This window comes from Pseudomonas sp. TNT3 (assembly GCF_010095445.2).
GTDB lineage: Bacteria > Pseudomonadota > Gammaproteobacteria > Pseudomonadales > Pseudomonadaceae > Aquipseudomonas.
This window is the reverse complement of the sequence record NZ_WFGV02000015.1, coordinates 1-57,099: the sequence shown is the minus strand read 5'-3', so window position 1 is coordinate 57,099 and position 57,099 is coordinate 1. Positions and strand designations below refer to the sequence as shown.

The window sequence follows — 57,099 nt, the reverse complement described above, 5'->3', positions numbered from 1 at the left end:
GGGTTTTTCGGTGGCGGTGGCCACGGCGACGCTTATTGGCGGTTTCGGCGCAGTGAAGCCTTGAATCATCGTATAGATGGAAAAGGCTTTGTAAGCGGCCAGCACCAGCACAACTAGCAGGACAACACCCAACATGATCAGCATGCGGCGACGCAGCATATTTCCACTTCCTTGGAGAAAATCAGGGCATACAGTGCCGCACATTACTCCGAGTGTGAGGGTGTTTCCAACTGGCAGGTTTTACAGGTAGTCATAAGGCCCGGGGGAGACCTGTGGGAGACCTGTGGGAGCCGAGCTTGCTCGCGATGGCGTCTTTCCATTCAGCATCAATGGTCAGTCATAGACCGCTATCGCGAGCAAGCTCGGCTCCCACAAAGGGCAGGGTGAGTCACATCAGGTGAAGATGGTTATCCCAGAGCCCTGCAGGCAGTTCCAACGGTTTTGCGACCAGATCGTCCTGACGGCAATCGTAGTAGCGGCAACGGCCCTGGCCCGAGGTCACGACGAAACCATCGGCCACCGCCCCGACCCCGGCGCAATCGGGAAGTGGCGCATCCAGGTGCACTTCGCCGCTGTCCAGGTCCCAGATGAAAAATCGATTGCCCCGTGGAGCGGTCAATGCGACCAGACGCAATTCGCTGTGCACCGCAACGCTTGCGGTGTAGTGCCCCATCGCCTGGAGCTGGTGCTCAGGCACGGGGAACGCCACGAACGGTTGACCGGGACGCTTGATCGCCAGCAACTCCGAAGATTCATGGGAAGCCCCCATGAACTGCTGGCCGGCGACGATGGTGCCGTCGCTGGCGATCCCCAGATGGCGCACGCTGTTCATCTGCTGGGCCAGGGTTTCCTTGCTGAGCAGGGCGCCGTCGCGTTGCATCAATACCAGGCTCGGCTCCATGGCATCGAGATTCATCTCGACCCGGCTTTCGGCCTCGGTGCGAATCCCGCCGTTGGCCACCACCAGGGTTTCGCCATCGGGCATCCATGACACCTGGTGCGGACCAATCCCGTGAGTGGAAATCTCGCCGCGGTGAACCAGGCGCTCACCTTCGAATGCGTAAACGCCGAGCAAGCCACGGCCTGGATCGGACGTGTCGTTCTCGGTGGCGTACAACCAGTCGCCGCTCTTGTGAATCACTGCGTGACCGTAGAAATGCCGATTCGGCAGCGACGTCACGGTTTGCAGCAAGGCGCCGTCACGCAAGTTGATCAGGTAGCTTTCGGTGCCCGGACGACGAGCGACAAACAGTGCAATGGGCAGCGTCGGATGATTGATGATGTCGTGGCAACGCTGGCCGACCTGGGTGGCGAACACCCGCGTGCCGTCCAGCCGATAACCGACGGCGTAATGCTTGCCATCGGTATCGTCCCGCGCCGACAGCAATAGCGGGCTCTTGTCCTTTTGCTTGAACAGCGTCCAGCCGCCCAGTGTCACTGCTCCCAGCAGCAAACTACCTAAAGTCAGAGCCTGACGTCGCAGCATCGCACTTGCCCTCATCAGTCACCGTCGTTGGCGTTGAAGCCCAGTTGAATGCCCAGCGCCTTGGCCAGTTCGCCTTCGTGCAGGCGGTGGACGACGTTGAGGCTGTCGTAGATATCGTTGAGTTGCTGGCGGCCGGCATCGTCATTGAGCATTTCTGTCAGCGAGCGCTGGTTGCTGGCAAACAGTTTCAGGGACGCCGCGTAGGCAGCGTCGATCTTGTCGGCCAAGGGCTTCTGATCGCTTGGCAACAGGCCACGCAGGCCTTTGTTGTCCACACCTTCCCACACGGATTTGGCGGCGGCGAGGCTGGCTTCGAGGCCTGTCAGCGACGATTGGCTGCGCCATGCATCAGCCTGGAACGGTTGCGGCACGCCTTTGCTCTGACGGCCCATCGGGGTGCCGAGTTTTTTCTTCAGGGAGTCGAGGGCGGTCACCTGCACGCGCAGCAAATCGGCGATGGCTTCGTGAGAATCGGCGTAGCGCTGGTTCGGGAACTTGCTCATCTGCGCGAGCATGCCGTCGGTGTTGTTCCAGCTTTTCAGAATGTCTTCGGCCAACAGTTTCTGGTGCTCGCCGATCGCTTTGAGCAATGGGCAGTACTTGGCTTTTTGCGCGTCGCTGGCGACGTCGGGCTTGCTGTCGAACAGGATGTATTCGTAGGCCGAAAGCCCTTGAACCACAACACTCGACTTGGCCAGGGCAGCGGCGTCAATCTGCGGTTGCGCAGTGACCAGTTGCTCGACCTGACGGCCGACGAGGTTTTTCTTGTCTGGCCAGAACTGCACTTGCCACGCCCGGTTGCCCTCGGCCAGCGGACCGATCAACAGCGGTTGCAGTTCGGCCCAGGCTTTCTGCGCGTGCAGGAAGTCGGCGCGAGCGGTGTCGAGGTCTTGCTTGCCTTCGCAATAGGCGAGCGCACTGACGGCCAGTTGGCGGTCGGCTTCAACCCAGCGAGTGTAGGTCGGCAGGATCACGGATTTGGCGATGGCCGCCGACGTGACCGCTTGCGGATCCTGTGGCGAACACGCGCCCAAGGCGAGTGCGGCAAGGCTGGTAAATAGCAATTTTGGACGGAACATGTAGGGCTCCCGCTGATTGAACGCGTATTAAAGGGAATTCAAAAATGCCAGCAACGCGGCGCGCTGCTCGGCATTGAAAGACAAAACCTGTTGCTGCGCCGCTGTCGCCTCGCCGCCATGCCAGAGCACGGCCTCGAGCGCATTACGGGCGCGGCCGTCATGCAAAAACCGGGTGTGTCCACTGACCGCCTGCGTCAGGCCCATGCCCCACAATGGTGGCGTACGCCATTCGCGGCCACTGGCCTGGAATTCGGTACGGTTATCGGCCAGACCTTCGCCCATGTCATGCAGCAGCAGATCGCTGTACGGGCGAATCACTTGATTGGCCAGCTCAGGTTCCGCGGCATTGGCGGCAGTGGTGTATTTGGGCGTGTGACAGGACTGGCAGCCGGCCTGGAAAAACAGGGTCTTGCCGGCCAGCACTTCGGGCGCGCCGACATCGCGGCGCGCTGGTACGGCCAGGTTGCGGCTGTAGAACAGCACCAGGCGCAAAATATTGTCGCTGACTTCCGGTTCGCCATCGGGACCGTTGCCGTTGGGGGCCTGCTTGCAAGCGGTTTGCGTGTCGGTGCAGTCATCAATCGGCCTCAAGCTGGTCGTGAGGCCCATGTCACCAGAAAACGCGTGAACATTTTGTTGATTGAGGTTCGGTTGGCCGGCTTTCCAGCCAAATCGGCCAAGGACGGTTTTCTGTTGGGCGTCATCCCAGACCTGGTTTGGACGTCCGCTGACGCCTTTGTTGTCTTTCGCCTGAGCCTCGGCATTGGCCAGGATTGCCGATTCGGGAATGGCTTCCAGCAGTCCCAGGCCAATCATCGGCGGGGCAACGCGTGCGGAAAAACGCGTGTCGGGGTGCATCGGGCCATAGCCGAGCTGAGTGATCTGCAGGGTCGGCTTTTGCAACTCGATTTCGGTGCCGTCCTTGAAGCGAATCGGCACCGGCGTGTAGTCGACACGCACCTTGCCTTCCGGGACCACGCCGGGCACTGACATGTCCTGGAACTGCCCGCCATAGACGGGCTCGGGAACCACCCCCAGTTGCTCGATGACGTTGGCAAACGCCGGTGCATCGGGAATCGACAGCCGTACAAGCATTGAAACGGCATTCGACGCGCCGGGCGCAGGCGGATGACCGCGGCCGTCCTTGATGTGACAGTTCTGGCAGGCGTTGGTGTTGAACAACGGGCCGAGGCCATCCCGCGCGGTGGTGGTCGAGGGGGCGATCACCCAGGGATTGCGGAAGAAGCTGTTGCCGACGCTGAAATCCACCCGCCGGGAGGGCGGCAGATTGGCGGACGGCAGGGAAAAGGAATTCTGATCGGTCTTGCGCACGGTCGTGCTGCCACCGGACCGGGCTTCACCGGGTTCGGCCTTGGTAAAACGCGGGGCGTCATCGCAGGCACTCAGGCCCAGGGCCAGAAACAGTGCGGACAAGCGAAGAAGCAGCGAGGGCATCAGACATCCTGCAAGACGAGCAAAACAAGGGCGCAAAGTCTAACAGGGCACGGGAGATTGAATAAGAGGAATTATCGTTTGGTTGATGTGGGGCATGGTTTTCATGTGAGACCGAGGCGCCGCCATCGCTGGCAAGCCAGCTCCCACAGGGATTGTGGTGTGCCCGGTTTTGCGAGCGCCGACGAATCTGTGGGAGCTGGCTTGCCAGCGATGGGGCCATCAGCGTCACGCAAAAATCAGGCAAGAAAAAGGCGACCCGGAGGTCGCCTTTCTGTTCAGTCAGCGTTGATCAGAACTCGTGATCAGCGTTGTCCGGGTTCAGGTCGCCGATGCCCAGTTTGCCAGCGGCGGCTTCGATCGAACCGGTCTGCTTGACCAGCGAAGCGATGGCGTCGCGGACGATCTGGTTGCCAGCGGTGTTGCCGGCAGCGATCAGTTGGTCGTAGTGCTCACCTTTGTTGGCGTGATCAACGATGACCTGCATTTTCGCTTCGGTCGCGGCCAGGTCGGCTTTCAACGCGGTGTCGGCGGCCGGGTCGGCTTTGGCCACCAGGGACGACAGGCTTGCGCCAGTCATTTTGGTGCCGTCCGTGCGGGTGTATTCGCCCAGGTACACGTTACGAATGCCTTTGGCATCGTAGAACTGGGAATTGTGCGTGTTGTCGCTGAAGCAGTCGTGTTCGTCTTCCGGGGAGTTGGCTTCCAGGGAAACCTTCATGCGCTCGCCCGCCAGTTCGCCCAGGGACAGGCTGCCCATGCCGAACAGCATTTTGCGCAGGCCGGATTCACCCGGTTCGGCTTCCAGCGTGGCGCGGTAGTTGTCGGCCACGTTCGGCTTCCAGTTGCCGACCATTTCTTCCAGGTCGCTGACCAGCAGTTGGGTCACGGACTTCAGGTAGGCACGACGACGGTCGTTGTGGCCGCCAGTAGCGCCGGCGCCTTCCAGGTAGTCGGACGCTGGACGATTGCCCGCGCCAGGGCCGGTGCCGTTCAGGTCCTGGCCCCACAGCAGGAATTCGATCGCGTGGTAGCCGGTAGCAACGTTGGCCTCGGAACCGCCCAGCTCGTTCAGGCTGGCGAGTTTTTCCGGGGTGATGTCCTTCACGTCGATCTTGTCTTCGCCGACCTGAACTTCGGTGTTGGCGATGATGTTGGCCGTCGCGCCCGGGTTACCCAGTGCGTGTTCGTAGGATTTGTCGACGTAGTCGATCAGGCCTTCGTCCAGTGGCCAGGCATTCACCTGACCCTCCCAGTCGTCGATGATGGTGTTGCCGAAGCGGAAGACTTCGCTCTGCAGGTACGGAACGCGAGCGGCGACCCAGGCCGCCTTGGCGGCTTTCAGGGTGTCGGCGTTCGGTTTGGCGAGGAAGGCGTCGACGGCGGTTTGCAGGGTTTTCGCAGTAGATTCGGCATCGCTGTAAACGGCGAAAACCATGTCGGCGTAATGGGCGACAACGGCTTTGGCGGCGGCTTCGTCGACTTTACCGGCAGCGGCAGGTGCAGCAGCCGGGGCGGCTGGAGCGGTGGTGCTGGCGGCTGGAGTCGGCGCTGGTGCCGCGGCGTTCTTGTCTTTGCCTTCGCCACAACCGGCGAGGGAAATAGCGATGGCCAACAGACTGGCGGTAGCCAGAGGCATACGAATCATGGCGAACATCCTGCTTCGAGAGGGGGTGGAATGGCGCTGTCAGCGCGCAAAGCTGCGACATAATGCAAATCTTTCGCATTATGTGTAAAGGGTTGTAGGTGGAAATATTTCTTATTCACAGACAGGTCAGGCGATACAAAACCTGCAGCAGCTGGCGCAGCCTGCGTTCGGCGTCGAAGCCGTCGTGAAATCGGGTGCCTCGGTGATCCAGGCAAACTTCGGTGTCAGGTAGAGCGACTGCTGCGCAGCCGGACGCAGGCTTCGCCAGCTGCTACAGGGGAATGCTTCGTTCATAAAATAGCGGCATTACTGCGTTGCGCCTGCTTCAGGTAGGCGCTCAGTTCCCGGGCCGGCAGCGGCTTGCTGTAGAAATAGCCCTGACCCTCGTGACACCCCTCGGAAATGATGTAGGCCTCTTGCTCGGCGGTTTCCACGCCTTCGGCAATGACCTGCATGCCCAGGCTTTTGCCCAGCTGGATGATCGCCCGGACGATGGTTGCATCGTCGTCATCGTCCAACAGGTCCTGAACGAAGCTCTTGTCGATCTTGATCTTGTCCAGGGGCAGGCTTTTCAGATAGCTGAGTGAGGAGTAGCCGGTGCCGAAGTCATCAATCGCAATCAATGCACCGGAGCGACGCAGGCTCAGCAGGTGTTGGGCGGCGGTACTGATGTCTTCCATCAGGCCGGTTTCGGTAACTTCCAGTTCCAGACTGCGTGGCGGCAGGCGGTACATTTGCAGCAGGTTGTTGACCACTCGCGGCAGCTCGGCATGGTGCAACTGCACCGTTGACAGATTCACCGCCATGCGCAAATCGGCGAAACCCTGATCATGCCATTCGCGCAATTGCTTGCAGGCCTGATCCAGGACCCATTCACCAATGGCGATGATGGTGCCGTTCTGCTCGGCCAACGGGATGAACAGGTCGGGCGGCACCAGCCCATGTTCGGGATGTTGCCAGCGAATCAGCGCCTCGACGCCCACCACACGGTTTTCCCGGTAGCTGATCTGTGGTTGGTAAACGAGGTAGAACTGGTCACGGGTCAGGGCGTCGCGCAGGTCTTTTTCCAGTTCGCGACGACGGCGCATCTCGGTGTCGACACTGGCGATGTAGAACTGATACCGATTGCGCGAGCGGGACTTGGCCAGCGTCATGGTCTGTTCGGCTTTTTGCAGCAACTTCTCGGTGCTGTCGCCGTCCTCGGGGAACAGGGTGATTCCGATGGTGGCGCGCAAACGAATTTCCTGGTGATCGAGGGCAAACGCCGCTTCCAGATCGTCGAGAATACTTTGGGCCAATTCAGCGGCTTCATAAGGCTGTTCGATGTCGGCCTGGACCAGGGCGAACTGATCGCCGCCAAGACGGGCGAGGGCGCCGAGTCGACCGCTATGGCCCCGCAGGCGATCCGCCAGGGCGAGCAACAGTTGGTCGCCGGTCTGGTAGCTGAATTGTTCGTTGATGCTTTTGAAGTCATCGAGCCCGACGCACAGCACTGCCACCCGTCGTTGCAGTTTGCCGGCATCGACCAGGATTTTGTCCAGTTGGTGCTGAAGTTGCTGGCGGTTGGGCAAGCCGGTGAGGAAGTCGTACTGGGACATGCGCAGCAAGCTGTTCTCAGCTTCATGGCGCAGGTGCGTATTGCGCTCGATGGACTCGAGCAACTGATTGGCGGTGTTGATCCAGATACCCAGTTCGTTTTTCTCGTGACCCTTTAGTTGCGGGATCTTGTGCGCGCTGGGGCGATCCGGGTTGATTTCAGTCAGGTGTTCGATGATTCGCGACAGGGGTTTGGTCAGCAGCCAGTGATAGACCAGGTACAGCACCAATCCCATGGCCAATGCGCGTAGCACGCCAGAGATAAAGATGATGACCGAGCTGACGATGAACCCCTGGCCATAGGTGGCGGTGTCGAGGGTGATGCTCAGGTCGCCGTAATATTCGCTGTACGGGCCGCGACCCACCAATTGTGTGGTGAAGGTGCGTTCTTTGCCGAGGATCAGGTCGGTCAGCCAGCGACTGTCGGACTGCTGCAAGTCACGGGACTTTTGCGCGAGCATGGCTTCGTTGGGATGGCCGATGGAAGCCTGGCGTACGGCGTCGTCCTGAAACAGCCCTTCGATTACCTGCATACCCATTTCGCGGTCCAGGCTGTAGACGGCCTGGGTCGAAGGGTCGCGAAACATGTCGAGAATGCGCTCGGCATCATTGGCTACGGCCTGGCGTGTTTTATAAGCATCGAACACGATCTGCGCGCAGCTCAAGACTACGCCGACGATCAATGCCGACAGGAGCACGACCCGGAGCAACTTCATCGACAAGCTGTTCTTGAGTTCCAGCTTCAAAAGGCTATTCCTTGTTCCGTGCGGGTAGCATCAAGTTGCCATGAGTATTGGCAATCCGGTGAGGTCAGTCAAAGGGACATTCATCCACAGGAGATTTTGCCTGCAGCTTGGCCGATTTTCGGTTGTCTGAGGTCTTTTCCTATTCGTACTGTGTCGGTAGTCGGGTCCCTGAACTTGAGGGGGGGCGAGAACTATTTTCCTTTGATTTGATGGTAGACGGGTGTGGCGTTGGGGCAAGGGGGCAGCGGCTGGATTCATTGTGCGAAATTGGCGGTGGACCTGCTTCTTGCGGATATGCCTCGATCCACTGTGGGAGCTGGTTTGCCAGCGATGGCGGCCTGATAGCCGACCAGTCTTTAGCGGATGTACCCCGATCCCTGTGGGAGCTGGCTTGCCAGCGATCGCGGCCTGAAAGCCGACCCATTTTTTGCGGATGTACCCCGACCCCTGTGGGAGCTGGCTTGCCAGCGAGAGCGGCCTGACAGCGGACCCATTTTTTGCGGATGTACCCCGACTCCTGTGGGAGCTAGCCTGCTGGCGATGGCGGCCTGACAGCCGACCCTTTTTTGCAGGTGTACCTCGATCCCTGTGGGAGCTAGCCTGCTGGCGATGGCGGCCTGACAGCCGACCTTTTTTTTGCAGGTGTACATATCCATTGCTGCGGTAACGGCTGCTTAGGGTTTCGCCCTTACGGCGAGGCACTTTTTTCAAACGCCAAAAAAGTACCCAAAAAGGCTCGCCCCGGCGTACGGCACCTCGCTAAAGCTCGGTGTTCCCTCGCTCCGGTGTCCATCTGGGGGCATCGCCTACGGTCTGCTTCGCGACGACCTCCTCTCGATGTGTGCGGCTTCGCCGCACGGCGCTTCGCGCCTGACCCCCAGATGAACACCTCCACTCGGCCTCCCGAAGGGGCGGGTGGATCAAAAGCCGGATCAAGATCAAAAGCGTTTAGGCGAGCTAACGCTCGGCCTTGAGTGGTGGAGGGCAAGGGCAAGGGCAAGGGCAGGGGCAGGGGCGGTGGGGATATGGTTTGGTGTGGGTGGGGTTTCGATGATGGGGCCGGGAAGCCGACCATTAGTGCCTGATAGACGTGCTTTTACTTTTTTGAACTCCATAAAAAAACCCGGCTAAACGCCGGGTTTTTTTGACTGGTGTCGATCTTAAGCGGTGAAGGTTTTGCCTTCGAACTGCTCAGCCACGAATTTCCAGTTGACCAGGTTCCAGAACGCTTCGACGTACTTCGGACGAACGTTGCGGTAGTCGATGTAGTAGGCGTGTTCCCAGACGTCGCAGGTCAGCAGCGGGGTGTCGCCGTTGGTCAGCGGGTTGCCGGCGCCGATGGTGCTGGCCAGGGCCAGGGAACCGTCAGCCTTTTTCACCAGCCAGCCCCAACCGGAACCGAAGGTGCCGATGGACGTTTTGCTGAACTCTTCCTTGAACTTGTCGAACGAACCGAACGCGGTGTTGATGGCTTCAGCCAGTGCGCCGGTTGGTTGGCCGCCGGCGTTTGGCGCCAGGCAGTTCCAGTAAAAGGTGTGGTTCCAGACTTGAGCGGCGTTGTTGAAGATACCGCCCGAGGAAGATTTGACGATTTCTTCCAGGGTTTTGCCTTCGAACTCGGTGCCTGGCACCAGGTTGTTCAGGTTCACGACGTAGGTGTTGTGGTGCTTGTCGTGGTGGTATTCCAGAGTTTCCTTGGAAATGTGCGGCTGCAGGGCATCGTGTGCGTAGGGCAGCGGCGGCAATTCGAAAGCCATGATGATTCTCCTAATCAGGTCAGTTGCGGTGAGCGCAAGGCCGATCACGGGCGGCCAGACAAGCGCCGGGGAGTTTGTACTCTTTGCGGCGCATCGGATCGGATCATAGCACCGGGGGTGCGGCATAACCACGCAACAACTGTGTGGAATAGAGGTTCCAGAGCTGTTTGGAATATTCAGGCGCTGGTTATCAGTTGAAAGGCTACGGTGAACATCATCACCGCCACCAGCAGGTCGAGGATTCGCCAGGTACTCGGTCGGGCCAGCCACGGTGCGAGCCACGCAGCCCCCAGTGCCAGGGTGAAAAACCACAGCAACGAAGCACTCGCTGCACCCACCACATAAGCACCGGGCTCGGTCTGTTGCGCGCCGAGGGAGCCGATCAGCAGGACCGTATCCAGATAAACATGCGGGTTGAGCAGGGTCACGGCCAGCGCGCTGAGCATCACCGCCCGCAGTGAGCGCACCGTCTGGTTTTCACCTTGTTGCAGGCTCTGTTTCGAGCAGGCTCGGCGCAGCGCGAGGCTGCCGTACCAAATCAGAAAAACTGCCCCACCCCAGCGAGCGACCGCCAGCAGCGTCGGGTTGTGCGCGAGGACCGTCGCCAGGCCGAAGACCCCTGCGGCCACGAGCAATGCATCGCACACCACGCACAGTGCCGCCACCGGCAGGTGATGTTCACGTCGCAAGCTCTGCGCCAGTACAAAGGCGTTCTGCGTGCCAATCGCCATGATCAGCCCTGCGGCCACCAATAGGCCGTTTACATAGCTTTGCCACATGAAATATTACTCCGCGTTGGCTGCCAGATCCCGCAACACGCCCATGGCGCGCTCGGCATCGGCCTGGCCGACAAACAAATGGTCGTGGTAATAGCCGGCAATCACGTTGCAGCTGATCCCGGCCTTGCCCAAGGCAGTGGCGAAGGCGGCTGTCAGGCCGACCGCTTCCAGGGCCGAGTGCACGTTGAGGGTGATCCAGGCGGCGACGTAATCGAAGCTGAAACCTGCCCGTTCGGCGTGGGACTTTTCCAGAATGACCGTCAGGCCTTCCTGCTCGCGAAAGCTGCCGACAATCTCAAGTCCTGCTGGCAACTGACCGTCGCGCAGGGTGCAGAACACGTATTCGCCGGCGTTGAGTTGCGGGCTCATGCTGCGCAGCAGTGTTGCCAATGAAGTTTCGCCAGCCATGTGGAGTGTTCCCTGTTCAAGAGTTCTTGCTGGTCATTCTCGTCGTGAACGCTGTATAAGAAAAACCAATCATGCTGATCGCTCATTAGGAAAACTGATGTTCGACTATAAATTGCTTTCTGCCTTGGCCGCCGTGGTCGAGCAGGCCGGTTTCGAGCGCGCCGCTCAAGTGCTCGGTTTGTCGCAATCGGCGGTGTCGCAGCGCATCAAACTGCTGGAGGCGCGGGTCGGCCAACCCGTGCTGGTGCGGGTAACGCCGCCAGCGCCAACCGAGATTGGCCGGCGCTTGCTCAACCATGTGCAGCAGGTGCGCTTGCTTGAACGAGACTTGCAAACGCTGGTGCCGGCGCTGGATGAAGAAGGTCTGCCCGAGCGCCTGCGCATTGCGTTGAACGCTGACAGCCTGGCCACCTGGTGGGCCGAAGCGGTGGGCGAGTTTTGTGCGCAACAACATCTGTTGCTGGACCTGGTGGTCGAAGATCAAACGGTGGGGCTCAAGCGCATGCGCGCGGGCGAGGTGGCGGCGTGTGTCTGTGCCAGTGAGCGTCCCGTGGCAGGTGCGCGCAGCGTGCTCCTCGGCGCCATGCGCTACCGGGCGTTGGCCAGCCCGGCGTTCATTGCCCGGCATTTTCCCGAAGGCGTGCGCGCCGAATTGTTGTCCCGAACCCCGGCGCTGGTGTTCGGCCCGGACGATTTCCTGCAGCACCGCTACCTGGCTTCGCTGGGGGTCGATGGCGGTTTCGAACACCATTTATGTCCATCCTCCGAAGGCTTCATTCGTTTGACCGAGGCCGGTCTTGGCTGGGGGCTGGTGCCGGAATTGCAGGTGCGCGAGCAACTGGAGCGTGGTGTTTTGGTGGAGTTGTTGCCAGATAAGCCCATCGATGTGCCGCTGTACTGGCATCATTGGCGCAATGGCGGTCAGTTGCTGGGGTTACTGACCGATCAATTGGTGCATTCATCAAAACAATGGCTGGTGCCGTTGGACTGACGGGCAGCGTCAAGACACACGCATTACGCAAAACGAAACACATCGGAGCTCTACATGAAAATTCTGGTCACCGGCGCAAGCGGCTTCATTGGCGGACGCTTTGCGCGTTTTGCCCTGGAGCAAGGCCTGGACGTGCGGGTCAACGGTCGCCGGGCCGAAAGCGTCGAACACCTGGTGCGTCGTGGCGCCGAGTTCATCCAGGGCGACTTGAGTGACCCGGAACTGGCCCGCGATTTGTGCTCCGATGTCGAAGCCGTCGTTCACTGTGCCGGCGCAGTGGGCTTATGGGGGCGCTATCAGGACTTTCACCAAGGCAACGTCCAGGTCACTGAAAACGTGGTCGAAGCCTGCCTGAAACAACGGGTCCGGCGATTGGTGCATTTGTCTTCGCCGTCGATCTACTTCGATGGCCGCGATCATTTGGGATTGACCGAAGAGCAAGTCCCCAAGCGCTTCAAGCACCCTTATGCCGCCACTAAATACCTGGCGGAACAAAAGGTCTTCGGTGCCCAGGAGTTCGGCCTCGAAACCCTGGCCCTGCGCCCCCGATTCGTGACCGGTGCGGGTGACATGAGCATCTTCCCGCGCCTGCTGAAAATGCAGCGCAAAGGACGTTTGTCTATCGTGGGCAATGGCCTGAACAAGGTCGATTTCACCAGCGTGCAAAACCTCAACGAAGCCTTGCTCAGCAGTCTGCTGGCCAGTGGCTCGGCGTTGGGCAAGGCGTACAACATCAGCAACGGAACGCCGGTTCCGTTGTGGGATGTGGTCAATTACGTGATGCGCAAGATGGAAGTCCCACAGGTTACCCGCTACCGTTCCTACGGTTTGGCCTACAGCGTGGCGGCGCTTAATGAAGGCGTTTGCAAGCTGTGGCCGGGCCGTCCCGAGCCGACCTTGTCGCGATTGGGCATGCAGGTGATGAACAAAAATTTCACTCTGGACATCAGCCGCGCCCGGCATTATCTGGATTACGATCCGAAAGTCAGTCTCTGGACGGCACTCGATGAATTCTGTGGCTGGTGGAAGGCTCAGGATCTTCACTGACAGACCCGTCACTGAACCGAGTTGGGGGTTCAGGGTCAATCGATGCGGCCGTGGGGGTTATACTGCGGCGCATCAAGCCATCACCGCGTTTCACAAAGGTTGACTCAATGTCCATGCGTAACGATGCCAACGACGACTTCGATGATGTACCGAGCCTGCGTGCCGACAGCCTCGATGACGATGATTTTGTACCCGCCGCTCGCCACTCGGTGCATTCGCGCCCGGCGCCTGTGGTCAAGGTCAAGGGACCGAGCACCGGTCCGCTGTGGGCGTTGGTCGGTGCCTTGTTCTTTGCGTTCGCCGGCCTTGCCTGGTGGAGCTTCCAGCAGATTTCGCTGATGGAGCAGCAGTTGGTGGCGACCCAGGAAAGTTTCGCGCGCATCAGTGAAGAGGCGGCGGGGCGCTTGCAGGATATCTCCGGCAAGGTGGTCGCCAGCCAGACCAATGTCTCCAGCGATAGCGAAGCGTTGAAGCTGCAGATCAAGCAGCTGGAAAGCAAACTTCAGGATCAGGGCAAACAGCAGCAAGGTGTTGTCGGTCAAACCTCGGACCTGGACAAGCGCCTGGCCCAGATGACGGCGCAAACCGCCGAGCAGGATAAGCGTCTGGCGCAGGCCACCACGCTGTTTACCGAGCAACAAACCCTCAATACACAATTGCAGGCTCAGCTCAAAACGTTGAGCAGCGAATTGGCCGCTCTGAAGAGCGCACCGGCTGACACCAGCAAAATCGATGCGCAGCTCAAAAGCCTTGGCGCCGATATCGCGGCGCTGAAGAAGCAAGGCAACCCGAGTGCGGCGATCGAGCGCCTGGAACAGGACATGATTGTGCTCAAAAGCGAGCAGGACAATCGTCCGGCCGCGGCTTCGGGTGGCAACACAGCGGAATTCGATGCCTTCCGCAGTCAGGTCAGCCGCAATATCAACACGTTGCAGGCGCAGATCCAGACGCTGTCAAAGCAGCTTAACGCGCGGCCATAAAAATCGGGGTTTGAAAAAGGGCTCTTTGTGGCGAGAGAGCTTGTTGTGGCGAGCGAGCTTGCTCGCGCTCGACTGCGCAGCAGTCGCCAATCAATCACTGCGGTTTAGCTTAAGAGCCGGGGTGAATGATTTGGGGAGGCTTCGCCTCCCAGCGCGAGCAAGCTCGCTCGCCACGAAAAGCTCACTCGAGCAACACATCCTCGCGCCATCAAGCCCTCCATGTTTTCCTGAATACTCCTACATATCCCCATCCCGTCTACGCTCTTGAAACACCAACAGGAACGAGGGAAGCACGATGGGGGTTTTGCATAGATTGGCGTTGCTGGGGGCTCTGCTGTTACTCGGCTTGAGTCAGGCACACGCTGCAGGTACAGAAAAAGACGACAGCAAGGCCGCCATCGCCTTGCTGGAAAAGGCCCTGGCCTACTACCACGATAATGGCGACAAGGCCTTCGCCGCGTTCAGCCGCCAGGGTGAGTTTGTCGACAAGGACCGTTATGTCTTTGTGGTCGACACCAAGGGCGTGATGCTCGCCAGCGGTGGTCCGTCTTCAGCGTTGATTGGTCGAGATGTGTCAGATGTCCTCGGCCCGGACTTGCAGAAAGCCTTCAAGGACGCCTTGAGAGTGCCTGAAGGCAATGGCATCCAGCAGGCCGAGTATCGCTGGCAGAACTGGACCGACGGCAAGGTCGAGCGCAAGCACGTCTACTACCAGAGGATCGGCCAGCGCATTCTCGCGGTGGGTTACTACCTGCCAAGAGCGTCGGCGGAACAAGCCATGGCGTTGCTGAACAAAGCAGCAGGCGACCTGGCCAAGGACGAGAAGGGCACGCTGACCGCGATCAACTCCCTCAAGGGCGGTTACTTGCAGGATGACCTGTATGTCTTCGTGGTGGACCTGGACACCCAGCGCTATGTCGCCCACGGCACCAACCTGCGATTGATCAACACCGATTTCAGCAAGATCAAGGACCCCGACGGTAAACCGGTGGGCGAACCGATTTTGGCGCTGATCGCCAAGCAGGATTACGGTGAATATGAATATAAATGGAAGAACCCGGTGACCGGGAAGGTTGAGGCCAAGCATGCCTACCTGAAGAAGGTCGGGCATTTCCTGGTGGCTGTGGGGTATTACAGCCCTTGATGGTTTAAGGGCAAAGATCAAAAGATCGTCCGAACGCGGCCCGAGCCTGCGGCAGCTTCTACATTGGAATGCGTTCCCCTGTAGGAGCTGCCGCAGGCTCGGGCCGCGTTCGGACGATCTTTTTGCTGTCAGCGAACCTTATCCTCACGCCCCCGCAACACCGCGTTCGGCATGGCAATCGCCGCCGCCAACCCCAGCAACGACACCGCTGCACTCACCAGCAGCAAATGCTGAAACGTCATCAGCAACTCTGCACGCAAGGCGTCCTGCGCCTCACCCGGCGCGGCGTTCAAGCCATCGAGCAAGACATTCCCCGAATGACCTTCAGTGATCAGCGTGGAGCCGGCCAGGTGGGCGAAATTCGAATCCTGCAACAAGGCCAGCAGCAGCGCCGACATTAACGCCACACCCACGGCGCCGCCGAGGGAGCGAAACAGGTTGGTGGTGCTGGTGGCGACGCCGATGTCCCGTTGTTCCACCGAGTTCTGCGTTCCGACCAATGAGGTGGGGAACTGCATGCCACTGGCAATCCCGCTGAGCACCATGAACAGGCTGCTCCACATCATCGCCTGCGGAGGGCTCAGGGCCATGCCGACGATCGAGATCGGCATGAGCGCGGCGCCGCCCAGGATCATTGGTTTGTAGCGACCGGTCACCGAGGTCCGGCGTCCGGCGAAATAAGCACCAATTGGCAAGCCGATCGCCAGTGGTAACAGGTGCAAGGCCGCGCTGTCTGCCCCGGCGCCGGTGACGCTCTGGAAGCGCAGTGGCATCAGTACGATCAACGAGATCGCCTGAAAACTGGTAAAGAAAATCGTGCACCAGCAGAGGATCGCGGTGCGGTTGGCAAACAGATGCATCGGCAGCAACGGCTCCCGCGCCCGGCGTTCGTGCCAGACGAACAGCGCCAACACCAGCACCGCACAACCGAGCAGACCGGTCACTTCGCTGCTGCGCCACGCATAACCCTGACCTACCTGGGTGATGCCCAGCAGTAACGCGGTCAAACCGATGATCATCAGCACGGTGCCGAGGTAATCGATGATCGGTTTGCGTTGTGGTACCGGTAACCCGACCAGCGTGCGATGGGCCACCAGCCACGCGATCAATCCCAGCGGCAAGTTGATCAAAAACACCCAGCGCCATGACAGGTACTCGGTCATGTAGCCACCCAGCACCGGACCGGCCACGCTGGCCACGGCGTACATGCTGCTGAAATAACCCTGGTAGCGACCGCGCTCGCGAGGCGGCACGATGTCGCCGATGATCGCCTGGCTGACCGACACCATCCCGCCGGCGCCGATGCCCTGAAGAATCCGCGCCAGCACCAGTTGCTCCATGCTCTGGGCCATGCCGCAAAACAACGACGCCAGCGTGAACAATCCCATGCCGAACAGCATCAACTTGCGCCGGCCGTACAGGTCGCCGAGTTTGCCGTAGATCGGCACGGCCACTGTCATCGCCACCATGTAGCCGGAAATCACCCAGGCCAGCAGCGAGACGTCCTTGAATTGCGCGGAGATGGCGGGCATCGAGACCGCCACGATGGTCTGATCCAGTGCGCTGAGGAAAATCGCCAGCATCAGGGCAATCAGCACGCTTTTAATGGCCGGTTTGGGCGTTTCCGGCTGCTTGAGATTGGTCACGGTAAAACCTGCGGGCAGTGAATGACCCGCAAGCCGCAAGACCCGCGGGGATGCTCGCAGTGTAAGTCGATAGCAAGCTATTCGATAGCCTCGTAGGGGAGGCCGACGTAATTTTCTGCAATGGTTTTGCGACCCGCCTCGGAGTCGACAAAGTACGCCAGCTCCGACTCGGTGATGCGCTGGCTGAACGCGTCCTGATCGTCAAACCGGTGCAGCATCGACGTCATCCACCAGGAAAACCGCTCGGCTTTCCACACCCGGCGCAGACAGACCTCAGAGTATTTCTCGAGCAAGTCGAGGCGTCCTTCGCGATACACCTTCAACAGAATATTGAACAACGTACTCACGTCGCTGGCGGCCAGGTTCAGACCCTTGGCGCCGGTCGGCGGAACGATGTGCGCAGCATCGCCGACCAGAAACATCCGACCGTATTGCATCGGTTCGACCACGAAGCTGCGCAGCGGGGCGATGCTTTTCTCGATCGACGGACCTGTGATGAGGGCGTCCGCCAAAGCGGTCGGCAGACGGGATTTGAGCGTCTCCCAGAAACGCTCATCGGACCAGTTTTCAACCTTGTCGTCTGCCGGGACCTGGACGTAATAACGGGTGCGGGTGGCTGAACGCATGCTGCACAGGGCAAAACCTTGCTCATGGCGGGCGTAGACCAGTTCGTCGTGGACCGGCGGTGTGTCGGCGAGAATCCCCAGCCAGCCAAACGGATAAACCCGCTCGAAAATATTCAGGCAGGTGGCGGGAATCGATTGCCGCGCCACGCCGTGGAAACCGTCACAGCCGGCAATGTAGTCACAATCGAGCCGAAAGGTGTCGCCGTCCTTGTCGAACGTGATGTACGGCTCTTCGGTTTTCATCCCGTGCGGTTCTACGTTGCTCGCGCCATAGAGGGTCTTGGCGCCAGCGACCTGACGAGCGGCCATCAGGTCTCGCGTGACCTCGGTCTGGCCGTAGACCATCACCGTTTTACCCCCGGTCAGCGCCTGCAGATCGATGTGCACCTGACGCCCGTCGAGTGCCAGGTCGAACCCGGTATGAACGAGGCCTTCGGCGTCCATGCGCTGGCCCACGCCAGCCTGGCGCAGCAGCTCTACCATGCCTTGTTCAAGGACACCGGCACGGATTCGCCCGAGCACATAATCCGGGGTCTGGCGTTCCAGAATGAGGGTGTCGATACCGGCGTTATGCAGCAGCTGGCCGAGCAGCAATCCAGACGGACCGGCGCCGATAATGGCGACTTGGGTTTTCAGCGTTTTCATTGTTTTTATGGCTCGCAAGCTTCACGCGACCAGGGCCGGTGAATGATTTTTATGGATCGAGTGCTTGCATTTTTCACTTGCGAGTCGGTCAATTGAAGGGGAAAACTGAGCTGAAACCTGTACATTCTGCCAATCGGTGCGATTATCGCCCGCCACATCTCCGAGGCCTGATTGAAGTTATGAACAAGCCTGCCCTGCCTTCTATACCGGTGTTCAAGCTTTACGGAGAAAGCCTGGACTGGCCAACACCTGACTTGCTGCACTGTGAAACCATTTCCAGACGCAGCCGTGAACATCAGTGGGAGATCAAACCCCACCGCCACGCCGATTTATGCCAGTTGCTCTTCGTTTTCAAAGGTCAGGCAGAGCTTGAAATCGAAGGCAAACGCACAAAACTCACTGAACCGGCGATCCAGATCCTGCCGCCCTTATCGGTACACGGCTTCCGGTTTTCCGAAGACGTCGAAGGGTTTGTCGTGACGCTGGCCGCGCCGTTGCTCAGTCATCTGCAAGCACAGCTGGGCAATTCCCTCCAGGCGTTGGCCCACGCCGACAGTTATCCGGCAGGCAAGGACAGCGATTACCTCAACAGCCTGTTTTCAGCATTGCAGGACGAATACACCGGCCATCAACCGGCGCGCGAAATGCTCATGCATTCGCTGGTCAGCGTGATCCTGGTATGGGCCAGCCGGCAGGCGTTGCAGCGGCGTTCCGCCAGCCAGCGTCCGCAGCGCGCGCGGGAATACCTCAATGGTTTTATCCAGTTGGTGGAAGAGACGTATCGCCAGCACGTCAAGGTTGAAGACCTGGCGCATCGGCTGGGAATTTCCGTGTCCCACCTCAACGGCACCTGCCGCGAGCTGGCGGGACAACCGGCGTTGCAGATCATGCACGAACGGCAACTGCTGGAGGCCAAGCGCCTGCTGACCTATACCAGCATGACCATTTATGAAATGTCCGATGTGTTGGGGTTTTCCGATCCGACCAACTTCACGCGTCTGTTTCGGCGCAGGGTCGGGATCTCACCCAAAGCGTTTCGCGACCGTTTGAAGGCCGATCAGGACAGCGACACCTGACCCCTTTCGCTAGCGAAGGGCGTTGAGGGTCGCGTTGTGGGGAATGCAGCGCTCGAAATTACAACTCGCGTATTCGCGGGGCAGTTGCCGCAGCTGTTCGACCCGCCAGGCAGCGGTGCCATAAAGCGCCAGCGTCGCTGCGCAGGTGACGAAAATGGCGAGGTATCTTCTTGTTTTGATGTTCATGGCGTTGACCTCTGAACGAATACCCATGGGTATTACTTTCAGCATAGATCAAGATCAAAAGATCGCAGCCTGCGGCAGCTCCTACATTGGACCGAAGTACAATTCAAACCTGTAGGAGCTGCCGCAGGCTGCGATCTTTTAATCCTCAAAGGCCCACATCCCACTCGGGCTCTTGCGGAAACCTCAGCACCAGAAAATCCAGCAGGCTGCGCAGCGTTGCCGGCATGTGTTTGCGTGAGGCATACACCGCGTAGATGTTCATCTGTCGGGGCTCGGCCTGGGGCAACAGGCGAATCAGCTCACCGCTGTGAATGTGCACGCCGGCCTGATAAGTCGGCAGCATCGCGATTCCGGCGCCTGCCAGGGTGGCGCGCAGCAGCGTGCTGGCTTCGTTGGCGCTGATGTTGCCTTGCACCGGCACCGACACCGGCTCACCGTCCTGCTCGAAATGCCACAGGCTTTTGCCAAAATAGGAATGGGTCAGGCAATTGTGTTGGCTGAGGTCCTCGACTCGCTGGGGCGCGGGGTGCTCGCGCAGGTAGTCCGCAGAGGCGCAGATCACCGAGCGACAGACGGTGAGCCGTCGGGCAATCAAATTGGGGTCCAGGTCATTGCTGGTGCGAATGGCCAGGTCGATCCGCTCATCCACCAGGTTCACCGTGCGGTCGAGCATCTGCATGTCGATGCTGACGCCGGGGTAGCGCTTGACATAGGCAGCCATCGCGTCCGCCAGTTGCGCCTGGCCGAATGAAGTACTGACACTGATGCGCAGCGAGCCGCGAGGTGCATCGTCCGGCTCGCTGACAGAGGCTTGCATGTCGCTGGACAGGTCGAGCAATTGCCGACAACGAGGCAGGACCTCGCTGCCGGCGGCGGTCAGGCTCAATTTGCGCGTGGTGCGGTGCATCAGGCGCGCGCCGACCCAATCCTCCAGCTCAGCCAGATAGCGCGACACCACTGGCCGCGACAGGTCCAGATGATCGGCGGCGGCGGACTGACTGCCAAGGTCGACCACCGTGACGAAAACACGCATTGCTTGAAGACGATCCATGATTTGCCCGATTTCAGAAACAAACTATGTATCAGCATCGCATTTTTTGTACTGAGTCAGGCAACTAAGCTCTGTTCCCTGCACGGCACCGGCCAAGCCAGGCCATCGACAACGGAGCAACACATGATCGGCTTCACTTCTCTCAAACGTATTTTGCTGGCAACGGCCGTGTTTGGCTTTGCCGCCCATGCGACAGCGGCTTCGACCCTGACCCTGGATGTCTACAACCCAGGCGACAAGGCCATTTTCCCGGTGACCTCGGTGCTGGTCAGTGGCGAGAAGGACGCGATCCTGGTGGATGCCCAGTTCGGCCAATCCCAGGCCAAGCAAGTGGTCGAGAAAATCCGCGCCAGCGGCAAACAACTCACCACGATTTACATCAGCCACGGTGACCCGGATTACTACTTCGGCCTCGACACCCTGACGACTGCGTTCCCCAACGCCAAGGTACTCGCGTCGCAACCGACCGTGGATCACATCAAAAAAACCGTCGACGGCAAACTCGCGTACTGGGGGCCGAAAATGGGCGCCGACGCGCCGGCCAAAACCATTGTGCCGGGCGTTCTCGAGGGTGACAGCCTGATGCTTGAGGGGCAGAAGTTGCAGGTGCTGGGTCTGGATGGCAAACAACCGGATCGCAGTTTTGTGTGGATCCCGTCGATCAAGGCTGTGGTGGGTGGCGTGGTGGTTGCGCAAAACATTCACGTCTGGATGGCCGATACCCAAACCGCAGCGTCCCATGCCGATTGGTTGGCTACGCTGCACGCCATCGAAACCCTGAATCCGAAAACCATCGTGCCGGGCCATTACCTCGGTGAGAGCACTCGCTCACTGGCTGCAGTGCAATTCACTGCCGATTACATCAAGGCCTTCGATGAGGAAACCGCCAAGGCAAAAGATTCGACCGCACTGATCGCCGCGATGAAAAAGCGCTACCCGACACTGGGTGAAGAAAGCTCGCTGGAGCTGAGCGCGAAAGTCGCGAAGGGCGAGATGAAGTGGTGATGGGCTGTATCGCAGGTTTTAGCGAGTGCCCTTGAATCTGTAGGAGCGAGCTTGCTCGCGAAGGTGGTCCAGACACCGCGGGCATTCAGACACCCAGCGTTATCGTTAGCGACCATCGCGAGCAAGCTCGCTCCTACAGAAAGCACTATTGAGTCAGCTGAATGAACGCAAACTACCCCAATCCACTGGAGAACGTCATGAGCAAAATCGCAATCATCGGTGCCACCGGTCGTGCCGGTAGCCAACTGCTGGAAGAAGCGCTGCGTCGTGGTCATAGCGTGACTGCCATCGCCCGTGACACTGCCAAGGTGGGTCAGCGTGAGGGTGTGATCAGTCGCAATGTCGATGTGCTGGATGCCAACGCATTGCAGGCCGCCGTGGCCGGCCATGACGTGGTGATCAGCGCCGCGCATTTCGCCACGATTCCGGCTGGTGCAGTGACCGGACCGGTAAAAAATGCCGGGGTCAAACGGCTGCTGGTGGTGGGCGGCGCCGGCTCGCTGTTGCTGCCGGACGGAACCCGCGTGATCGACAGCAAGGGCTTTCCCGAGGCATACAAAGCCGAAGCAAGTGCCGGGGCGTTGTTTCTGGAAAACCTGCGTCAGGAAAAGGATCTGGACTGGACGTTTGTTTCGCCATCGGCGGAGTTTGTCGAAGGCGAGCGCACTGGAAAGTTTCGGATTGGCCAGGATGATTTGCTGGTAAGCAGTGAAGGTCGCAGCTGGATTACCTTTGCCGACTACGCGATCGCGATGCTCGATGAAGTGGAATCCCCGAAGCATCCGCGCCAGCGGTTTACGGTCGGGTACTGATCCAGACGGACACACCAAAAATCCTGTAGCAGCTGGCGAAGCCTGCGTCCGGCTGCGCAGCAGTCGTAAATCCGGTAAACACGGTTCTCCTGTTACGCCGCGGTGTATGGTCTTACGACTGCTGCGCAGCCGGACGCAGGCTTCGCCAGCTGCTACAGGTATTTGCGCGTTTTCAGGGGGTATGGTTTTTACGCATTATCCATGCGCTCAACGCGATTGAGCCTGCTCCACCAACCATCCCATCAACTCGCGCAGTTTCGGCGAAGGCCCCGGCTTCTCGGGGAACACCAGGTAATACGCCAGTCCGGTTTTGACCTTCAGCTCAAACGGCATGACCAACCTTCCGGCGCTCAAGTCATCGCCAATCAACGACCAGTCTCCGATCGCCACGCCAGTCCCTTGGGACGCCATCGACATGGCCAGGTCCAGGGTTTCGAAATGCTGACCCTTACCCACGTTTTTCAAGCGCACGTCGGCGGTCGCCAGCCAGGCTTTCCAGTCCCGCTCATCCCGTGTCGGGTGCAGCAGCAGGTGCTGTTCCAGGTCATCCGGGATGCGCAGCGGCACTGACCCTTCAAGCAGCGGTCTGGAACAGACCGGCGTCAGCTGCTCATCGAACAAATGAAACGAGGCCAGCGTGCTGTCCGGCGGCGCACCGTACATCACGGCTGCATCGAACTGTTCGCGGTGAAAATCCACGCCGTGCTTGACCGTGGTGGTCAACTCCACCGGCACGTCCGGGCGCTCCCGTTGCCACTGCAAAAGCCGCGGCAGCAACCAGCGCATGACACAGGTCGGTGCCTTCAGTTGCAGGGTTTCGCGCTTCGCGCCGATTTGCTCCACGGCCTCGTCGATCAACCCGAAAACCTGCTGCACCCGTGGCAGCCATTCCCGTCCTTCAGCGGTCAGTTCCAGGCCGCGAGCCTGACGAATGAACAGTTCATAACCCAGATGATCTTCCAGCCCGGCAATCTGCCGGCTCACCGCGCCTTGGGTGATGTGCAGCTGTTCGGCGGCACGGGTGAAGTTGCAGCACTGCGCGGTAATCCAGAACGTGTGCAGCGCCGGCAGGGGAGGCAGTCGTTTCATTGTGATCCAAGGTATGACGTGAGGACATGGCTAGTATGACTTTTTATCCATTGTTGAGGCGAGGTGTCGCCCGTTCAATGAGGCCATCCCTGGACCTGCCTGCGCATCATAAACATTGCACAGGTCCGGCGTCTCAAACGAACAAGAAGGGCAAACACATGGCGACGTGCGGCGAAGTATTGGTCAAGTTACTCGAAGACTATGGGGTCGAGCAGGTGTTCGGCATTCCCGGGGTTCACACCGTGGAGCTGTATCGCGGGCTGGCCCGTTCGAGCATCAACCACGTCACTCCGCGTCACGAGCAGGGCGCCGGCTTCATGGCTGACGGCTATGCACGCACCAGTGGCAAACCCGGCGTGTGCTTCATCATCACCGGCCCCGGCATGACCAACATCACAACGGCGATGGGCCAGGCCTACGCCGATTCGATCCCGATGCTGGTGATCTCCAGTGTGCAATCGCGCAGCCAGTTGGGTGGCGGTCGCGGCAAGCTGCACGAGTTGCCGAACCAGAGTGCGCTGGTCGGTGGCGTGGCGGCGTTCTCCCACACCTTGATGTCGGCGGCGGAATTGCCGGGCGTACTGGCCCGTGCTTTCGCGCTGTTCCAGGCGGGCCGCCCGCGTCCGGTGCACATCGAAATTCCGCTGGATGTGTTGGTTGAGGACGCCGACGATTTGCTGAGCAGCGTGGCGGTGCAGATTGATCGCGCCGGTGCTTCGCCGTCCGCCGTTTCGCGCATGACCGACTTGCTCGCGGGCGCCAGGCGTCCACTGATCCTCGCGGGTGGCGGCGCCATTGACGCTGCCGCCGAACTGACTGAATTGGCCGAGTTGCTGGACGCGCCTGTCGCGCTGACCATCAATGCCAAAGGCATGCTCGAATCCGCTCACCCGTTGCTGATCGGTTCGACCCAGAGCCTGGTTGCCACCCGTGCGCTGGTCGCCGAGGCCGACGTGGTGCTGGCCATCGGCACCGAACTGGCCGAGACCGATTACGACGTCACCTTCGCCGGTGGTTTCGAGATTCCGGGCAAGCTGCTGCGCGTCGATATCGATGCGGACCAGACCGTTCGCAACTATCCGCCACACGTGGCCCTCGTCGCCGATTCGCGGCATGCGGCCCAGGCGTTGCTGAGCGCGTTGTCGCACAAATCCCTGGCTGAGCGCCGCAACGATTGGGGCCAGGTTCGTGCTGCCCGTCTGCGTGATGAATTGGCCGCCACCTGGGATGCCCCGACGCTGGCGCAAACGCGCTTCCTCGAAACCGTCCTGCACGAACTGCCGAACGCCGTGTTCGTCGGCGATTCGACTCAACCGGTTTACACCGGCAACCTGACATTCAACCCAGAGCGTCCGCGCCGCTGGTTCAACTCGTCCACCGGTTACGGCACCCTCGGCTACGCCTTGCCGGCTGCCATTGGCGCCTGGCTCGGTGGCAGCCTCGCAGCGGGCGCGCGTCCTCCGGTGGTGTGCCTGATCGGTGATGGCGGCCTGCAATTCACCCTGCCGGAACTGGCCAGCGCCGTTGAAGCGCGCACGCCGGTGATCGTCCTGTTGTGGAATAACCAGGGCTACGAAGAGATCAAGAAATACATGGTCAACCGGGACATCGAACCGGTGGGCGTGGACATCTACACCCCCGACTTCATCGGTGTGGCGAAGGCGCTGGGCTGCGCGGCCGAAGCGGTCAACGGTGTCGAGCAACTGCGCGTCGCTCTGCGTGTCGCCAGTGATCGCCAGGGCCCGACCCTGATTGAAATCGATCAGACGTCGTGGATGCAGGCGGTGTCGAAATGAGCTTCGCTTTGACGTTACCGACCACGCTTGATGGCCTGCTCATCGACGGCCAATGGTCGGCCGGCCCTGAACACCTGCGCGTGATCAATCCGGCAACCGAAGCCTTGTTGACCACCGTTAATGGCGGCGATGCGCACTCGGTCGATCAGGCTGTCAGTGCGGCAGCCAATGCGTTCAAAGACTGGTCGCAAACCACCGGAGCCGAGCGTGGCGCGGTCCTGCGCAAGATCGCGGCGGGCGTGCAGGCCGGTCGTGAACAATTGATGCATTTGCAGTCCGGCAACAACGGCAAGCCGCTGTTCGAAGCGGCCATCGACGTCGACGATGTGATCGCCACGTTCGAGTATTACGCAGGGCTCGCTGAAGGCCTGGATGCCAGGCAAGACAGCGCCGTTGAGCTGCCGAGCGACGAATTCAGCGCTCGGGTGCGCCGCGAACCTTGCGGTGTGGTCGGCCTGATTGTGCCGTGGAATTTCCCGATGGTGACCACCGCGTGGAAACTGGCGCCGGCCCTGGCTGCCGGTTGCTGCGTGGTGCTCAAACCGTCCGAAGTGACGCCGCTGCCGGAGCTGGAACTGGCGGCGATCATTGCCCAAGCCGGTCTGCCCAAGGGCGTGTTCAACCTGGTCTGCGGCACGGGTCTGTCGGTAGGCGCACCGCTGTCGGTCGATCCGCGCATCGCCAAAATTTCGTTCACCGGCAGCAATGCGGTCGGCGTGCAGGTCATGCAACGCGCGGCAGAAACCGTCAAAGGCGTGAGCCTGGAACTGGGTGGCAAATCCTCGCTGCTGGTGCTGGCCGATGCGGACATCGAACTGGCGGTGGAAGTGGCCTGTGGCGGCGGTTTCTACAACGCCGGACAGATGTGTTCCGCCACCAGCCGTGTGCTGGTCGCTGATGAACTGGCGGATGAGTTCCTGATCCGCCTGAAGGCGCGTGCCGAAGCGATTCGCGTGGCGGACCCGTTCGATCCGGCGGTGGAAATGGGCGCACTGGTCAATCAGGCGCAATACCAGCGCGTACTCGGCCACATCGACCGTGGGTTGAGTGCGGGCGCAACACTGATCTGCGGCGGCAATCGTCCGGCAGACCTGCCGCGCGGCTATTTTTTACAGCCGACCATTTTCACCGACGTGCCCCAGGGCAGTGCGTTGTGGTGTGAAGAGATTTTCGGCCCGGTGATCTGCGTGCGCAGTTTCGCCTCCGAAGCCGAGGCGATTGCCCTGGCCAACGACAGTCAATTCGGTCTGGTGGCCAGCGTGGTCACACGCGACGCCGACGCCGCGGATCGTGTCGCTAACGCGTTGCAGGCGGGGCTCGTGTGGATTAACGCGCCGCAGGTGATCTTCCCGCAGACCGCCTGGGGTGGCTACAAGCAGAGCAGCATCGGCCGTGAATTGGGCCCTTGGGGCCTGCAGGCTTTCCAGGAAATCAAACACGTGATTCGGGCCGTCTGAAGGCTCTTCCTGTAGGAGCGAGCTTGCTCGCGATAGACGTCAACGATAACGCGAGGCATCAGACAGCCAGTGTCGTCCTTGCGTCCATCGCGAGCGAGCTCGCTCCTACAGGGAGGCATGCGTCGGCGTCATGGCTTCGATGAGTTTTTATCGATAGTCAGGTGTTTTGCACAACTTCAGGATGAACTCGCTGGCTCAGCCAAGCCCCCGAAAATACGGGGGCTAATGCTGCTCCGGTCGCGCGGATGCAACAGTTTCGACCTGCCTTATACCTACAAAAACAAAGGGAGTCCGTCATGGGCGAGCATGATCTGAACAGACGTCAATTCATCAAGACCGTGGGCGTAGCCTCGGTTGCCGCGGCGGCCATGAGCCTGCCGTTCGTCAAGGCCAATGCCAGCGACACGCGCTTTGCCGGCAAGACCCTGCGCCTGCTGACCTGGTCCGATGACACCGGCCTGGCTGCACTGCGCAACATCGCTGCGACATTCGAAGACAAGTACGGCTGCAAGGTCATCGCTGACCGCACCGGCAGTACGTCGGAAATGGTCGCCAAACTCAAGGCCGGCGGTGACCGTCCGCAGTACGACATCATCACCCTGGCCGGCGTCGGCGCCGAAGGTCTGGCCGCCGCCAATCTGCTCGAAAAACCTGATCTGAACCGCATTCCCAACCTGGTCGACGTGCCGGAGAAATACCGCACCGGCGCCAACGGTCATGGCATTGGTTACCTGTTGTGGTGCAACAGCCTCGTCTACAGCACCCGCACGATCAAGGAAGCGCCAGACAGCTACGCCGCCCTGTGGGACGCGGACCTGTCGCCGAACATTTTCCTGCCGCCGCCGAACTGGACCGAGGCCATGGACCTGATCATCATCGCCGCCAAACTGGCCGGTGGTGACGAACACAACATCGAACCGGGCTTCAAGAAACTCGCTGAACTCAAAGACCGTGTGGTGACGCTGGGCGAGAACCCGAACCAGATCGCCGAGCTGTTCCGCACCGGCTCCCTTGACATGGGTGGCTTGTACGCGCCGGCGTTTTTCCCTAAACAGATTCGTGATCCGGCGTACGGTCTGGGCGCGACGTTTGGCATGAAGGAAGGTTTCTACACCGACCTGATGTTGTCGGTGATGCCGAAGAATCGTCCGGGCGATATCGACATGGCTTACGCCTTCATCAACCACTCTCTGGACCCGCTGGTGCAGGGCAAGATGGCCGAGGACATCTACAACGGTCCGGTCAACGCCAAGGCGATCATCTCCGCCGAAGCGCGCAAGAGCCCGTACATCCTTACGCCGGAGCAGATTGCCGAGAAGTCGATCATGCACGACAACGCCTTCCTGGCCTCCGTGCATGACCAATGGATTCGTCGCTACACGGAAATCTTTTCTTCCTGATCGAGTGACGAACACAGCTCTCCAAAGCACCACAAAACCCTGTGGGAGCGGGCTTGCCCGCGATGACGGCCTACCTGTCGACAATGATGTGACTGACAGATTGCTATCGCTGGCAAGCCAGCTCCCACAGGGTGTGCGGTGGTTTTGAGATTGTGTTCGTCAACTGCTTTCCATTGACGAGACCTTTGCTATGGAACACCAACCTTTAATCCAGTCGGTCAGTGCTGCCGAGCCGCGCGCGAAGCGGGGTGTTTCGCCTACGGTGCGCGCCTGGCTTTTCCTCACGCCGTCGATGCTGTTCCTGGGTGTATTGATTGCCGCCAGTCTGCTGGTCCTGCGCATGAGCGTGGGCACCAAAGGGGCGGAATGGACCGGGTTCAGCCTGGCCAGTTACGCTCAATTGCTCGAACCGTACTACCTGAAATCCTTGCTGCTGACCCTGCGACTGGCGCTGATCAGTGCGGTCGTCGCCGTGCTGTTGGCGATCCCCGTGGCCTACACCATGTCGCGCCTGACCTCACCGTTCGTGCGCCGGATATTTCTCGCCGCGGTGCTGCTGCCCTTGCTGGTCAACCTGTTGCTGCAAAGCTACGGCTGGCTGGTCATTCTCGGCCCGGGCGGGATGCTTAATCAGGCACTGATGGGACTGGGCCTGATCAAGCGACCGGTCATGCTGCTGTACAACCAGAACGGCGTGCTGATGGGCCTGGTGCAAACCGCCTTCCCCTTGGCCGTACTGCCGATTGCCAGCGCCATGCGCGGCGTCGCCCGCACCTACGAAGAGGCTGCCGCTACCCTGGGCGCCAGTCGCTTGCAGGTGTTCCGCCAAATTGTTTTGCCGATGAGTTTGCCCGGGATCATCACCGGCGCAACGTTGGTCTTTGCCTACAACGCCAGCAGCTTCGTCGTGCCTTTGCTGCTTGGTGGCCGTCGCGTGCCGATGCTGGCGGTGATGGTGCATGACCAGATCGCCCCGCTGATGAACTGGCCTGCGGCGTCCGCTGCCGGGGTGGTGTTGATCGTCACGACGTTGGCGATCATGACCTTGTCCGAATACTTTACTGGCCGACGTCGGCGCAGGATGGAGGCTTCCCAATGAGCACGCTGATCAAGAAGCGTCATTCGCTGCTACCGGGCGACACCGGCAAGTGTGCCGGCATCCTCTCGGGCTTCATCCTGCTGCTGGCGGTGTTGCCGATCCTGACCATGATTGTCATGTCGTTCAGCGGTGCCTCGAACCTCGACTTCCCGCCGAGCAGTTACAGCCTGCAATGGTACAAGGCCGCCTGGAATACCTTCGTCTCGCCGGATTCCAGTGACGTGCTGAGCCTGGGCAAGGCCATGACCACCAGCCTGATGGTCGCGTGCCTGACCATGGTGTTTGCCACGATCATCGCGGTGCCGGCAGCTTATGCGCTGACCCGTTGCGAGTTCCGTGGCAAGGCCGTGGCGATGCAATTGATGTCGCTGCCGCTGGTGTTTCCGATGGTGGTCCTGGGGTTGGCGCTGCTGCTGGTGTTCGACAGCTTGCCGTTCCACATGACCACCTCGCGACTGGTGATCGCCCACGTCATCCTGGCGCTGCCCTTCGTGGTGAAGAACTGCACGGCTGCGATGCTCTCCATCGGTACCGAAGTCGAAGAGGCCGCGCAAATGCTGGGTGCGTCGCCGACGCGGGCGATTTTCGATGTGGTGGTGCCGTTGATGAAATCGGGGATTCTGGCGGGCATGCTGCTGGCGTTCATCGTCTCGTTCAACGAATTCACCGTGACCTACTTCCTCTACACCATCGACGTCATGACCGTGCCGATCTGGATGTACAGCCGCACCGTGTCATCGCTCGACCCCACCGTTTTTTCGTTTGCCGTGCTGATCGTGCTGATCGACTTCGTCCTGATCTGGGCGTTGGAGAAGCTGGTGGGCGAGGGCGGCGTTTCCTTTTGATTTGAGGTGCAACATGACTGGTCTGATTCTGGAAAACGTCGAGAAACACTACGGCTCGGCCTGCGCGGTAAAGGATGTAAACCTGCATTTGCCGGAGGGCAAACTGGTGTGTTTTCTCGGCCCGTCGGGCTGCGGTAAAACCACACTGCTGCGCATGATTGCCGGCCTTGAAACCCTGAGCGGTGGCGAGATTCGCCTGGACGGTGAAGACATCGGCCACACCCCGGCACATCAACGAAATTTTGGCATGGTGTTCCAGTCCCTGGCGCTGTTCCCGCACATGACGGTGGGGGAGAACATCGCTTACCCGCTGAAACTGCGCGGCGTCAGCAAGGCTGATCAGCAGGCGCGGGTGGTGGAGTTGCTGCAGTTGATTCAGTTGCAGGAAATGATCGACCGTCCGGTATCGAAGCTGTCCGGCGGCCAACGCCAGCGCGTGGCGATTGCCCGGGCGATTGCCTCGCGGCCGAAAATTCTGTTGCTGGATGAACCGCTGTCGGCGCTGGACGCCAAGTTGCGCGAGTCGATGCAGGTGGAAATCCGTCAGCTGCAACAGCGCCTGAACATCACCACCATCATGGTGACTCACGATCAGCGTGAGGCCATGACCATGGCGGACATCGTGGTGGTGCTGGGTGAGCATCGCGTGCAGCAAGTGGGGCCGCCGATCGAGATTTATCGGCATCCGGCCAACGAGTTCGTGGCGGACTTCATCGGTTCCGGCAACATCTTCCCGGCGACGGCATTGGGTAATGGCAAGGTCGGTTTGCCGGGCGGCGACGCGCTGGAAGTGCCGATCTGCAGCAGCATCGTGGTGGGGGAGAAGGTGAAGATGCTGATTCGGCCTGAGGATCTGCAGCTGTCGCAACCGCAAGCGACGGCGGGGAACCGGTTGCTGGGCAAGGTGACGTTTGTACGGGATATCGGCGCGACGATTGAAACCACGGTGGAATGCTCAGGGGTTTCGTTTACGGCATTGAGCACGCCGTGTCAGGGGTTTGGGTTGAGCATTGGCAACCCGGTTTCAGTGACACTGCCGGCTGAGGCTTGTCGGGTACTCGGCGCCTGATCCTTAGTTCGGTGCTGGTCTTGCCGACCTCATCGCTGGCAAGCCAGCTCCCACAGGTTTCATCGCTACTCACTCGATAGTGTGATCACCCGAAATCTCTGTGGGAGCTGGCTTGCCAGCGATGAGGCCATCAGCCACACAACAAATGTCAGCTCAGACCGACAACCGCAACCGCGCCAAATCCCTTAGCGGCGGTGCCCCAAACAACCGGCTGTATTCCCGGCTGAACTGCGACGGGCTTTCATACCCCACCCGATACCCCGCCGCCGAAGCCTCCAGTCCCTCGGCGAGCATCAACCGCCGCGCCTCCTGCAAACGCAGCTGCTTCTGATACTGCAACGGGCTCATCGCTGTCATCGCCTTGAAGCGGTGATGCAAGGTCGACACGCTCAGGTTCACTTCCTTGGCCAGATCATCAATGCGCAGCGGTTGTTCGTAGTTGCCGTTAAGCCATTTGATCGCCTGGCTGATGCGATGGCTCTGGCTGTTGGCGATGGCGATTTCATACAGCCGATGGCCCTGCTGACTGCGCAGCAGACGATAGAGAATCTCCCGGCGAATCAGCGGAGCGAGCATCGCGATGTCTTTCGGGGTATCCAGCAAACGCGCCAGCCGCAACACGGCATCGAGCATGGCCGTGTCGATCCGCTCGACATACAAGCCACGACCCGTAGGGCGGGTGGGCACGCCGAGGGGACCGGCGTCGGCGATCAGCGCGGTGATTTCCGCCGGGTCGATGTCCAGGCGTACCGCGAGAATCGGCTCTTCGGAGGTGACGTTCACCACCCGCCCGCTCAAGGGCATCTGCACCGACACCACCAGGTAGTTCAGCGGATCGTAGTTGAAGTACTCGTCCGCCAGCCGGACCTCTTTGCGCCCCTGAGCCATGATGCACAGCGCCGGTTGTGCCAGCACCGGGGCAAACTCATGGGACTGACTGTGGCGGGACATGAACAGCGAGCCGACGGCGGTGGCATAGGTGCCGTCCTCCATCGTGTTGCGGCGAATGATCGCGGCCAGTTCCGCACGCTGGCGTTCCATTTCGGCGTCCAGCGGGGCTTGAAAATGATCGAGCGACGACATGCGCGGCATCCTCGGTGGGGCGTGTGTAATGAGGCGAGCTTAAATTTGTGCAAGCAACGGCGGTAGACACATCCTGCCTGAAGCTTGCCTGATTCTGCACGGGGTTGAGGAGGCCGGTTGCTTTAGCAGGCTATTGACCGGAAAACTTGCTCGAACGTCTGTTTCAATCCAGTGGCCGGATTTACAGGTTGTTACAGGTGCGCCATGAAGCTTCGCAGGATTGTGCAACAAGCCGGCAGGAATCGACTAACCGCACTATGACCGGCGCGCTTAACCTTTGATCCTGTCGCAGCCCGTCCCACGGCTGCCACTCGAGTACCTGGGAGGTTGAACATGTCTACGCAGATCCCCGTCAGTCATATGGCTTTTGTCCGTGCCCGCGCCGGGCGTTCAGCGGAGCTGGGTGCGCGGCTCAGTGCCCTGATCGAGCCGTCCCGCAGCGCACCTGGCTGCTTGAGTTTTACCCTGCAGCATTCGCAATGCGATCCTGATCTGTGGCTGGTGTCCGGTTTCTGGACCCATCAACAAGCCATGACCGCCTACTTCAGCACCCCGGCCATGGGGGTTTTTGCCGAGCTGGTCCAGGAACTGGTGGTCAACAGCCTGGATTTTCATACCTTCAAAGAGGTTTCGGCAGCCCAGGCGATCGGCGAGACCCGGTCGTGGGTACACAAAATGGCGGGTTGAGGGTTTAATGGCTGCATTCTCAACTAGCCAGGATGCGCGACATGGCACGTAAAGCCTTTGAAACCTTTGAAGCTGTTTCCGCTGTAGTACCGGCTGAAGGTGGGTACCACGCCGCCATCGCCGTCAAAGCCCTCGGCGGGTCAGGCGCACCGCGTTTTCACACGATTCTCGAAGATCAGGTCTTCAAAACCGCCCATGACGCCGACGAAGCCGCGGCGTTGAAACTGACCGGGCTGAAGAATGTCAGCGACGACGCCGAACTCGTCTGGTAACTACTTGACCGCCCCCGGGCGGAACATCTTGAACAATGCCTCAGGTCCCAGCTGAAAATAATCCGCTGGACCGCCGCCGCGCAGAATCGGTTCTGCCGCGGCGGTGTCGTACACCCCATCCTTGAGCAGCCACTTGGCGATGTGCACGGCGACCACTTCGCCGAGTATCAGCCAGCTTGGCACCACATTTCCGTCAGCTCGTTGCAGCTGAATGATCTGCGTGACCTTGCACTCGAACGACACCGGGCTCTCGGCGACTCGCGGCACCTGAATGATTTTCGAAGCGGCGGGCGTCAAGCCGGACAGCTCGAACTCGTTGACCTCAGGCCCGACCATCGCGCAGCTCTGGTTCATCTGCTCGGCCAGCGGACGGGTCGCCAGGTTCCAGGCGAACTCGCCGGTCTGTTCGATGTTGTTGAGGCTGTCTTTGCGCCCGACGCTGGAAAAACCAATGATCGGCGGAATGTAATTGAAGGCGTTGAAAAAGCTGTAAGGCGCCAGGTTCAAACGACCGTCGGCGTCCTGTGAAGAGATCCAGCCAATGGGGCGTGGGCCGACGATGGCGTTGAACGGGTCATGCGGCAGGCCGTGACCGTTGGCGGGTTCGTAGAAGTGAATATCGTCGGGCATGGTGCCGTATTCCTGAAGTGGTGTTCAGAGCAAAGAAGATCATTGTGCAGACGGTATCGGTTAATTTCCAGCAAGCAGATTTTGGCGATGCAAAAAAAAGATCGCAGCCTCCGGCAGCTCCTACAGGGTGTACATCAAACCCGTTCAGGAGCTGCCGAAGGCTGCGATCTTTTGATTTTAACGGTGTTGCAGCAGACTCAGTCCGTGGTGATCCGCGAATGCTTGCGGGTGTCTTTCATGGTGACGTACACCAGCAAGGACACTGCGATGCACGCAGTCACGTACCAGTAGTAACCGGTTTCCATGCCGATGCTCTTGAACCACAGTGCGATGTATTCAGCGGTGCCGCCGAAGATCGATACGGTCAGTGCATACGGCAAGCCAACGCCCAGGGCGCGGATTTCAGTCGGGAACAGCTCGGCTTTCACCACCGCGTTGATCGAGGTGTAGCCGCTGACGATGATCAGCGCCGCCATGATCAGGAAGAACGCACCCCACCAGCTTTGAACCGTATGCAGCGCGGTGAGGATCGGCACGGTGAAGAGCGTCCCGAGCACACCGAAAGCGATCAGGATGGGCCGGCGACCGATCTTGTCCGACAGCCCGCCCACCAGCGGTTGCAGGCACATGAACAGGAACAGCGTGGCGGCCGAGATCGTGGTGGAATCGGAGATGCTCATGCCGACCGTGTTCACCAGGTACTTCTGCATGTACGTGGTGTAGGTGTAGAACGCCAGCGTACCGCCCATGGTCAGGCCGACCACGGTCATCAGTTCCTTCGGATGGCGCATCAAGGTGCGCATGGCGCTTTCCTTGGCCTTTTCTTTCTTGGTGAACGACTCGGTTTCTTCCATGCCACGACGCAGGTACAGCGCGACGATCGCACACAGCGCGCCGATGGCGAACGGAATGCGCCAGCCCCAGGCGTACAGCTCTTCGGTGGTCAGGACATTCTGCAGGACGATCAATACGCCAAGCGCGATGAGTTGGCCGGAGATCAGGGTCACGTACTGGAAGCTGGAGAAGAAGCCTCGACGTTCCTTGGTTGCCATTTCGCTGAGGTACGTTGCCGAGGTGCCGTATTCGCCACCGACCGACAGGCCTTGCAGCAAACGGGCGAAAATCAACAGGATGGGTGCGCCGATACCGATGGTTTCATAACCAGGGCTCAGGGCGATCACCAGCGAGCCGAAGCACATCAGGTAGACCGACGCCATCAGCGCCTTCTTGCGACCGACCTTGTCGGCGTACAGGCCCATCAGCCAGCCCCCGATCGGACGCATCAGGAAGCCCACGGCAAAAATCGCAGCAGTGTTCAGCAGTTGGGCAGTGGTATCGCCTTTAGGGAAAAACGCCTTGGCGAAATAGAGGGAGAAGGCGGCGTAGACGTACCAGTCGTACCACTCGACCATGTTGCCTACGGAACCGCTGAAGATCGATTTGATGCGGCTGGAGGTGGTTCTAGGCTTGGCCGGCACGGCAGCCGACCCTGCGGGCAGGGTATTGGAGTTATCCATTGAAGGATCCTTCATTTAATTGTTTTTTTGGATCGCGTAAAAACGCAGCCTGCGGGGGCTATAGCAGGAGGTGTGCCAACCGGGAGAGGGGCGGTTTAGAGGGGGTCAGGGGACTTTGTGAGCGGGAATCCGCTCATCGGGCAGGCGAATTGAGCGGAAAATTGCTTAGTGCGCCGCAGGTTTGCGGTAGCTGTACTGGCCTCATCGCGGGCAAGCCCGGCTCCCACAGTGTCCGTGGTGTTCACAAGTGATGCCATTGCAACCAGACCTGTGGGAGAAAGTAAGTTCACTCCCACAGTGTCCGGGATGACCACAGATGATGTATTCGCTACAAAACCTGTGGGAGCCGAGCTTGCTCGCGATGAGGCCAGCCCAGACACTGCAAAATTAGCTGCCTTGAACAAACATCTCCCGGCTCAATCCATGCCGCTGCATCTTTTCATTGAAGGTGCGGCGCGGTAGTTGCAGTTCTTCGAGGACGGCTTTCACATCGCCTTTGTGACGGGTCAAGGCGGCGCGCAGGCAGTGCGCTTCAAACGCTTCCTGTCGGGCTGCCAGCGACTGGCCCGGTTCGCTGCCCGCCGGTGCAGGTTCATCCAGTCCCAACACCTGGCGCTCGGCGACGTTGGCCAGTTCGCGCACGTTACCTGGCCAGTCATGGCTCAACAAATGGCTCAACTGTGCGCCGGACAACGGGGGGAAGGTGCGGCCCAGGCGCGCAGCGGCGCTCTGGGCAAAGGTATCGAACAACAACGGAATGTCTTCGCGGCGATCGCGCAATGGCGGCAGGCGCAGCTCGGCGACGTTCAGCCGATAGGCCAGATCCTCGCGGAAACGTCCGGCCCGGGCTTCGTCCAGCAAGTCCGGTTTGGTCGCGGCAATGATCCGCAGATCCACACGGATGCTTTGATTCGAACCCAGCCGCTCGAGCTTTTGCTCCTGCAATACCCGCAGCAGTTTCACCTGTTGGGCCAGGGGCATGCTTTCGATTTCATCGAGAAACAGCGTGCCGCCGTCAGCGTATTCGAGCTTGCCGATGCGCTTGCCTTGGGCGCCGGTGAACGCGCCGCTTTCGTGACCAAACAACTCTGCCTCGAACAACTGCTCGGGAATCGCCGCGCAATTAAGCGCCACGAACGGCTTGTCGGCACGAGGTCCGAAATCGTGCAGGCAGCGTGCTACCAACTCCTTGCCGCTGCCGGTTTCACCACGGATCAGCACATTGACCGGCAGGGCCGCCAGCTCCAGCACCTGCCTGCGCAAGGTCTGCAATCCACGGGATACCCCCAACAGCGTCGCATCGAGTTTGGCGCGGTGGTCCGCCTGTTCATGCAGGGCACGGTTTTCCAGGACCAGGCGGCGCTTGTCCAGCGCCCGGCGCAGGCTGCCGAGCAAGGTTTCGGGGCTGAAGGGTTTTTCGAGGAAGTCGTAGGCGCCATCGCGCATGGCGTCGACTGCCATCGGCACGTCACCGTGGCCGGTCAGCAGAATTACCGGCAAGTCGGCATCGCGTCGCTGCACTTCGGCCAACAGTTCCAGGCCGGTCATGCCGGGCATGCGCACGTCGCTGAGGATGACACCGGGAAAATGCCTGGGCAGTTGCGCCAGGCATTCATCCGCACGGCTGTACAACTGCACCTCGAAACCCGACAGGCTCAGCCATTGCTCGACCGCGTTGCGGATACTGCTTTCATCGTCGACGACGATCACTGAATTGAGCATGAGCCATGAGCCTCCAGGTCGATCGGCAGGGTGAGGGTGAACACGGCGCCGTTACCCAAATTGTCCGCGCTCAGGCGGCCGCCCGATTCGTGAACGATGGCAAAGGAGACGGCCAGGCCGATGCCCAGGCCATCGCCTACCGGTTTGGTAGTGAAAAACGGATCGAAAACCTTGGCCAGGTTTTCTTCAGCGATGCCACCCCCGTTATCAGCCACGCTGAGGCGCCAGAGTTGTTCGTCGGCCTCAAGGCGGATTTCCAGGCGCTTGCACGGTTTGTCCTGCATGGCATCCAGTGCGTTACGCAGCAGATTGATCAACACCTGTTCCAGACGAATTGCGTCGCCGCGCACCCAGGCCGGGCGCGTCAGGTGCAGCACCGTGCTGACCTGTTCGTCACGCAGGCGGGTATCGAGCAGTTGCAACGACTGGTCCACCACGGCTGCCAGATCCAGGCATTCGCGCAAGCCGCCGGGGCTTTTGCGGGCGAAGGTTTTCAGGTGGCCGGTAAGGGCGGCCATGCGTGTCAGCATGTCATCCACCGGTTTGAGCGCCTTGTACGCGTCATCGACGCGACCATGGTCGAGCAGCAGGCGCAACGTCGCCAGCTGCATACGCTGTGCGGTCAGGGGTTGATTGATTTCGTGGGCGAGGGCAGCGGACATCTGGCCCAGCGCCGCCAGTTTGGCCGATTGCACCAGGCCGTCCTGGGCGGTGCGCAGGTCACGGGTGCGTTCTTCGACCAGTCGCTCAAGCTCTTCGCGACTGCGCTGGCGCATTTTTGCCAGACGCCAGCGTTGGTTGAGAAACAGCAACAGGAACACCAACGCCAGCCACAGGCCGGCAGCGGCCAGCGCTGCATTGCGGCTGTCTTCGAAGGCCGTTTGTGGACGGCGCAGCAAATGCAGCGTCCAGCCCTCGGCCGCCAACGGCAGGGATTCCCACAGGTAATTCACTTTTCCGTCGGGACCCTCGACCTCAGTCAAATTGCTGTTGTCGTCGAAGTTTCGCAGCGTTTTGACCTCCAGTGGCGTCAGCCGCTGTTTGTCGTATTGGCGGGTGGCCTTGAGTTCGGCGAGGTCGCTGTCATTGAGCGGCTTCAATAGGCGGTAACGCCAGCCCGGCTGGTTGGCGATGAAGACAATTCCGCGTGCATCGCTGACCAGCAAGGTGTCGTTGCCCTGGCGCCATTCACGTTCCAGTTCCGGAAACTCGAGTTTGACCACCATCGCGCCCAGAAACTGCCCGTCGTCATCGATGACCGCACTGGACAGGAAGTATCCGGGAATCCCGCTGGTTACGCCCACGGCGTAGAAACGCCCGGTGCCCTGGGTGCGGGTCTGACTGAAATAGGGGCGGAAGGCGTAGTTATGACCGACGTAACTGCTGGGCAGGCGCCAGTTGCTCGCCGCGATGGCAAGGCCCGTGCGGTCGAGCAGTTCCAGGGTTGAGGATTCGGCGGCGCCGTTGATTTTCTCAAGTTTGCGGTTCAACGAAGCTTGAAGATCGGGGTTTATGGCTCCCTTGAGCGCCGAGCGCAGTTCAGGGTCCAGCGCCAGCACGAGGGGCAGGGCGCGGTAGCGTTCGATCAGGGTATGCAATGAAGTGGCGTACAGCCCCAATTGCTGATTGGCGCGAGCGGCATCTTCCACCAGCGCCTGGCGCTCGGCGTGACGCATGGCGAGTGTGGCCGCAAGGACTGCACCGGCGACGATCACAACGGTATAGAGCGTCAGGCGCAGGGAGCGAGAGTACTCGATCATACGGGGCGTTACACACGGGGGAGGAAGAGGGGGCGCACGATAGCATGGGCCATAAAAAAGGCGACAGGAGCATAGCCCCTGTCGCCTTTTTTCAGTCAGTCGGAAGGCTTACTGCACTTCGACTGCCAGGCTTTCACTGATCTTTTTCTGCCAGATGGCAGGACCGGTGATGTGCACCGACTCGCCCTTGCTGTCGACGGCAACTGTCACTGGCATGTCTTTGACGTCGAACTCGTAGATGGCTTCCATCCCCAGTTCGGCGAAAGCCACGACGCGGGATTTCTTGATGGCTTGTGCCACCAGGTAAGCCGCGCCGCCAACAGCCATCAGGTAAACGGCTTTGTGGTCCTTGATCGCTTCGATGGCGGTCGGGCCGCGCTCGGATTTGCCGATCATGCCCAGCAGGCCGGTTTGCTCGAGGATCTGACGGGTGAACTTGTCCATCCGCGTGGCGGTGGTCGGACCGGCAGGGCCAACCACTTCTTCGCGCACCGGATCAACCGGGCCGACGTAGTAGATGAACCGACCCTTCAGGTCCACCGGCAGGGTTTCACCCTTGTTCAGCATTTCGACCATGCGCTTGTGCGCAGCGTCGCGACCGGTGAGCATCTTACCGTTGAGCAGGACGGTTTCGCCCGGCTTCCAGCTCTGCACTTCTTCCGGGGTCAGCGTGTCGAGATTGACGCGACGGGCCGACGGGCCGGCTTCCCAGACGATTTCCGGGTAGGCGTCCAACGGCGGTGCTTCCAGCGAGGCCGGGCCGGAACCGTCGAGCACGAAGTGGGCGTGACGGGTGGCGGCGCAGTTGGGGATCATGCACACCGGCAACGAAGCGGCGTGGGTCGGGTAATCCATGATCTTCACGTCGAGCACGGTGGTCAGGCCACCCAGGCCCTGGGCGCCGATGCCCAGTTGGTTGACCTTCTCGAACAGCTCCAGGCGCATCTCTTCGATACGGTTGGACGGGCCACGCTTTTTCAGCTCGTGGATGTCGATGGATTCCATCAACACTTCCTTGGCCATCACGGCGGCTTTCTCGGCGGTACCGCCGATGCCGATGCCGAGCATGCCTGGTGGGCACCAGCCGGCGCCCATGGTCGGAACGGTTTTCAATACCCAGTCGACGATCGAGTCGGACGGGTTGAGCATCGCCATTTTCGACTTGTTCTCGGAACCGCCGCCCTTGGCCGCCACGTCCACTTCCACGGTGTTACCCGGAACGATGGAGTAGTGGATAACGGCCGGGGTGTTGTCCTTGGTGTTTTTACGAGCGCCCGCCGGGTCGGCGAGGATCGAGGCACGCAGGACGTTTTCCGGCAGGTTGTAAGCCTGGCGCACGCCTTGGTTGATCATGTCGTCCAGGCTCATGGTGGCGCCATCCCAACGCACGTCCATGCCCACACGGACAAACACGGTCACGATGCCGGTGTCCTGGCAAATTGGACGGTGGCCAGTGGCGCACATGCGTGAGTTGATCAGGATTTGCGCCATGGAATCACGGGCTGCCGGCGATTCTTCGCGCAGGTAAGCCTCGTGCATCGCCTGAATGAAATCCACGGGGTGGTAATAGGAAATGAACTGCAGGGCGTCGGCAACGCTCTGAATCAGGTCGTCTTGCTTGATCACGGTCATGAGTCGCGCTCCTCTAAAAGACGGGAACATTCAATAAGGTGCTTGCAGCTTGGGTGTATCGGTCGGTTGCAAGCACCTTTACAAGGCACGCCGGGGCTGCTGGCGCGACGCTAAAAAGGCGCGGCAGTATAACGCGCCTCCGTTTGGTAAACACCCGCCGGGCGTTAATCATTGGTCGCATCCACAACCATTTAACAGCTGGAAAAACCTGTGGTGAGGGGATTTAGCGAAACGTCGCACCGCCCCGTTCGGCTGCACAGCAGGCGTGAAGTTTTGGGGCCGCTGCGCGACCCAACGGGGCGGTGCGACGTTTCGCTAAATCCCCTCGCCACTTCGCAGCCGGGCACAGGCTTCGCCAGTTGCGAGAGGGGCGGGTGTTTGCGGGGGATTGGAGTCAGTGGTTTGACGCCAGTTTTTCGCGCCTAGAATTGAATGGTCATTTATCAGGCACGACACTAAAGTGGCAACCGGACTGTAGAGTAGGACACTCAAACAGCGTTTTTTTTGCACGGTGAGTCAACGATTGACCCATAACGCTATCCAACGACTTTTGCTCAAACGCTTTGCCCTCGCCGCCGGTACCTATGCCCTGGCTTTGATGTTGCTGTGGCTGGCATTTTTTACTGGGCACTACGCCGAATCGTTAACCAGCGTCGTTGTGGGCAGTGCGTTGGTCGTCACCAGCCAGGTGGTGCTGTTCGGGGTATTTTACAGCGGCTGCAACCTGCGCTTTTCCGATCCCAGCCTGACCGAAGCCCAAGTACTGCTGGGGCTGGGTTGGCAAACCTGGCTGATCGCCCATCTGGACCAGGCTCGGGGTGCGTTCCTGGTCTTTTACGTGTTGATTCTGCTGTTCGGCCTGTTCCACCTGTCGCGACGTTCCTTTATACGGTGCGCGATGCTGGTGTTTTTCAGTTTCAGTGCGATCACGCTGTGGGACGCCTATCACTTCCAGCTGACTGACCCGGCGCTGGCAGCGTTGCAGGTTTGCGTGCTGTTTATTGTTCTGGTCTGGCTGGTGTTTTACGCCAGCTACGTCCAGCACTCGCGCCAACGCATGCGCCAGCGCCGTTTCGCCTTGCAGGCGCATCAGGACACGCTGCGCGGGATGATGCGCCAGCTTGAAGACCTGGTGGCCACCGATGAGCTGACCGGGCTGTTCAATCGCCGGCACTTCCTGCGACTGGCTTCCCGCGAGTTGAATTCGATGGAGGACGGCGTGGTGCATGGCCTGGCGCTGATCGATCTCGATCACTTCAAACGCATCAACGATGTCCACGGTCATGCTGCCGGCGATCAGGTGCTGCAAGCCTTTGCTGCGGTGGCCACTGCGTGCTTGCGTGAAGGCGACGTGCTGGCCCGTTACGGCGGTGAAGAGTTCGTGGTGTTGTTGCCCGACTGCAATGCCGAGCGCCTGACGTCTTGCTGCGAACGGTTGCGCATTGCGTTCACTGATGTCGAGTTGATTGGCCTCAATGTCAGTCACCTCAGCTTGTCGGCCGGCATGACGTTGCTGGAACTGGATGACGATCTCGACGATGCCCTGCACCGGGCCGATCAGGCGCTCTATCGCGCCAAACGTGATGGTCGTAATCGTTGCGCGGCGGCCTGGGAGAACGCCGATGCCTGAGCTGCGGGTTGGCGAGCAGAAATGGTCGGTCGCGGCGGGCAGTAATTTGCTCGATGCGCTGAACAGCAACGGCGTGGCGGTGCCTTACAGTTGCCGTGCCGGCAGTTGCCATGCGTGCCTTGTGCAATGCCTGCAAGGGTTGCCAAGCGACAGCCGGCCCGATGCCTTGAGCGCCGAACAGCGCCGGGAAGGCTGGCGGCTGGCCTGTCAGTGCCAGGTGGTCGAGGACTTGCAAGTACACGCTTTCGATCCGCACCAGGACGGACGCCCGGCGAAGGTAGCGGCTGTCGATTGGTTGAGCGCTCAGGTGTTGCGTCTGCGTCTGGTTGCCGAACGGCCATTTCGCTACAGCGCCGGGCAGCACTTGGTGTTGTGGGCAGGTAACGTCGCACGGCCCTATTCCCTCGCCAGCCTGCCGGAAGAGGACCGCTTTCTGGAGTTTCATCTCGATTGCCGCCAGCCGGGGGCGTTCAGCGATGCCGCCCGTCAGCTCAGGATTGGCGATGTCATCCGGCTCGGCGAGTTACGCGGCGGTGCACTGCATTACGACGCTGACTGGCACACCCGGCCTTTGTGGCTGATGGCCGCCGGCACCGGATTAGGGCCGTTGTTTGGTGTGTTGCGAGAAGCTTTGCGTCAGGATCATCAAGGCGCCATCCGCGTTATTCACCTGGCCCATGACGCCGATGAACACTATCTGGCCAAACCGTTGCAGGCCATGGCCGACGGTCGTCCGAACCTCAGTATCGAGCTGTGGACGCCGGCCGAGTTGCCAGCGGCTTTGGCGCAATTACGCCTTGTTTCGCGGCAAACCCAAGCCTTACTCTGCGGGTCCCCCGACAGTGTCGACGCCTTTGCCAAACGGCTTTACCTGGCGGGGCTGCCGCGCAATCAACTGCTGGCTGACGTCTTTTTGCCTCGTGGTTGAACGCCGAATCCTATTGGCTTGAACGTTTCTGTGGCGAGGGAGTTGACTCCCGCTGGACTGCGCAGCGGCCCAAAAGCATGTGAGCGCTGCGCACTCAAGCGCGAGCAAGCTCGCTCGCCACAAGAGCTTTACCGGCCTGCACCGCTGAGACATGCCATGACTGAAGCCATCCAGATTGAGCGCGAACGCGGGCTTTTGACCCTGCGTCTGAATCGCCCCGAGAAGAAAAACGCCCTGACCCGCGCCATGTACAGCGCGTTGGCAGCAGCATTGAAACAGGCTGATGAAGATCCCGACATCTACGCCGTGCTGCTCACTGGCAGCCATGAATGCTTCACCGCCGGTAACGACATCGCCGACTTCATTCAACAACCACCGAGTAATCTAGACAGTCCGGTGTTTCACTTCATGCTCAATTTGCTTGAATGCCGCAAACCGGTGATTGCCGGCGTGGCGGGTGCGGCGGTGGGGATTGGTACGACACTGTTACTGCATTGCGACCTGGTGTATGTCAGCGCGGATGCGCGTTTGCGCATGCCATTCGTCAATCTCGGGTTGTGCCCGGAGTTTGGGTCCAGCCTGATCCTGCCGCGTTTGCTGGGGCATGCGAAAGCGGCTGAATTATTGCTGCTGGGGGAGCGTTTCAGTGGTGAGCAAGCGGCGGCGTGGGGCATCGCGAACGAAGCCCTGGACAGCGGCGAGGCGGCGTTAGCCAAGGCTCGAGAGATGGCGTTGCGGTTTGAGTCACTGCCGCCAGAAGCGGTGCGCATCAGCAAGCAACTGATGAAAGCTCCGGACCGGGAGTTGTTGCGCAAGGTGATAGAAGAAGAGGGGGCGCTGTTTACCCAGCGGCTGCGTTCGCCGGAGGCGATGGCGGCGTTGTCGGGGTTTATCAATCGGCATTGAATCCGACGATGAGGCCCGATCAGCCAGCACTTCTTTTGGATCGGAAACACAAAAGCCCCGCCATTCACATGGCGGGGCTTTCGTTTTTCAGCAACCGATCACTCAGACCATCGGGTCGCCAACGTGCAGGATTTTCATGCCGTTGGTGCCGCCAATGGTGTGGTAGCTGTCGCCCTTGGTCAGGATGACCCAATCGCCTTTCTCCACTACGCCACGCTTGAGCAACTCGTCGATCGCGGCCTGGCTGACTTGCTCAGGCGGCAACGATGCCGGGTCGAACGGAACGGTGTAGACACCACGGAACATGGCCGCGCGGGCCTGGGTTTCGCGGTGCGGGGAGAACGCGTAGATCGGCACCGAAGAGCGGATACGCGACATGATCAACGGCGTGTAGCCACTTTCGGTCAGGGCGATGATCGCCTTCACGCCCGGGAAGTGGTTGGCGGTGTACATCGCGGCCAGGGCGATGGACTGGTCGCAGCTTTCGAAGACCTTGCCGATGCGGTGGCTGGAGGTCTTGCTGGTCGGGTGCTTTTCCGCACCGACGCAGATGCGCGCCATGGCTTGCACGGCTTCCAGCGGGTACAGACCGGCAGCACTTTCAGCCGAGAGCATCACGGCGTCGGTGTAGTCGAGCACGGCGTTGGCCACGTCGGACACTTCGGCACGGGTCGGCATCGGGTTCTGGATCATCGACTCCATCATCTGGGTCGCCACGATCACCGCCTTGTTGTGGCGGCGAGCGTGCAGAATGATCTTCTTCTGAATGCCCACCAGCTCGGCGTCGCCGATTTCCACGCCGAGGTCACCACGGGCAACCATCACAGCGTCGGAAGCCTTGATCAGCGCATCCAGCGTGTCGTCGTCAGCCACGGCTTCGGCGCGTTCAATCTTCGCCACCAGCCAGGCAGTACCGCCCGCTTCGTCGCGCAGTTGACGGGCGTATTCCATGTCGGCGGCATCGCGCGGGAAGGACACTGCGAGGTAATCCACTTCCATTTCCGCAGCGAGCTTGATGTCGGCCTTGTCTTTTTCGGTCAGGGCCGGAGCAGTCAGGCCGCCACCGCGACGGTTGATGCCCTTGTGGTCCGACAGGGGACCGCCGATCAGCACGGTGCAGTGCAGTTCGGTAGCAGTGGCGGTATCAACGCGCATGACCACGCGACCGTCGTCGAGCAGCAGTTCGTCGCCTACACCGCAGTCCTTGACCAGGTCCGGGTAGTCGATGCCGACCACTTGCTGGTTGCCTTCGGTCAACGGATGGCTGGTGGAGAAGGTGAATTGATCACCGATCTTCAGCTCGATCTTCTTGTTGGCGAATTTGGCGATACGGATTTTCGGGCCTTGCAGGTCACCCAGCAGGGCAACGAAGCGGCCGTGCTTGGCAGCGAGGTCACGCACCAGCTTCGCGCGAGCCTTGTGCTCGTCGGGAGTGCCGTGGGAGAAGTTCAGGCGGGCGACGTCCAGGCCAGCCAGAATCAGCTGTTCTAAAACTTCCGGCGAGTTACTGGCCGGGCCAAGGGTAGCGACGATTTTGGTACGACGGACGGACATGCAAAGACTCCTGAGTTCAAGCGCTGAGCAGAGGCTACTATGCTCCGTGGGTGTAGTCATTGTTCGAGTGCACTACTTATTTTTTTGTTTTTTTATCAATTGCATCTTTAAACGAACAAACCTGAAGATTTCGGGCAACGGGTCGATACAGAGCTCAAGACAGGAGAACCTTCATGCGATTCGTGCTTATTGCCGCCCTGGCCCTCAGTGTCACGGGCTGCACCCGTTGGTCGATGAACCATCATTTGAATAACGCCTACAGTGCTTATGACCGAGGCAACTGTGAGCAGGTGATGCTCGAACTGTCCAAGGTCGACCGCGCCAGCCGCGCCCGGCGCTATGTACAGCCAGAGGTGTCGATGATGCGGGGCCAGTGCCTCGAGCGTCAGAAAATGTTCATCGATGCCGCCCAGACATACCAGTTCATCATCGCGTCCTACCCGCAAAGCGAGTACGCCTTCCGTGCCCGCGCACGGCTGGAAACCTTGCAGAGCCTGGGGCATTACCCGATGCGGTCTGCCGCTGTCGTACGCCCGACGCAGTTCTGATTGCAGTTGTCATTTGATGGCTGGCCGACCAGCGGTAGTGAGCTATAGTCCAATAATGCGGCTTTGGAGGATTGCCCCCGGGTCGATGTCATACCTGTGATCGGCAGAAGTAAGTGGCAGCGGTTCAAGGACTGTCGCACCAGGACCAGGGAGAGCGTGCCCCTCATGCAGAGAGGCCCGTTCCGAAGCATTAGTGCGGTCCTGCTTAAGGGCCTTGCGTAGCGAAATCAGCATGTTCACTGACCGCCGAATCAAGCGGCATCAACTGCCGTATTTTCTAAAAGTGTTCAACAGCGTCACTGACAAGCCAATCGGCTTTTTGGGTAACGTGTCCGAAGACGGGCTGATGCTTATCAGCCAACTGCCGATGATGATCGGAGCGGATTTTGATCTGCGCCTGAAAATCCCTGCCGGCGACGGCGTCTACCAGGTCATCGATGTGCGGGCGTGTTGTTTGTGGTGCCATGAAGATGCGACACCGCATCACTATGATGCCGGTTTCAGCATTCAGCAGGCGCCGCCGGAATATGGGCAACTGGTCAGCGCAATAAGGCAATATTTCAGCTTCCAGCCATTGCCGGCGTCGGCTTGAGAAAGGCTGAGGATCACGGCCTGCGAACGATGGAGTGACTACCGATCCAACAGGAGCCGCCGCAGGCTGCGATCTTTTGATCCTAAGCGCCCCCACCACGCTTCCAGTTCAAATAGTGCGTCACCATAGCCGGTCCCAACTCGCCCGGTCTCACGTCCATCACGGGAATGCCGTGGGCGCTCAAGCGCTCCTGAAGTGCTGCGCGAGCGTTCAAATAATCCACCGTCTCGCAATAGGTCAACGCCTCCCCCAGGGTTTGCACCGGCATCTGTCGCGTGGTGTCGAGGACTTCTTCACGCAAGCTCGCGACCAGTACCTGATGCTGTTTACTCAACCGTTGCACGGCACTGATCAATTCTTCATCGTCCTCATCGCGCAGATTGGTGACCAGCACCACCAGGCCTCGACGCTTTTGGCGGGCGAGCAACTGGCTGACGGCCGCCTGGTAATCCGCTGGCCGCTGAGTGGTGTCCAGATCGTAAACGGTGTTGAGTAGCACATTGAGCTGGGCGCTACCTTTGGCCGGTGCGAGGTAGCGCGGTGGATCGCTGGCAAACGTACTCAGCCCCACCGCGTCGCCCTGACGCAGGGCGATGTAGCTGAGCAGCAGGCAGGCGTTAAGCGCGTGGTCAAAATGCGCAAGCTCGCTGTCCTGGCTGCGCATGCGCCGACCGCAGTCGAGCATGAACACGATCTGTTGATCGCGCTCGTCCTGATATTCCCGGGCAATCGGCGTGCGCTGGCGGGCGGTGGCTTTCCAGTCGATCTGACGCAGGCTGTCGCCTTCCCTGAATTCGCGCAGCTGATGAAACTCCAGGCCCAGGCCGCGACGTTGTCGCTGGCGTACCCCCAATTGATTAAGCCAGTTATCCACCGCCAACAATTGCCCGCCGTAGAAACGGGCGAAGTCGGGGTACACACGGGTGGTGTCGCTGACGCTTAGCAGGCGCTTTTCCGACCACAGGCCCAATGGGCTTGGCAGGCTGACTTCACAGTGTTCGAAGGTAAAGTGACCCCGTTTTAACGGGCGTACGCGGTAACCGATCTGGCTGTTCTGGCCTGGCTGAAGTTCGAATGTCAGGGGCAGGTTTTCGATGCCCAGGCCTTCGGGTACATGGTCAAAGACCTGGGCATTCGTCGGTTGTAAAAGATCGTGCTCGACCTCCAGCCGCACTTCGCTCCAGCGACCAAGCGCCAGGGTGCCAGGCATTTGTCGGCGTATGCGCGGTGAAGGCAGGCGCCTGAGACGGATGGCATCGATTATTGCCAAGGTCAGCAACGCCAGCAGCAAGCCCCAGTTGATCGATGAAAGGCTCGAGGGCAGCGTGATACCCAGCGCCCGCAACGCGCCCAGCAGGATACCGATGGCCAGCAGCGTAGCGAGCCAGGTCAGCAGCAGGCGCGAGGGTTTCATTGCCGCCCCGCGGGAGCAGGCTCCCTCACCATAGAATGTTTGCGCATGATCACAGCCGCGGTGCCGGGACTTGATCGAGCAGTTGCCTGAGTACGTGATCGACCTCAAGCCCTTCAATATCCAGCTCCGGTGCGATGCGCACGCGATGGCGCAAGACTGCCAGTGCACAGCCTTTGATGTCGTCCGGAATCACGAATTCGCCACCTCGCAGCAGGGCGCGCGCCCGGGCGCAACGTACGAGGGCAATGGATGCCCGTGGTCCCGCGCCGAGAATCAGACCTGGCCAGCTACGGGTTGTGCGGGCCAGACGGACTGCGTAATCGAGTACCTGATCGTCCAGAGGCAGGTCGCTGGCGATGCGTTGCAAGGCCAGCACATCCTTGGCCTGCAACACCGTGCGCAACGGTTGTACGTCGAGCATGTCGGCACGCGTGGAGCGGCTGACCTGGCGGACCATGTCCAGCTCCTGCTCGGCGTCGGGGTAATCCATGCGGACCTTGAGCATGAAACGGTCAAGTTCGGCTTCGGGCAGCGGGTAGGTGCCTTCCTGTTCGATGGGGTTTTGGGTGGCGAGCACCATGAAGGGTTGCGTGATAGGCAGGGCGCGACCTTCGAGGGTGACCTGGCGCTCCTGCATGGCTTCGAGCAACGCCGCCTGGGTTTTCGCCGGGGCGCGGTTGATCTCATCGGCCAGCAACAGGTTGGTAAACAACGGGCCCTTGCGCAGTTTGAATTGCTCGGTCTGCAAGTCGTACACCGCGTGCCCGGTGACGTCGCTGGGCATCAGGTCCGGGGTGAACTGAATGCGCGCGAACTCGCCGCCAAAACAGCGGGCGAGGGCGCGGACCAGCAGGGTCTTGCCCAATCCCGGGACACCTTCGAGCAACACGTGCCCGCCGGCGATCAGTGCGGTCAGCACGTCGTCGATGACAGTGTTCTGGCCAATCACGGCTTTTTGCAATTCGACACGAACCGCCTGGGCCAATTGACTGGCACGCTGGCGTTGCTGGGCGGCGTGGGAGGGTGAGCCGGGCTCGGTCTGTTCACTCATAAGGCGTTCCTCAAGGTTTGCAGGTGGGCAACCTGGCGGCTGAAGTCGGCGTTGTTGAGCCGTTGCTTCGGTCGCGGGCTCATGGCCTGGCTGATAGCGCGTGTGGGTTGGCCGGTCAGGCGTGAAAGCACCAGCCATTGCTCGGCAACGCCGAGTTGATCAAAACCTGGATGACGGCGGCGGACACGCCGCAGGATGTCTTGCTGCAGGGCTTGCAGCAGGTGGGGCTGACCCTTGCGGCGCAGCATGAAATCGGCACTGGCACGCAGGTGTTCCTGAAGTTGTCGGCGGGCTTTCGGTGCCGGGGCAAGCAAGGGACCGCTGCGCATGCCGACGTGCCAAAAGCCCAGGCCGATCAGTGCCACAAGGGCCACCAATGCCTGAGGGAAATAGCGCAGCAGCAAGGTCAGCAGGCTGTCGTGATCGGTGTTGAACATCAGGGTCACGCTTGTGTCAGCGGTCAGGTACCAGAGGAGCCAGGCGTTGTCGTACTGTCCGATGGTCGGGGTTTTCCAGAGGTCGGCATCGGTGACCACGATGATTGAGCCGAGCCCGTGATTCAGCTGCATCATGTGCGTGGCCTTGGCGCTGTTGGCCCAGGACTGCGCGAGGTTGTTCGGGTCTTCGAGGTGAAACGCCGTGTCGAAACTTGCGTAGGCCGGTGCGTCTTCGTTTTCCAGGAACAGCTTGGTCAGCTTGGGAAACGAGTCGTTGTCGAGATCGGGCGGTGGATCCTTGAGGTCTTTGCTCAGGGACTGGTGCAACTGAACCCGGTCGAGCAACAGGTCATTGCTTTGACCGGTTTTGTCATCCCATAACGATTGAGCGACAAACAGCAGTCGACCTCCGGCCCGTGTCCAGTTCATCACCTGGTCGATCTGCCGTGGGGTCATGTTGTAGCGGTCCCCGAACAGCAACAGACTGTGCTGGCGCGGATCGAGCGTAGGCAGTACGTCGAGGCTGTTGGCGTGGCCAACGGTCAGACCTTGTTTACGCAAAAAGTACTCGGCAGCCAGGTACGGATTTGCCTGGGCTTCGGGAGCGGGGCCGTGATCAATCTCGGTCTGATAGGGCGTTGCCTTGAGGTACAGATAGACACCGAGCGCAGTCACCAGCACCGCAATGAGCCCACCGATCGTCATCAACCTGGCCCGTTTCAACGCGAGGCTCCCGGACCGAATAATTCTCGCCAGCCGTCACAGAGTTCCTGTTGTGCAGGCCCTGGCGGCAGGCGATGTCCGTAGGCCATGTTTTGCCAGTGTCCGGTCAGGTTTCTGCTGAACGCCAGCAGAGCCGGTTGTTGCAGGCGTTCGATGCGCTCGAGTACCTGGCCTTCGGTGTCGGCGGGTTTCAGCGCCATGTTGTAGTCATGCAGCAAATGGCTGAGCAGTGCGCGGTAGAGCAAGCCGAGCGCTTCTCGAGGGTGACTCTGCCAAAGGCTTTCAGCACTGGCGGCGATATCGGCGGGCAGCGTTTCCCGAGTGAGGTCGAGGCCAAATGCTTGTTGTGGCAAAGGGCGGTCGATTTTGTTCGTGCTACTCGGGCGCCGGCTGACGAAGGTTCGCAGCCAGTCGCGGTAGCGCCAGATGACCAGCACCACTGCACCGATCACTGCCCCCCACAATACGACTTCAATCAGCGTGGCGATGGCGCCGAAGCGTTGAGCATCCAGCAACTTGAGAAGTGCCCTTAGCCATGCTGGCAGCTTGTCATCACCAGCCTTTTCGGCGGCGGGGTTTTCTTCGCCGAAGCGGTAACGGGTGACGCTCTCCTTGTTTTTGAACGGTGGTTGATCGAGAAGCGCCTTGATGCTGTCCCGAGACGCCTGGCTGGTGAGCGGCTGCTCCAGCAGGCGCGGGGCGTCAGGTGAGGTGACCGGTTCAGCTGCCCACGTGGATTGCGTGACGGGAACCCACAGAAGCGCCGCCATCAGCAGGACCCCCGCGGTGCTCGCCAGACGCTGGCGCAATCGACGGAACACCAATTCGATATCCCAGGCTTCCAGCACCGTGCGCCGGTTCAGGTAAAGGCTGAAACCGCAGGCGACATAAATCGGTTCCCACACCACCAGCACCAGGACGTAAAAGGCATTCGTCAGGTGTTCCAGCCACCGCCAGTCCTGCTGCGTGGCGGTGATCAAGGTTTGCCAGCTCCAGTCGAGTTCGGTTTGTTGCGGCAGTAGCAGGTAGAACAGCACCATCAGACCGATCCAAAGCGCGCTTTCCAGGTGCACGCCGATGATCGTCAGCCACCGGGCGGCGCCTGCATTGCGCTGCAACAGCACTTGCAAACGCTGTTGCCGCGCCTGACCGCTCAGGCCTTCGAGTTGCACTACAGGCATGAGAAAGCTGCGACTCAAGCTCAGGCGTCGCCAGGTCAGGCTGGCCAGCAGTTGGGGTTTGAGCAGGCGCGGCCATTGGCGCAGTGCCTGTTTCAGGGTGGGTGTTTCACCGAACATGGCTTTGGAGAGGATGTACAGCGGCAGGCGTTCGAACGCCGGTTTCAGCCACCAGAAGATGAACACGGCGAGCGATGGCGAATCCCACAACGCCCAACTCAGCAGCGCGAAGATCGGCAAGGTCACGATCGCCCAACTGGTCATCAACAGGCGTCGGTGGCGCTGGCTGAGAAGTACGCCAAGGTCCATGGCTTCCCAGTGGTTGCGGGGACGGATAACAACGCTGGCATCACTCAGGCGCATGGCGGGTCCGTCCGGCAAACAGCAAATACAGCGCCACCAACATCCAGAGCAGTGCACCGACCAGGTATTTGGTGGTGGGCGCGGGTGCGGTCATGGACGACCAGTACGCTTCGATAAAGGCGGCAATCAGCAGAAACAACATGACCCCGCAAATCAGCAGTACGCTTTTGCGCGCCGCCAATCGCAAGGCTTCGACGCGAGGCAGACGACCCGGTGCGATCAGCGCCCAACCCAGTTGCAGGCCTGCGGCCCCGGCCAGGGCGATGGCGGTGAGTTCGAAAGCGCCATGGCCGATCACGAATGACCAGAAAGTTTGCCCATAGCCGATCTGCGTGAGATGCCCGGCTACCGCGCCAATCATCAAGCCGTTGTAAACCAGGAAAAACGCGCTGCCCAAGCCAAACAGCACACCACTGGCGAAGGTCTGAAAGGCAATGCCGATGTTGTGCATGATGTAGTAACCGAACATGACCCAGTCTTCGCTGGCGGCTCGTTCCGCTGAACGACCCAAGTGACCGCCATCGGGGTCGTACATGCTTTGCATCTGACTGACCTGCTCGACCGGAATCAGGTTGTAGACCAGGTCCGGGAACAGGTAAACCAACAGCGCGAAGCCGATCAGGCTGCCAAAGAAAAGCAGGCTGGCCGCCAGGACAAAGCGCCATTGCGCGCGCACCAGGCGGGGGAAGTCCGCCAGAATGAACGCCAGTGCATTGGCGCCGAGTTGGCTGCGATGTCGATAAAGCTGTTGATGACCACGCAGGACTTGTTGCTGCAGCGAGTCGATCAGGAAACTGCTGTAGCCGCGTTCCTGAGCCAAGGCGAGTTGGCAGCAAAGGCGCCGGTAATCGCCCGGAAAACTACCGGTCCGTGACGTTTTTCTACCCCGTTCCAAGGCATCAAGCGTCAGCGAAAATCGCTCCCATTCGGCTTTGTGCCGATTCTCGAAAAGACTTTGCTTCATGCGGGGCCCAACAAGCCGCGGGCGATTGCGTTGAGCTCGACCACGGACCCTGACGCGGGAAGGTGTAACGGCTGCGCCAGGATGGACGCGAGTTCATTGATCCGCGCCTCGGAAAGCTCACGTTGGCGTTCGGCAAATCCAAGAATGGCGCGTTGCTCGACCAACGTCAGTGGCACTGCGGGTCGACGAGGTTCGACGTCGGGCAGTTGTGGTCGAGTGAGGGGGTGTTCGCGGTAAATCACAAGGGTGCCGGCGGCGAGATCACCGAGGCGTTTGAAGGTGGGGTGTTGCAGGCAACTGATGGCGCCGAGAAAGTAACCGAACGGCAGCATATCGACGAATCGCAGCAGGTTGCGCAGCAAGGATGCGGACCAGCCGATGGGTGTGCCATCGTCTTGGACAACCCGCAGGCCCATGCATTGCTTGCCCGGTGAACGGCCTTGATTGAGTACTTCAAACAGGACCATGTACCACCAACTCACGATAAAAAGCAGGATGGAACCCAGCCCGGCGCCCAGCTTTCCCAGGAATGCCAACACGATAAACAGCAGGCCCAGAATCAGCCCGCGCAGCGCCAGATCGATGGCGAACGCCACCGCTCGCACCATTAGCCCGGCCGGACGCAAGGGCAAGTCGATGCCTTCCGGCGTTTCGACCTGGTGCCGCGTATCCAGTGGCGGGGACAGCGTCGCTTTCCTTGGCAGTGCTGTGGTCTCGAGCATGGGCAACCTTGGTGTGGCCTGTTCGGGATTCGATGTGCGTCCGATGCTAGCAGTCTCTCGGGGGGGAACGACATCACTATGTAACGCGCCGTAAGTAACGCGAGATGACTGAATCACAAGAATGCTGGCCGGGGCGGGAGGTGAACGCCTAGACTTTGCCGATCTTCAGTTCAGGAATAGCCCGTGACCTCCATCTTCTGGTACGACTATGAAACCACTGGCATCAACCCTCGCTGCGACCGTCCGCTGCAAGTTGCGGGTATTCGTACAGACTTCGATTTGAATGAGATTGACGAGCCGGTCAATCTTTACTGCCAACCCAGCGAAGACATCCTGCCCCATCCTGCGGCCTGTGCAATCACTGGCATCACACCGGGCTGCCTGGCCGAAAAGGGGTTGAGCGAGGCCGATTTCATGACCCGCGTGCATGCCCAACTGGCAGCGCCCGGCACCTGTGGCGCCGGGTACAACACCTTGCGTTTCGACGATGAGATGACCCGCTACAGCTTGTACCGAAATTTTTTTGACCCTTATGCGCGCGAGTGGCAGAGCGGTAGCAGTCGCTGGGACCTGATCGATGTCGTGCGCGCCGCCTATGCCTTGCGTCCGGATGGCCTGGAATGGCCGACGGACGAAGAGGGGCGGGTGACGCTCAAGCTTGAACGCCTGAGCGCCGCCAATGGCATTGACCATGGCCATGCCCACGAAGCGCTGTCGGACGTTCGGGCCACCATCGCTCTGGCTCGCCTGATAAGGGAAAAGCAGCCGAAGCTCTATGACTGGTTGTTCCAGTTGCGCAGCAAGCAGAAAGTGATGGATCAGATCCGGCTGTTGCAGCCGATGGTGCACATTTCGGGTCGCTTTTCGGCGGCGCGTCATTATGTCGGGGTGGTGTTGCCGCTAGCCTGGCACCCGCGCAACAAAAACGCCTTGATTGTCTGCGATTTGCACCTGGACCCTGAGGGGCTGCTCGACCTGGACGCCGAGTCATTGCGCCAGCGGCTGTACACCCGACGAGATGACCTGCTCGACGGCGAGTTGCCGGTGCCTCTCAAGCTTATTCACATCAATAAATGTCCGGTGGTTGCACCGTTGGCGGTTCTGCGTGAGCAAGATCAGCAACGCCTTGGGCTGGATATGGCGCTTTATCAGGCACGCGCGCTGCGGCTAAGTGACGCACAAAATGTTTGGAAAGATAAAGTTCAGGCCATCTATGCCCGCGAGGACTTCGCCCAGAGCGAGGATCCTGAGCAACAGTTATACGATGGTTTTATCGGTGATCGGGATCGTCGTCTATGTGAGCAAGTCCGGGTGGCAGACCCGGCGCAATTAGCACAACAACAGTGGCCGTTCGATGATGAACGCTTGCCTGAATTATTGTTTCGATATCGCGCCCGTAACTTCCCCGATACCTTGAGTAGCCCAGAGCAGGAACGTTGGAAATTATTCTGTCAGCAACGTTTGTCGGCACCCGAGTGGGGAGCGCCGAATACGCTGGATTCTTTTGCAGAAGCCGCAGCCCAATTGACGCTTACTGCAACATCTTCCCAGCGAGCGGTGCTTGATGAATGGCAGAAATATGTCCAGGCATTACGCGTTCGTTTGAATCTTTGAAAACGAACATGCCCGGGCTTGAATGCCAGGCATAAAAAAACGCCAGCGTCAGCTGGCGTTCTTTTCTATCGCAGATCAGTCCGCGACAGCCCTGCGGCTTAGCCCAGCAGAGTTGCCCAACCTTCAACCACGTCACCGCCCCACTTGGCTTTCCACTCTTTCAGAGTCTTGTGGTTGCCACCTTTGGTTTCGATGACTTCGCCGTTGTGCGGGTTTTTGTATTGTTTAACTTTGCGAGCGCGCTTGGTGCCAGTAGTTTTTACTGCGCCGCCACGTGGTGCTTTGGTTTTGGACTCTGGGTCCAGCAGCGCAATGATATCGCGCAGAGACTTGGAGTATTCGCCCATCAAGGTGCGCAGTTTGCCTTCGAATTCCAGCTCGGTTTGCAGTTTGTCGTCTTGGGACAGGTTCTTCAAACGGGCTTGCAGCTCTTTGATAGCTTCTTCGGTGGCGCGATATTCGTTGATCAAGGACATGGTGACTACCTTATGTTGGGCGCTGGATAGCAGGTGACAGTGGCCAATAATAGTCAGGGTGTTTCATCAAGTAAACATTTAACCGTCGTTTTATTTAATTCACTTACGGCGAACAGGGCATTAACCCCGTTCGCAGTTAATTATTAGTGAATCGTGCTTAACGAATATTCACAATTGACTCTTGAATAACCGCCACAAGAGCACCATCGCGCGGGTCGGCTATGTGAGCGGAGCCTCTTTTAGCTGCCGCGTGCAAGGCAAGGCATCATCAATACTGCAGTTTTGCTGCGTAATCGCTAGAATGGCGGCCTTTGCGAAGTTCTGGAGTTTCCCCCTCATGCGCACTTTTCGGCTGGTGATTGCTTGCCCGGACCGCGTCGGCATCGTTGCTAAAGTCAGTAACTTTCTGGCGTCACATAACGGCTGGATCACTGAAGCGAGCCATCACTCGGACAATCTCAGTGGCTGGTTCTTCATGCGTCACGAAATTCGTGCCGACTCGCTGCCCTTCGGTATCGAAGCCTTTCGCGAAGCGTTTGCGCCGATTGCCGAAGAGTTCTCGATGAACTGGCGCGTTACCGATACCGCGCAGAAGAAGCGCGTTGTCTTGATGGCCAGCCGTGAATCCCACTGCCTGGCCGACTTGCTGCACCGCTGGCACAGTGATGAACTGGACTGCGAAATCTCCTGCGTGATTTCCAATCACGACGATTTGCGCAGCATGGTCGAGTGGCACGGTATTCCTTACTACCACGTACCGGTCAATCCGCAGGATAAGGAACCGGCATTCGCCGAGGTCTCGCGCCTGGTCAAACAGCACGATGCTGAAGTGGTGGTACTTGCCCGTTACATGCAAATCCTGCCGCCGGAGTTGTGCAGCGAGTACGCGCACAAGGTCATTAACATTCACCACAGCTTCCTGCCGTCGTTCGTCGGGGCCAAACCGTATCACCAGGCGTCCATGCGCGGCGTGAAGTTGATTGGCGCTACCTGTCATTATGTGACCGAAGAGCTGGATGCCGGTCCTATCATCGAACAGGACGTGGTTCGCGTCAGCCACAGCGACAGCATTGAAGACATGGTGCGTTTCGGGCGTGATGTCGAGAAGATGGTGTTGGCCCGTGGCCTGCGTTATCACTTGGAAGACCGCGTGTTGGTTCACGGTAACAAGACTGTGGTGTTCTGACAGCTACCCGATACCGGTTGAAATTCGAAGGGCCTGGGCGTTCAATCGCTTCAGGCCCTTTGCCGTTTCTGACTTGAGGATTTGTTGATGGCCGATCCACTTGATAAAGCAACTTCCAAAGCGCCCGCTACGTTGGGGGAGGGGTGCTTGAGTCGTTATGATCCTGAAGAGTTGAGCGCGGAGGATGGTACGGAGTTTCCTGGGGCGGCGCAGTTGTGGGACGCGTTGCATCCGAAGCCTGAGCGGTTGCCTGAGGGGGATGCCTGATAGTCGATCATGTACCCGGATCAACTGTAGGGTTGGCTTGCTAGCGATGGCGTCCTGGCAGTCGACCCTTTTCTTCGGATGTATCCGGATCAAACTGTGGGAGCTGGCTTGCCGGCGATGGCGGCCTGATCGGCGGTGAGGCTCTTGCTGGTGTACATATCCATTCCTGCGGTCACGGCTTCTATTGGTTTCGCCCTTACGGCGAGTCACTTGGAAGAGCGCCAAGTAACCAAACGCTCTTGCCCCTTTCGTACGGTGCCTCGCCTGGGCTCGGCATTCCCTCGCTCCGGTCCTGCTCCGTGGGCCCGCCGCGATCGGCCATCCATGG

At 59.9% G+C, this 57,099-nt stretch carries 51 protein-coding genes (1 of these 51 only partly in view); 23 read left to right on the top strand and 28 right to left on the bottom strand.

All coding sequences use genetic code 11. The features are described from left to right. The 9 genes from GBC55_RS11635 to GBC55_RS11595 all read right to left on the bottom strand — a co-directional run. Positions 1–159, bottom strand: partial view of an efflux RND transporter periplasmic adaptor subunit gene (locus GBC55_RS11635; RefSeq protein WP_162439437.1) — the 5' portion only. 990 nt of this gene lie to the left of the window's left edge; 159 of the gene's 1,149 nt are visible here — the first part of the coding sequence; its start codon is at positions 157–159; its stop codon lies beyond the left edge, outside the window. Positions 160–388: 229 nt separating this feature from the next. Next, positions 389–1,486: a DUF1513 domain-containing protein gene (locus GBC55_RS11630; protein ID WP_162439438.1), complete on the bottom strand. Its 1,098-nt coding sequence runs from the start codon at positions 1,484–1,486 to the stop codon at positions 389–391. Positions 1,487–1,500: 14 nt separating this feature from the next. Continuing rightward, positions 1,501–2,565, bottom strand: a complete 1,065-nt coding sequence (locus GBC55_RS11625) for an imelysin family protein (RefSeq protein WP_162439439.1) — start codon at positions 2,563–2,565, stop codon at positions 1,501–1,503. 27 nt (positions 2,566–2,592) lie between these two features. Further along, complete coding sequence (locus GBC55_RS11620; protein ID WP_162439440.1) at positions 2,593–4,020, bottom strand: di-heme oxidoredictase family protein; 1,428 nt, start codon at positions 4,018–4,020, stop codon at positions 2,593–2,595. Positions 4,021–4,309: 289 nt separating this feature from the next. Beyond that, positions 4,310–5,665: an imelysin family protein gene (locus GBC55_RS11615; protein ID WP_194692609.1), complete on the bottom strand. Its 1,356-nt coding sequence runs from the start codon at positions 5,663–5,665 to the stop codon at positions 4,310–4,312. A gap of 290 nt (positions 5,666–5,955) precedes the next feature. Next, a complete protein-coding gene (locus tag GBC55_RS11610) occupies positions 5,956–8,007 on the bottom strand; it encodes a bifunctional diguanylate cyclase/phosphodiesterase (protein ID WP_162439667.1) in 2,052 nt (683 codons plus the stop codon). A gap of 1,160 nt (positions 8,008–9,167) precedes the next feature. Continuing rightward, positions 9,168–9,764: a Fe-Mn family superoxide dismutase gene (locus tag GBC55_RS11605; protein WP_046033233.1), complete on the bottom strand. Its 597-nt coding sequence runs from the start codon at positions 9,762–9,764 to the stop codon at positions 9,168–9,170. A 176-nt stretch (positions 9,765–9,940) separates the two neighbouring features. Continuing rightward, entirely contained in the window at positions 9,941–10,543 is a 603-nt protein-coding gene (locus GBC55_RS11600) for a LysE/ArgO family amino acid transporter (protein ID WP_162439666.1), read from the bottom strand. A 6-nt stretch (positions 10,544–10,549) separates the two neighbouring features. Continuing rightward, complete coding sequence (locus GBC55_RS11595; protein WP_162439665.1) at positions 10,550–10,951, bottom strand: ACT domain-containing protein; 402 nt, start codon at positions 10,949–10,951, stop codon at positions 10,550–10,552. A 97-nt stretch (positions 10,952–11,048) separates the two neighbouring features. Between GBC55_RS11595 and GBC55_RS11590 the strand changes: the two genes are divergently transcribed. From GBC55_RS11590 to GBC55_RS11575, 4 genes are all read left to right on the top strand, one after another. Then, positions 11,049–11,942: a LysR family transcriptional regulator ArgP gene (locus GBC55_RS11590; protein WP_162439664.1), complete on the top strand. Its 894-nt coding sequence runs from the start codon at positions 11,049–11,051 to the stop codon at positions 11,940–11,942. Between the two features lie 54 nt (positions 11,943–11,996). Further along, a complete protein-coding gene (locus GBC55_RS11585; RefSeq protein WP_162439663.1) occupies positions 11,997–12,989 on the top strand; it encodes an NAD(P)-dependent oxidoreductase in 993 nt (330 codons plus the stop codon). 107 nt (positions 12,990–13,096) lie between these two features. Beyond that, positions 13,097–13,969, top strand: a complete 873-nt coding sequence (locus tag GBC55_RS11580; RefSeq protein ID WP_162439662.1) for an ATPase — start codon at positions 13,097–13,099, stop codon at positions 13,967–13,969. A 295-nt stretch (positions 13,970–14,264) separates the two neighbouring features. After that, positions 14,265–15,113 carry a cache domain-containing protein gene (locus GBC55_RS11575; RefSeq protein ID WP_162439661.1) on the top strand — a complete coding sequence of 283 codons (849 nt, stop codon included), beginning with the start codon at positions 14,265–14,267 and terminating at the stop codon, positions 15,111–15,113. 128 nt (positions 15,114–15,241) lie between these two features. Here the strand turns inward: GBC55_RS11575 and GBC55_RS11570 are convergent, their stop codons facing one another. Both GBC55_RS11570 and pobA read right to left on the bottom strand, forming a co-directional pair. Then, on the bottom strand, positions 15,242–16,759 hold the full coding sequence (locus GBC55_RS11570; RefSeq protein ID WP_162439660.1) for an MDR family MFS transporter: 1,518 nt from the start codon (positions 16,757–16,759) through the stop codon (positions 15,242–15,244). Positions 16,760–16,836: 77 nt separating this feature from the next. Further along, positions 16,837–18,030, bottom strand: a complete 1,194-nt coding sequence (gene pobA / locus GBC55_RS11565) for a 4-hydroxybenzoate 3-monooxygenase (protein ID WP_162439659.1) — start codon at positions 18,028–18,030, stop codon at positions 16,837–16,839. 179 nt (positions 18,031–18,209) lie between these two features. Here pobA and GBC55_RS11560 point away from each other — a divergent pair, with 179 nt between their 5' ends. Next, positions 18,210–19,106: a helix-turn-helix domain-containing protein gene (locus GBC55_RS11560; RefSeq protein ID WP_162439658.1), complete on the top strand. Its 897-nt coding sequence runs from the start codon at positions 18,210–18,212 to the stop codon at positions 19,104–19,106. Between the two features lie 9 nt (positions 19,107–19,115). Here the strand turns inward: GBC55_RS11560 and GBC55_RS11555 are convergent, their stop codons facing one another. After that, positions 19,116–19,292 (bottom strand): hypothetical protein, encoded by a 177-nt coding sequence (locus tag GBC55_RS11555; protein WP_247266897.1) that lies wholly within the window; start codon positions 19,290–19,292, stop codon positions 19,116–19,118. A gap of 145 nt (positions 19,293–19,437) precedes the next feature. Then, positions 19,438–20,343, bottom strand: a complete 906-nt coding sequence (locus tag GBC55_RS11550; protein WP_218576868.1) for a LysR family transcriptional regulator — start codon at positions 20,341–20,343, stop codon at positions 19,438–19,440. 123 nt (positions 20,344–20,466) lie between these two features. Here GBC55_RS11550 and GBC55_RS11545 point away from each other — a divergent pair, with 123 nt between their 5' ends. Both GBC55_RS11545 and GBC55_RS11540 read left to right on the top strand, forming a co-directional pair. Further along, a complete protein-coding gene (locus GBC55_RS11545; protein ID WP_162439657.1) occupies positions 20,467–21,348 on the top strand; it encodes an MBL fold metallo-hydrolase in 882 nt (293 codons plus the stop codon). 197 nt (positions 21,349–21,545) lie between these two features. Beyond that, positions 21,546–22,160, top strand: coding sequence for an NAD(P)-dependent oxidoreductase (locus GBC55_RS11540; protein ID WP_162439656.1), 615 nt, complete (start codon positions 21,546–21,548; stop codon positions 22,158–22,160). A gap of 207 nt (positions 22,161–22,367) precedes the next feature. On the opposite strand, the gene GBC55_RS11535 is transcribed toward GBC55_RS11540, so the two are convergent. Continuing rightward, positions 22,368–23,249, bottom strand: coding sequence for a LysR substrate-binding domain-containing protein (locus GBC55_RS11535; protein ID WP_162439655.1), 882 nt, complete (start codon positions 23,247–23,249; stop codon positions 22,368–22,370). A 158-nt stretch (positions 23,250–23,407) separates the two neighbouring features. Here GBC55_RS11535 and GBC55_RS11530 point away from each other — a divergent pair, with 158 nt between their 5' ends. The 6 genes from GBC55_RS11530 to GBC55_RS11505 all read left to right on the top strand — a co-directional run bounded on the left by GBC55_RS11530 (position 23,408) and on the right by GBC55_RS11505 (position 30,915). Continuing rightward, a complete protein-coding gene (locus GBC55_RS11530; RefSeq protein ID WP_162439654.1) occupies positions 23,408–25,045 on the top strand; it encodes a 5-guanidino-2-oxopentanoate decarboxylase in 1,638 nt (545 codons plus the stop codon). 8 nt (positions 25,046–25,053) lie between these two features. Continuing rightward, complete coding sequence (locus tag GBC55_RS11525; RefSeq protein WP_162439669.1) at positions 25,054–26,502, top strand: aldehyde dehydrogenase family protein; 1,449 nt, start codon at positions 25,054–25,056, stop codon at positions 26,500–26,502. A 296-nt stretch (positions 26,503–26,798) separates the two neighbouring features. After that, positions 26,799–27,902, top strand: a complete 1,104-nt coding sequence (locus GBC55_RS11520) for an extracellular solute-binding protein (RefSeq protein ID WP_162439653.1) — start codon at positions 26,799–26,801, stop codon at positions 27,900–27,902. Positions 27,903–28,092: 190 nt separating this feature from the next. Continuing rightward, on the top strand, positions 28,093–29,001 hold the full coding sequence (locus GBC55_RS11515) for an ABC transporter permease (RefSeq protein WP_162439652.1): 909 nt from the start codon (positions 28,093–28,095) through the stop codon (positions 28,999–29,001). Continuing rightward, the gene (locus GBC55_RS11510) at positions 28,998–29,846 is read left to right on the top strand and encodes an ABC transporter permease (RefSeq protein WP_162439651.1); all 849 of its coding nucleotides are present in this window, start codon (positions 28,998–29,000) and stop codon (positions 29,844–29,846) included. The genes GBC55_RS11515 and GBC55_RS11510 overlap by 4 nt, the downstream gene beginning before the upstream one ends. 13 nt (positions 29,847–29,859) lie before the next feature. Next, positions 29,860–30,915, top strand: coding sequence for an ABC transporter ATP-binding protein (locus GBC55_RS11505; RefSeq protein ID WP_162439650.1), 1,056 nt, complete (start codon positions 29,860–29,862; stop codon positions 30,913–30,915). Between the two features lie 153 nt (positions 30,916–31,068). Here the strand turns inward: GBC55_RS11505 and GBC55_RS11500 are convergent, their stop codons facing one another. Beyond that, positions 31,069–31,998: an AraC family transcriptional regulator gene (locus tag GBC55_RS11500; RefSeq protein ID WP_162439649.1), complete on the bottom strand. Its 930-nt coding sequence runs from the start codon at positions 31,996–31,998 to the stop codon at positions 31,069–31,071. Between the two features lie 333 nt (positions 31,999–32,331). Between GBC55_RS11500 and GBC55_RS11495 the strand changes: the two genes are divergently transcribed. After that, positions 32,332–32,685, top strand: coding sequence for an antibiotic biosynthesis monooxygenase family protein (locus GBC55_RS11495; RefSeq protein ID WP_162439648.1), 354 nt, complete (start codon positions 32,332–32,334; stop codon positions 32,683–32,685). A gap of 41 nt (positions 32,686–32,726) precedes the next feature. Continuing rightward, positions 32,727–32,957, top strand: a complete 231-nt coding sequence (locus tag GBC55_RS11490) for a hypothetical protein (protein WP_162439647.1) — start codon at positions 32,727–32,729, stop codon at positions 32,955–32,957. Here GBC55_RS11490 and GBC55_RS11485 read toward each other — a convergent pair whose 3' ends face one another. The 5 genes from GBC55_RS11485 to GBC55_RS11465 all read right to left on the bottom strand — a co-directional run bounded on the left by GBC55_RS11485 (position 32,958) and on the right by GBC55_RS11465 (position 40,218). Further along, positions 32,958–33,587 (bottom strand): flavin reductase family protein, encoded by a 630-nt coding sequence (locus tag GBC55_RS11485; protein WP_162439646.1) that lies wholly within the window; start codon positions 33,585–33,587, stop codon positions 32,958–32,960. A gap of 197 nt (positions 33,588–33,784) precedes the next feature. Continuing rightward, entirely contained in the window at positions 33,785–35,104 is a 1,320-nt protein-coding gene (locus tag GBC55_RS11480; RefSeq protein ID WP_162439645.1) for an MFS transporter, read from the bottom strand. A gap of 387 nt (positions 35,105–35,491) precedes the next feature. After that, a complete protein-coding gene (locus GBC55_RS11475; RefSeq protein WP_162439644.1) occupies positions 35,492–36,826 on the bottom strand; it encodes a sigma-54 dependent transcriptional regulator in 1,335 nt (444 codons plus the stop codon). Next, positions 36,811–38,586, bottom strand: a complete 1,776-nt coding sequence (locus tag GBC55_RS11470; RefSeq protein WP_162439643.1) for an ATP-binding protein — start codon at positions 38,584–38,586, stop codon at positions 36,811–36,813. The genes GBC55_RS11475 and GBC55_RS11470 overlap by 16 nt, the downstream gene beginning before the upstream one ends. A 108-nt stretch (positions 38,587–38,694) precedes the next feature. Further along, positions 38,695–40,218 (bottom strand): fumarate hydratase, encoded by a 1,524-nt coding sequence (locus tag GBC55_RS11465; protein ID WP_162439642.1) that lies wholly within the window; start codon positions 40,216–40,218, stop codon positions 38,695–38,697. Positions 40,219–40,741: 523 nt separating this feature from the next. Between GBC55_RS11465 and GBC55_RS11460 the strand changes: the two genes are divergently transcribed. The 3 genes from GBC55_RS11460 (at position 40,742) to GBC55_RS11450 (ending at position 43,682) form a co-directional block, all read left to right on the top strand. Then, on the top strand, positions 40,742–41,848 hold the full coding sequence (locus GBC55_RS11460) for a GGDEF domain-containing protein (RefSeq protein ID WP_162439641.1): 1,107 nt from the start codon (positions 40,742–40,744) through the stop codon (positions 41,846–41,848). After that, positions 41,841–42,776 (top strand): iron-sulfur-binding ferredoxin reductase, encoded by a 936-nt coding sequence (locus GBC55_RS11455; protein WP_162439640.1) that lies wholly within the window; start codon positions 41,841–41,843, stop codon positions 42,774–42,776. The genes GBC55_RS11460 and GBC55_RS11455 overlap by 8 nt, the downstream gene beginning before the upstream one ends. A 156-nt stretch (positions 42,777–42,932) precedes the next feature. Continuing rightward, positions 42,933–43,682 carry an enoyl-CoA hydratase gene (locus tag GBC55_RS11450; protein WP_162439639.1) on the top strand — a complete coding sequence of 250 codons (750 nt, stop codon included), beginning with the start codon at positions 42,933–42,935 and terminating at the stop codon, positions 43,680–43,682. A 102-nt stretch (positions 43,683–43,784) separates the two neighbouring features. Here the strand turns inward: GBC55_RS11450 and pyk are convergent, their stop codons facing one another. Next, on the bottom strand, positions 43,785–45,236 hold the full coding sequence (gene pyk / locus GBC55_RS11445) for a pyruvate kinase (RefSeq protein WP_162439638.1): 1,452 nt from the start codon (positions 45,234–45,236) through the stop codon (positions 43,785–43,787). 173 nt (positions 45,237–45,409) lie between these two features. Between pyk and GBC55_RS11440 the strand changes: the two genes are divergently transcribed. Together GBC55_RS11440 and GBC55_RS11435 are read left to right on the top strand one after the other, a co-directional pair. Then, positions 45,410–45,784 carry a tetratricopeptide repeat protein gene (locus tag GBC55_RS11440; RefSeq protein WP_162439637.1) on the top strand — a complete coding sequence of 125 codons (375 nt, stop codon included), beginning with the start codon at positions 45,410–45,412 and terminating at the stop codon, positions 45,782–45,784. A 232-nt stretch (positions 45,785–46,016) separates the two neighbouring features. Next, a complete protein-coding gene (locus tag GBC55_RS11435; RefSeq protein WP_162439636.1) occupies positions 46,017–46,376 on the top strand; it encodes a PilZ domain-containing protein in 360 nt (119 codons plus the stop codon). Positions 46,377–46,458: 82 nt separating this feature from the next. Here GBC55_RS11435 and GBC55_RS11430 read toward each other — a convergent pair whose 3' ends face one another. From GBC55_RS11430 to GBC55_RS11405, 6 genes are read right to left on the bottom strand one after another with little or no spacing between them, the layout of a single operon-like run. Further along, the gene (locus GBC55_RS11430) at positions 46,459–47,790 is read right to left on the bottom strand and encodes a DUF58 domain-containing protein (RefSeq protein WP_162439635.1); all 1,332 of its coding nucleotides are present in this window, start codon (positions 47,788–47,790) and stop codon (positions 46,459–46,461) included. Positions 47,791–47,839: 49 nt separating this feature from the next. Further along, entirely contained in the window at positions 47,840–48,841 is a 1,002-nt protein-coding gene (locus GBC55_RS11425) for a MoxR family ATPase (protein WP_162439634.1), read from the bottom strand. After that, a complete protein-coding gene (locus GBC55_RS11420) occupies positions 48,838–49,983 on the bottom strand; it encodes a DUF4350 domain-containing protein (protein WP_162439668.1) in 1,146 nt (381 codons plus the stop codon). The genes GBC55_RS11425 and GBC55_RS11420 overlap by 4 nt, the downstream gene beginning before the upstream one ends. Before the next feature lie 14 nt (positions 49,984–49,997). After that, positions 49,998–51,542 (bottom strand): DUF4129 domain-containing protein, encoded by a 1,545-nt coding sequence (locus GBC55_RS11415; RefSeq protein WP_162439633.1) that lies wholly within the window; start codon positions 51,540–51,542, stop codon positions 49,998–50,000. Beyond that, entirely contained in the window at positions 51,529–52,506 is a 978-nt protein-coding gene (locus tag GBC55_RS11410; RefSeq protein WP_162439632.1) for a stage II sporulation protein M, read from the bottom strand. Before GBC55_RS11410 ends, GBC55_RS11415 begins: the two co-directional genes overlap by 14 nt. Beyond that, positions 52,503–53,228: an RDD family protein gene (locus GBC55_RS11405; protein ID WP_162439631.1), complete on the bottom strand. Its 726-nt coding sequence runs from the start codon at positions 53,226–53,228 to the stop codon at positions 52,503–52,505. Before GBC55_RS11405 ends, GBC55_RS11410 begins: the two co-directional genes overlap by 4 nt. A gap of 183 nt (positions 53,229–53,411) precedes the next feature. On the opposite strand from GBC55_RS11405, the gene sbcB reads away from it, so the two are divergent. Beyond that, positions 53,412–54,842 (top strand): exodeoxyribonuclease I, encoded by a 1,431-nt coding sequence (gene sbcB, locus GBC55_RS11400; protein WP_162439630.1) that lies wholly within the window; start codon positions 53,412–53,414, stop codon positions 54,840–54,842. A 98-nt stretch (positions 54,843–54,940) separates the two neighbouring features. On the opposite strand, the gene mvaT is transcribed toward sbcB, so the two are convergent. After that, positions 54,941–55,318, bottom strand: coding sequence for a histone-like nucleoid-structuring protein MvaT (gene mvaT / locus GBC55_RS11395; protein ID WP_007933316.1), 378 nt, complete (start codon positions 55,316–55,318; stop codon positions 54,941–54,943). Positions 55,319–55,655: 337 nt separating this feature from the next. Here mvaT and purU point away from each other — a divergent pair, with 337 nt between their 5' ends. Both purU and GBC55_RS11385 read left to right on the top strand, forming a co-directional pair. Further along, complete coding sequence (purU, locus tag GBC55_RS11390; protein WP_162439629.1) at positions 55,656–56,504, top strand: formyltetrahydrofolate deformylase; 849 nt, start codon at positions 55,656–55,658, stop codon at positions 56,502–56,504. 87 nt (positions 56,505–56,591) lie between these two features. Continuing rightward, positions 56,592–56,771, top strand: a complete 180-nt coding sequence (locus GBC55_RS11385; RefSeq protein ID WP_162439628.1) for a hypothetical protein — start codon at positions 56,592–56,594, stop codon at positions 56,769–56,771. The last annotated feature ends 328 nt before the right edge of the window (positions 56,772–57,099 follow it).

What these genes read in the sequence shown, in the direction of transcription:
- GBC55_RS11575 (WP_162439661.1), top strand. Translation starts at nt 14,265, where the DNA reads ATGGGGGTTTTGCATAGATTGGCGTTGCTGGGGGCTCTGCTGTTACTC.
- GBC55_RS11625 (WP_162439439.1), bottom strand. Translation starts at nt 2,565, where the DNA reads ATGTTCCGTCCAAAATTGCTATTTACCAGCCTTGCCGCACTCGCCTTG.
- GBC55_RS11540 (WP_162439656.1), top strand. Translation starts at nt 21,546, where the DNA reads ATGAGCAAAATCGCAATCATCGGTGCCACCGGTCGTGCCGGTAGCCAA.
- GBC55_RS11520 (WP_162439653.1), top strand. Translation starts at nt 26,799, where the DNA reads ATGGGCGAGCATGATCTGAACAGACGTCAATTCATCAAGACCGTGGGC.
- GBC55_RS11450 (WP_162439639.1), top strand. Translation starts at nt 42,933, where the DNA reads ATGACTGAAGCCATCCAGATTGAGCGCGAACGCGGGCTTTTGACCCTG.
- mvaT (WP_007933316.1), bottom strand. Translation starts at nt 55,318, where the DNA reads ATGTCCTTGATCAACGAATATCGCGCCACCGAAGAAGCTATCAAAGAG.
- GBC55_RS11555 (WP_247266897.1), bottom strand. Translation starts at nt 19,292, where the DNA reads ATGAACATCAAAACAAGAAGATACCTCGCCATTTTCGTCACCTGCGCA.
- GBC55_RS11620 (WP_162439440.1), bottom strand. Translation starts at nt 4,020, where the DNA reads ATGCCCTCGCTGCTTCTTCGCTTGTCCGCACTGTTTCTGGCCCTGGGC.
- GBC55_RS11600 (WP_162439666.1), bottom strand. Translation starts at nt 10,543, where the DNA reads ATGTGGCAAAGCTATGTAAACGGCCTATTGGTGGCCGCAGGGCTGATC.
- purU (WP_162439629.1), top strand. Translation starts at nt 55,656, where the DNA reads ATGCGCACTTTTCGGCTGGTGATTGCTTGCCCGGACCGCGTCGGCATC.
- GBC55_RS11465 (WP_162439642.1), bottom strand. Translation starts at nt 40,218, where the DNA reads ATGACCGTGATCAAGCAAGACGACCTGATTCAGAGCGTTGCCGACGCC.
- GBC55_RS11410 (WP_162439632.1), bottom strand. Translation starts at nt 52,506, where the DNA reads ATGAAGCAAAGTCTTTTCGAGAATCGGCACAAAGCCGAATGGGAGCGA.
- pobA (WP_162439659.1), bottom strand. Translation starts at nt 18,030, where the DNA reads ATGAAAACGCTGAAAACCCAAGTCGCCATTATCGGCGCCGGTCCGTCT.
- GBC55_RS11615 (WP_194692609.1), bottom strand. Translation starts at nt 5,665, where the DNA reads ATGATTCGTATGCCTCTGGCTACCGCCAGTCTGTTGGCCATCGCTATT.
- GBC55_RS11500 (WP_162439649.1), bottom strand. Translation starts at nt 31,998, where the DNA reads ATGTCGTCGCTCGATCATTTTCAAGCCCCGCTGGACGCCGAAATGGAA.
- GBC55_RS11480 (WP_162439645.1), bottom strand. Translation starts at nt 35,104, where the DNA reads ATGGATAACTCCAATACCCTGCCCGCAGGGTCGGCTGCCGTGCCGGCC.
- GBC55_RS11545 (WP_162439657.1), top strand. Translation starts at nt 20,467, where the DNA reads ATGATCGGCTTCACTTCTCTCAAACGTATTTTGCTGGCAACGGCCGTG.
- GBC55_RS11405 (WP_162439631.1), bottom strand. Translation starts at nt 53,228, where the DNA reads ATGCTCGAGACCACAGCACTGCCAAGGAAAGCGACGCTGTCCCCGCCA.
- GBC55_RS11475 (WP_162439644.1), bottom strand. Translation starts at nt 36,826, where the DNA reads ATGCTCAATTCAGTGATCGTCGTCGACGATGAAAGCAGTATCCGCAAC.
- GBC55_RS11560 (WP_162439658.1), top strand. Translation starts at nt 18,210, where the DNA reads ATGAACAAGCCTGCCCTGCCTTCTATACCGGTGTTCAAGCTTTACGGA.
- GBC55_RS11420 (WP_162439668.1), bottom strand. Translation starts at nt 49,983, where the DNA reads ATGACGATCGGTGGGCTCATTGCGGTGCTGGTGACTGCGCTCGGTGTC.
- GBC55_RS11485 (WP_162439646.1), bottom strand. Translation starts at nt 33,587, where the DNA reads ATGCCCGACGATATTCACTTCTACGAACCCGCCAACGGTCACGGCCTG.
- GBC55_RS11515 (WP_162439652.1), top strand. Translation starts at nt 28,093, where the DNA reads ATGGAACACCAACCTTTAATCCAGTCGGTCAGTGCTGCCGAGCCGCGC.
- GBC55_RS11415 (WP_162439633.1), bottom strand. Translation starts at nt 51,542, where the DNA reads ATGCGCCTGAGTGATGCCAGCGTTGTTATCCGTCCCCGCAACCACTGG.
- GBC55_RS11550 (WP_218576868.1), bottom strand. Translation starts at nt 20,343, where the DNA reads ATGGATCGTCTTCAAGCAATGCGTGTTTTCGTCACGGTGGTCGACCTT.
- GBC55_RS11510 (WP_162439651.1), top strand. Translation starts at nt 28,998, where the DNA reads ATGAGCACGCTGATCAAGAAGCGTCATTCGCTGCTACCGGGCGACACC.
- GBC55_RS11585 (WP_162439663.1), top strand. Translation starts at nt 11,997, where the DNA reads ATGAAAATTCTGGTCACCGGCGCAAGCGGCTTCATTGGCGGACGCTTT.
- GBC55_RS11505 (WP_162439650.1), top strand. Translation starts at nt 29,860, where the DNA reads ATGACTGGTCTGATTCTGGAAAACGTCGAGAAACACTACGGCTCGGCC.
- GBC55_RS11455 (WP_162439640.1), top strand. Translation starts at nt 41,841, where the DNA reads ATGCCTGAGCTGCGGGTTGGCGAGCAGAAATGGTCGGTCGCGGCGGGC.
- GBC55_RS11425 (WP_162439634.1), bottom strand. Translation starts at nt 48,841, where the DNA reads ATGAGTGAACAGACCGAGCCCGGCTCACCCTCCCACGCCGCCCAGCAA.
- pyk (WP_162439638.1), bottom strand. Translation starts at nt 45,236, where the DNA reads ATGTCCGTCCGTCGTACCAAAATCGTCGCTACCCTTGGCCCGGCCAGT.
- GBC55_RS11530 (WP_162439654.1), top strand. Translation starts at nt 23,408, where the DNA reads ATGGCGACGTGCGGCGAAGTATTGGTCAAGTTACTCGAAGACTATGGG.
- GBC55_RS11495 (WP_162439648.1), top strand. Translation starts at nt 32,332, where the DNA reads ATGTCTACGCAGATCCCCGTCAGTCATATGGCTTTTGTCCGTGCCCGC.
- GBC55_RS11630 (WP_162439438.1), bottom strand. Translation starts at nt 1,486, where the DNA reads ATGCTGCGACGTCAGGCTCTGACTTTAGGTAGTTTGCTGCTGGGAGCA.
- GBC55_RS11470 (WP_162439643.1), bottom strand. Translation starts at nt 38,586, where the DNA reads ATGATCGAGTACTCTCGCTCCCTGCGCCTGACGCTCTATACCGTTGTG.
- GBC55_RS11590 (WP_162439664.1), top strand. Translation starts at nt 11,049, where the DNA reads ATGTTCGACTATAAATTGCTTTCTGCCTTGGCCGCCGTGGTCGAGCAG.
- GBC55_RS11490 (WP_162439647.1), top strand. Translation starts at nt 32,727, where the DNA reads ATGGCACGTAAAGCCTTTGAAACCTTTGAAGCTGTTTCCGCTGTAGTA.
- GBC55_RS11595 (WP_162439665.1), bottom strand. Translation starts at nt 10,951, where the DNA reads ATGGCTGGCGAAACTTCATTGGCAACACTGCTGCGCAGCATGAGCCCG.
- GBC55_RS11440 (WP_162439637.1), top strand. Translation starts at nt 45,410, where the DNA reads ATGCGATTCGTGCTTATTGCCGCCCTGGCCCTCAGTGTCACGGGCTGC.
- GBC55_RS11535 (WP_162439655.1), bottom strand. Translation starts at nt 23,249, where the DNA reads ATGAAACGACTGCCTCCCCTGCCGGCGCTGCACACGTTCTGGATTACC.
- GBC55_RS11435 (WP_162439636.1), top strand. Translation starts at nt 46,017, where the DNA reads ATGTTCACTGACCGCCGAATCAAGCGGCATCAACTGCCGTATTTTCTA.
- GBC55_RS11580 (WP_162439662.1), top strand. Translation starts at nt 13,097, where the DNA reads ATGTCCATGCGTAACGATGCCAACGACGACTTCGATGATGTACCGAGC.
- GBC55_RS11385 (WP_162439628.1), top strand. Translation starts at nt 56,592, where the DNA reads ATGGCCGATCCACTTGATAAAGCAACTTCCAAAGCGCCCGCTACGTTG.
- GBC55_RS11605 (WP_046033233.1), bottom strand. Translation starts at nt 9,764, where the DNA reads ATGGCTTTCGAATTGCCGCCGCTGCCCTACGCACACGATGCCCTGCAG.
- GBC55_RS11430 (WP_162439635.1), bottom strand. Translation starts at nt 47,790, where the DNA reads ATGAAACCCTCGCGCCTGCTGCTGACCTGGCTCGCTACGCTGCTGGCC.